Origin of the sequence: Mesorhizobium sp. Primo-A, from assembly GCF_003997175.1 — a bacterium.
Taxonomy (GTDB): Bacteria; Pseudomonadota; Alphaproteobacteria; order Rhizobiales; family Rhizobiaceae; genus Mesorhizobium; species Mesorhizobium ciceri.
On record NZ_RZTG01000003.1, the window covers coordinates 506,169 to 546,672 of the forward strand.

Here is a 40,504-nt window from a genome sequence, read left to right on the forward strand (position 1 = left end):
CGTTGGACATCAGCCGGGCAAAGGCATTGGGCCGCACATGCACATCGTGATCGCCGGCAAGCGTCGTCGACAGCTTACGCTTGCGCAGCCTGGCTTCCTCGTCGAGCTTTTCGAAATAGGCCTCGAGATCGAACCGTCCGGCGTCTTCCGAAGCTTCGCCGCGGGCAAAGGACAGATAGCCTTCGAGCATCGACTGCATGTCGTCGATGTCCTGGTCGAGCGCTGCCTTGGTCTCGGCCTTGCCGCCGGAAAGCGCCAGCTGCAGCTTGAAGCGAGTGAGGATGGTTCTGAGGTCATGGCTGACGCCGGTCAGCATGGCGGTGCGCTGTTCGATCTGGCGTTCGATGCGCTCGCGCATCTGCATGAAGGCAAAGCCGGCGCGGCGAACCTCCTCGGCGCCGCGCGGCCGGAAATCGCGCGGCATCGGCCGGCCCTTGCCAAAGCTTTCGGCGGCTTCGGCAAGCATCAGGATCGGCCGGATCTGGTTGCGCAGGAAGGGAATGGCGATCATCAACAGCACCAGCGAGGTGCCGACCATCCAGATCAGGAAGATGTGGGTGTTAGAGGCATAGGCCTGGCTGCGGCGCACGAAGACGCGCAGCACCTTGCCCTCGAGCTGCACGCGTACCTCGACGATGTTGGAGTTGCCGACCGTGTCGATCCAGAACGGGCGGTTGATCTGGCGGGTGATCTCGGACGAGAGAACATCATCCAAAATCGAGAAAAACGGCTTTGGACCGGGCGCGGGGAGTGGGTCGGGCGGCAAGAGGTCGACCTTCAGCTGCATGCGGTCCTGGGCGATGCGGATTATGTTGGTGTAGTCGGCATCGCGCGGATAGGTCTCGATCAGGTCGATGATGGCGGCGATGTCGCGCACGGTGGCCTGCGACAGGCGCTGCGTCACGGTTGCCCAGTGACGTTCCATGAAGACGAAGGCGACGACCGATTGCAGCAGGATCATCGGCGCGATGACGATGATCAGCGAGCGGGCATAGAGCCGCTTGGGCATATAGAGCGAGACGAGGCGCCAGAAGCGGTTCCAGGCGCGCGGCACCGCCTTCAGCGTCCGCGCAGCGCGTGCGCTCAAGCCGCCATTGCCCGGCTGTTCCAGTTCCGTGGTTGCCATTCGCTCTTTTCGCTTGCCCGCAGCCGTTCAGCCGGCCGCAGGCGGCATTCTATTCCACGCTGAGCCGATACCCAATACCGCGTACGGTCTGGAGCCAGACCGGATTGGACGGATCGCGCTCGATCTTGCGGCGCAGCCGGTTGATCTGGACGTCGATGGTGCGCTCGCCGACTTCCGAATCGTCGCCGACAAGCTCGTGGCGGGGTATCGTCTCGCCCGCCCGCGCGGCGAAGATCGCCAGGATCTCCTGCTCGCGATCGGTCAGCTTCAACGCCTCGCCGCCACGCTTCAATTCGCGCCGGGCGATCTGGAACGTGTAGGGGCCGAAGACCAACTGCTCGACCTTGGGCGTGGTCGCCGGGCCACCGCGGCGCAGGATGTTGTTGATGCGCAGGATCAGCTCGCGCGGATCGAACGGCTTTGGCAGATAGTCGTCGGCGCCAGCCTCCAGCCCTGAGATGCGGCTGTCGGTCTCCGACAGCGCTGTGAGCATCAGGATCGGTACGTTCTTTTCGGCCCGCAGCGACTTGGTCAGGTCGACGCCCGTCTCGCCGGGCATCATGACGTCCAGCACCAGAAGGTCGAAGTCGAGGCCGGCAAGCTTGCGCCTGGCTTCGCCGGCATTGCCGGCAACGGTGACGCGAAAGCCATTTTCGGTCAGATACTGCTTGAGAAGATTGCGGATGCGGGTGTCGTCGTCGACGACAAGCAGATGCGGCGCGTCGTCGTCCGGCGCGGCCGCGTGATCGACCCGTTCAGTGCTCTCCATGGCTTTTCCCTGACATTTTTGCGGACCCAACGTCGATCTGCGCCCTCAGTTCCGGATTGACCATCGCTTCGAGGAACCGTTCCACCAAGGTCCGTTCGGTTACTCCGGAATCCCCCAATGCAGCATGGATGCGGCGCGACTGTGGCCGCGCCAGCGCCAGCGCCAGCGCACGGCCTTTGGCTGTCGGATAAAGTTCGCGCTGGCGGCGGTCGCGCGGACCTTGCAACTGCACGATATGGTCGGTGTCGATCAGTTGCTTGAGCACACGGGCCAGGCTCTGCTTGGTGATCTTCAGCACGTCGAGCAGTTCGGCGACCGTCAGGCCCGGCCTGCGGTTGACGAAATGCAGCACCCGGTGGTGGGCCCGGCCGAAGCCGTAATCGGCCAGGATCTGGTCCGGATCGGAGGTGAAGTCGCGATAGGCAAAGAAGAGCAGCTCGATGATGGCGAAGTCGATGCCGTCCTCGACCGACATTGCGGTCCTGATCGGTTTTCCGGCGGCTGGGCTTCGATCCGTCATTATTTCTCCGTGGGAAAGAGAGATTATGTCAGTACTATTGACGTAATTTCCCTGCAATGGTAATTTTTGACAAGCTTTTGGGCGGATTGCGAACGAAAAGGCAAGGGAAGCCGGTTTTTCCGGAATTTCCTAAGTTTGCCAGAGCGCAATTATCCGCCTACGCTCCACCATAAAAGCCGCTTTGGGCGGCCGACACGAAACACACAACGATACAACTATCCGGGCTGCCGCCCGTGGGAGGTTACCATGGCATCCGTTCCCTTCGATCAACTCGATGGCTTCATCTGGATGAACGGCGAATTCGTCCAATGGGGTGACGCCAAGATCCATGTGCTGACGCACGGGCTGCATTACGCCAGCGCTGTTTTCGAGGGAGAGCGCGCCTATGGCGGCGAGATCTTCAAGCTCAACGAACACACCGAGCGCCTGCATGAATCGGCACGCCTGCTCGGTTTCAAGATCCCCTATTCGGTGGCCGAGCTCAACGACGCCTCTTCCACGCTTCTCAAGAAGCAGGGTTTCCAGGACGCCTATGTCCGGCCGATCGCCTGGCGCGGCAGTGAGCAGATGGGCGTCTCGGCGCAGAACAACCGCATCAACTGCGCCATCGCCATCTGGCAATGGCCAAGCTATTTCGATCCTGCGCAGAAGCTGAAAGGCATCCGTCTCGATGTGGCGGAATGGCGCCGGCCCGACCCGCGCACCGCGCCTTCCAAGTCGAAGGCCGCCGGGCTCTACATGATCTGCACCATGTCCAAGCACGCCGCCGAGGCCAAGGGCTATGCCGATGCCATGATGCTCGACTGGCGTGGCCAGGTCGCCGAAGCGACCGGAGCCAACATCTTCTTCGTCAAGGACGGCAAGATCCACACACCCAAGCCCGACTGCTTCCTCGACGGCATCACCCGCCGCACGGTCATCGGGCTGGCCAAGGATCGCGGCCTTGAGGTGATTGAACGCGCCATCCTGCCGGAAGAGCTGGAAAGCTTCGAGCAGTGCTTCCTGACCGGGACGGCAGCGGAAGTGACGCCGGTTTCGGAGATCGGGCCTTACCGATTCGAGGTCGGCGAAATAGCCAAGAATCTTATGAATGACTATTCTGCGGCCGTTCAGCCCAAGCACGCGATCGCCGCAGAATAACGAAAGTCACAGCTTTTTTAGGAAGTAGGGGCGGTTTTCGGGCCGCCCCTTTTATTTCAGCGTTTCTGCATTTGACTTTCGTCCAATTCGGCGTCTCATGATGGTGTCGGCCCGGGAGGCTGACAGCTATGGAGGGACTAATCATATGGACATGAACACGCTTCTTCCGATCATCATACAGGTGATTACTGGCATCATCGGTGGTCAGGCGGTCGGTGCGGCGCTCAAGACGGCGGCGATGGGTCAGCTTCCCAAAATCCTGGGCGGAGCCATTGGCGGCGTCGGTGGTGCGGCGATCCTCGGCAGCCTGCTGGGTGGCGGTGCGGTCGATCCGGCGGCTGCGGCAGCAGCAACGAGCGGTCTCGGCAGCGCGCTGAACCTGCAGAACATCGTCGGCGGCGCCGGCGGCGGCGCGATCCTGACCGCCATTCTCGGCGCGGTCATGGGCGCCATGAAGAAGTAAGCAGGCCGTTTCGGTCTTTTCAAATGGGCGGCTTCGGCCGCCCATTTCCGTTTTGGGGCTACTGACTGTTCGTCTTTCGAGGGTGGACGCCCTTTGTCCGCGCCTCTACATCACCCGTGAACATCGAAAGGACGATCATGGGTCAGCTCAATGCCGGCATCGTGCCGGTCACACCGTTCCAGCAGAATTGCACCATCCTGTTCGACATGGATGACAAGCATGGCGTCGTCGTCGATCCGGGCGGCGATATCGACAAGGTACTGGCGGTGCTGAAGGACAATGCGATCTCAGCCGGAGCTATCTGGATAACGCATGGCCACATCGACCATGCCGGCGGTGCAATGGAGTTGAAGGAGGCGCTCGGCGTCGAGATCATCGGTCCGCATGAGGCCGACAAGTCGCTGCTCGACAATCTGGAAAACCAGGGCAAGCGCTACGGCATCGCCGGAGCGCGCAACTGCGTGCCCGACCGGTTCCTGGCCGAAGGCGAGACCGTGTCGTTCGGCGGCCATGTGTTCGAGGTGCTGCACTGCCCCGGCCATGCGCCCGGTCACGTCGTCTACTACAACCGCGCAGCCAAGTTCGCCCATGTCGGCGACGTGCTGTTCCGCGGCTCGGTCGGCCGCACCGACCTGCCGGGCGGCGACCACACGGCGCTGATCGCTTCGATCAAGGACAAGCTCCTGCCGCTCGGCGACGACATCGGCTTCATCTGTGGCCACGGTGCCGGCGGACGTTTTGGCGAGGAGAGGCGGACCAATCCTTTTTTGACTTGAACCAGGCTCGGAACCGTAGCTGTTTTTCATCAGCCTCAAGCAGACCGTTGACATTGTAGAGACCACAACAAAAAAGCGCTGGCCTTGCGGTCAGCGCTTTTCTGTTTTGGGGCAGGGAAGCCCTTGGTTAGTTGGCAGTGCAGAAATGCTGTTCGCCGTCATTGCCGGTGAACGTGCCGGTACGGGAATTGAAGCTGCGGTAGCGGTCCGAGCAATATTCGTACCAGTCACGCGTCCACGGTTCGGCATAACGATTGGCGTAGACCACCCGCGGCTCCGCATAATAGCGGCGGACCGGGGCCGGGCGCACCACGACGTCACGATCGTAGTAACCGTCATCGTAGTAGCGGTCAGCGTCGGGCGGCGGGCGGTCATTGGCCAATGCGCCACCGATCAGCGCCCCGGCCGCGAGGCCGAGCACGCCGGCGGCAATGGCATCGCCATTGCCATGATGGCCATGATGACGGCGCCAGTCGCGCGCATTGGCGGCGGGCAAGGCCGTGAGCGTGGTGGCGGCCACGGCAGCGGCCAGGACGGCGGTTTTGAAAATTCGGTTCATGTCGGTCTCCTTCGTTCCGGCCCGTGCAGTTTCGGGGATGCGGTCCGGCTTTACCGAAGACTAATATGCGACCGTGGCTGAACGGGGGCTGAACGGATTTTAACGTGTTTATTCAAAACGGACGTCAAAAATCACAGGCTCTCAAGGGAGCGATCTGCCCGGGAGCGCCGGTTCGAAGCCGGCTCAGCCGACCGACAGGTTGACGGCCTTGGGACCCTTGCCGCGCTTATCCGGCTCGGTATCGAACGACACTTTCTGCCCATCCTCGAGGCCGGGAAGACCGGACGCCTGCACAGCTGAAATATGGACGAAAACATCCTTCGCGCCATCATCGGGCGTGATGAAGCCGAAGCCCTTGGCATGATTGAAGAATTTGACGGTGCCGGTCTGCGGCATGGGAAGCTCCTTTGTCCCATAAACTCCAGTCTCGGGCCGGCAAATGCCCGAGTGGAAATTTGTCCTTTATTTTAGCGTCATCGGCAAGAGAAAGTTTTGCGGGCGTCTAAAGCACGTTGCGGCATGCTTCGGGTCTTTGTTTTTATGCAAGTCGTTGCCCAGAACCCGGCCGCTTGGGCGACATCACTGGCCCGCGCCTTCGATAAGGAAAAGGCGCGACGAAGATCGCCGCGCCTTTCAAAATTCAGATCCCTCTCCAGGCCAGGTGCAGGCATGGAGCCTCCGTCGCACGTCTAAGTGACATGCGGCGCGCCGATGGCTCAGGCTGCGCGGAGGTTGACGGCCTTGGGGCCCTTGCCCATGCGGTCCGGCTCGACGTCGAAGGTGACCTTCTGGCCATCAACGAGCGTGCGCAAGCCGGAAGCTTCGATCGCGGAGATATGGACGAACACATCCTTGGCGCCACCATCGGGCGTGATGAAACCGAAGCCTTTGGTCGCGTTGAAGAATTTAACGGTGCCGGTCTGGGCCATTGGGGAAACTCCTTCACCCGTTCAGTCTTTGGTGGTCCCGCCCGCCGCCTGGCGCAAAGGGCAGTTCCCGGTGGTTGCTTCGGCAGTCATGCATTGGCGCATGGTCAAACCCCCCGCCGAAAACGGGGCCGTCAGAGATTCACAGTATCGGGGAAAGGTCGTCCAAAACGTTCCGCTCTCCGGGTCGCAAATGCCCGAACACGGAATTTATCGCACGGAAACGTGATGGTTGCAAGATACCGCCGCGGGCCGCCGTACTGGCGCGTCCCGACGCATCAATCGACTGACCTGAGCATCGATGGGCTCGGCATAGGCTTGCTTGCCGGCCGGGTCATCGGCCAGAACCGGGCCACGAATGGGCCAGATGTCGAGGTGGCCGAGGAGGTCGACGCCGCCTACAGCCCCAGCGCGTTTCCGACTGAAAGGGCTGCAAACGGGGGTTGCATTTGGCAAGGGAATGGCGAGGATCGGCAACCGGGGACGCGATCGTGGGAGATCATCATGAAATATCTGGCGGCAATCTTTTCGCGGCAGGGTTTTGTCATCCTGTTGCTGTCGGCACTTCTTGCCGCCTGCACCGTCGTCGTCGATGACGGACCAGGGCCGCGTCCGCGTCCGCCCCGGCCGGAACCGCAATATTGCAGCAAGCAGTACGAGCCGGTCTGTGCGCGGCGCGGCGGCGATCGCCAGACCTTCGCCAATGCCTGTCTTGCCGACCGGGCCGGCTACCGCATCGTGCGCGACGGTCCGTGCCGCGACGGTGGCGGCGGTGGCGGCGGCGGCGGTGGTGAAGAGCAGACGTTCTGCACCCGCGAATATGCGCCGGTGTGCGCGCGCCGGCATGGCGAGATGCGCACCTTCCCCAATTCCTGCGAAGCCCGTGCCGCGGACTATCGCGTCGTTGGCGACGGGCCGTGCTGAGAACGCTGCGCCTCGTTGAGGACGACAAGCATCAAGCCGTCGGCTCACCTGGCGACAGTCGGCGATGAACACAGTCGGCGATGAACTCGGACGCGGGCATGGGTCTGGCAAACAGCCGGCCCTGGCCGTAGTCGACGTCGCGTGCCGCGAGGTGGTCGGCCAGCGCCTGCGTTTCCCCGCCTTCGGCAACGATCTTCAGCTTTAGTGTCTTGGCCATGTCGATGATATGCGCGGTGACGGAATTGGTGGCGGAATTCGTGCTGATCGTATCGATGAACGATTTGTCGATTAGGAGCGCATCGAGCGGCAGCCCCTCGAGATAGGACAGGCTGGAGTAGCCGGTGCCGAAGTCGTCGATTGCCACTGCGTGGCCAAGTTCGCGGGCACGAACGAGCGTTGAGCGGGCCGAGTTGATATCGATGAACGCGCGCTCCGTGGCCTCGAGCCAGATTTGCTGGGGCCGGATCGCGGTGTGCTGATTTGATCTTTCCGCACCGACGAAAGGACGAGACAGCAAGCGAAGCCTTGAACCTGCGGCGCCGATGGCCTAGATCGCCACAGGCGGATAAAACACGGTAGGTTTCCCATCAACAGAGATCAAAGACGAGCGGCGGGTGCGGGAGCCAGGTCTGGCGCAGGCGGACAGCCGCCGCTGGGCCTCGACCAGTATGTGCAGCAGGCGTTGCAACTGCATCAGGCCGGGCGCCGGCAAGAGGCTGAGACGATCTACCGGCAGGTGCTGGCGCGTCAGCCCAAGCACGCGGCCGCGGCGCATTTCCTGGGACTGCTGCTTCACCAGACCGGGCGCAGCGAAGAAGGGCTGGATCTCATCGAACGGTCGGTGAGCCTGCAGCCGACGAATCCCGATTTCCTCAACAATTTCGGTACGGTGATGCGCGACCTCGGCCGCCCTGCTGCGGCCATCGATTTCTTCCGCGGCGCAGTGGATCTGCGGCCGGACCAACTCGCGGCGCGCGACAATCTCGGCTCATCGCTGAAACAGGTCGGCCAGTTCGAAGAGGCCGAAGAGATTTATCGCGGCACGGTTGCACGCAACCCATTTCATGTGCGCGCCCGCATCGGGCTTGCCGAAACCCTGCAGGAAGCCGGGCGGCTGGATGAGGCGCTGGCTGCCTTCCGCGAAGCGCTGGCGATCCGACCCAAGGATGCCGACCTGCTGCACGGGCTCGGCGTCGGGTTGATGGAAAAGGGCAAGCTCGACGAGGCGGCCGACCTGTTCCGGCAGGCGTTGGCGATCAACCCCGCCATGGCCACAGCCTGGCTGATGCTGACGCAGGTCAAGCGCCAGAAGGAGCGCGACAGCGAGCTTGGGGGCATGGAAGCCCAGCATGCCAAGGCGCCGCAGGACAGCCTGGCGCGCATGCAACTGTCCTTCGGACTCGGCAAGGCGAATGACGATCTCAGGGATTATGGCCGGGCCTTCGACTATTTCGCCGAGGGCAATGCGATCCGCCGCAAAGGCATCGACTACGACCAGGCCAGGACGCGGGCCGAGTTCGAGGCGATGAAGGCCACCTTCGATGCCGGCTTCTTCGAGAAGCACAGGCCCAGCTCAATCAGCGACGACACGCCGATCTTCATTGTCGGCATGCCGCGTTCGGGCACGACGCTGGTCGAGCAGATCATCGCCAGCCATCCGCAGGTCTATGGCGCAGGCGAGCTCAGCATATTGAAGAAGGCGGTCGGCAGGCAGTTCCCGGCGACCATGCCGGGTGGCTTCCCATGGGGCGTATCGGATACGGGCGATTCGGATTTTGCCGAGGCAGGCCAAGCCTATCTCGACATGCTCCATGCCCGCTATCCGAACATGCGCCACGTCACCGACAAAATGCCGGGCAACTTCCTGCTTGTCGGCTTCATCCACATGATGATGCCGAAGGCCAGGATCATCCACTGCGCGCGCGATGCGGCGGCCACCTGCCTGTCGATCTACAAGGTGCATTTCCGCGGCGACAGCCATCGCTATGGCTACGATCTCGGCGAGCTCGCCGACTTCCACAATCTCTACACCGACATCATGAAGCATTGGCACACGGTGCTGCCAGGCGTCGTGCACGATGTACGCTACGAGGATTTTGTCGCCGACCAGGAAGGCCAGACGCGGGCATTGATCGCCCATCTCGGCCTGCCCTGGGACGACGCGGCACTATCGTTCCACGAGACCGACCGACCGGTGCGCACGGCTTCAGCCGCACAGGTGCGCCAGCCGATGTATCAGGGGTCGGTCGATCTATGGAAGCGCTATGGTGACCGGCTGAAGCCGCTTCTGGACAGGCTGGATTAGCGCAACGCTCTCTAGCTGATCGTGGCCTTAGAGATTGGCCTAAGCACCCGCGTCGTCATCCTAAGGCCTTCGCGACGGAGCTTCGCTCCTGCTTCGTCCTAGGATGACGAAGCTGAGGGGCTTCTGCCAATCTGCTACCGGCTGCTCAAAGCTCTATGAATGGCTTGAAGCCACCGAAGATCATGCGCTTCCCGTCGAACGGCATGTCCGCCCAATCGGCCTTCAGGCGCGGATCTGCCATCACTTTGGCCATGACGGCATCGCGGCTCTCCCGCGACTCATAGACGGCCCAGGCGAAGACGACGATCTCGTCGTCCTTGGCCTGCACGGCGCGCGGGAACGAAGTGACCTCGCCATAGGGCACGTCGTCGCCGATGCATTCGACATAGGCGAGCGCGCCGTGTTCCATCCATATAGGGCCTGCGAGGTTGGCCAGCCTCTTGTAGTTATCGAGATTTGCCTTGGGCACGGCAAGCACGAAGCCATCGACATAGGACATTGTGGGTCTCCTCCTGGAAGTTCACAATCCCTCACCGACGCCAGCCGGTGAGGGACTTCGCCATTGGCGATAAATCAGGCTTTCTTGACCGGCGCATTCATCGCCCATTCGACGCCGAACGGGTCGCGCATATTGCCCCACTGGTCACCCCAGAACATGATCTGGAGCGGCACGGCGACTTCGCAGCCGGCATCGACGGCGCGCTTCCACCAGGCTTCGATGTCGTCGCTGCCGAGGTGAAGCTGCATGGTGTAACCTTGCGGCTTGACGGCAGGCATGCCGTTTTCGGGATAGAAGTCGGAGAGCATCAGCGTCGAGCCGTTGATGTGGAGGTGGATGTGCATGGTGCGGCCTTTTTCGTCCGCCGGATAGGCAAAGACCTGCTCGGCACCAAAGGCCTTCTTGTAGAATTCGGCAGCCTTGAAGGCGCCATCCAGCTGCAGATAGGGGGTCAATCCGCCGAGCACTTTGGCCGCGGGCTGAACGGGGGTCTGATCGGTCATCTGTTGTTCCTCTTTGCGTTTGGCCTTGCGAGCCAAAGGACGGATGAGGTGCCGGCGTTCCTACATGGCCGGCAGATTTTTTTGGCCGACCGGCCCTGGACAGTCCACGCAGCCGCAGTTGGACGAGAGGCGTGAAACGAACTTGCGTCGACCGCGCCCAATCAGAGCGCAATTCTCTCGGCTCGCAGGCTAGAACAGATGGATCAGGCGAACGCCTCTTCAAATCCTGGGACGACAATGATCCTCTACTATCAGACCCACTCACCCTTCGCGCGCAAGGCGCTCGTCTTCGCCCACGAGGTTGGCATTGCCGATCGGCTGGAGGTCATTCATCACGAGACCAGTCCGACCTTGCGCAATGCCCGCGTCTACGCCGAAAACCCGCTCGGCAAAGTGCCGGTGCTGTTGCGGCCCGACGCGTCGCCGATCTTCGATTCCGATGTCATCTGCGCCTATCTCGACACGCTGCATGACGGTCGCAAGCTGCTGCCGCAGGACGGCGAGGCGCGCTGGCAGGCATTGCGGTTGCAGGCGGTCGCCCAGGGCCTGGCGCAGACGGGTATAGCCTTGCGCTGGGAGACGGAAAGGAGACCCGAAAAGTTGCGCTATGGTGCTCTCGCCGACGGATACCGGGAAAAGATCGAGGCGAGCTACGACTGGATCGAGAGCACGCTGGACGACGAGGCGCCGCTCCATATCGGCCACATTGCCTTGGCCACCGCGCTGTCCTGGATGGCGTTCCGTCACCTTCCGCCTTTTCGCTCACGGGCACTGCTGACGCGCTGGTTCGAGGCTTTCGAAAAACGCGTATCGATGAAGGCGACGCCGCTTTCGGGCGATACGCATGACTGACTGGCGCCCCGCGAGGTCAGGGGCGGCGGCCGTTTTGCGCATCGAAGACGTCCGGAAACCCGATATCCTTGCGCAGCGAGGCAGGCAGTGAACGCAGGACGCGTTCGCTGCGGTGACGAGCGCGCGCTGCCGCATACCGGGTTGCGATGCGACCGATGGACGAAAGAACCGACATGATAATTCTCCTGGGTTGGGCCGGCATCATCGTGTCGGCATCCCAAGGACGCGGCGGGCTGAGGCTATCCGACAGATCGTCGAGATTTTTTTATCGCTAGCTCCGTAGCCTGCTTGAAGCGGGTTGTTGCTAACGCGATTACTTCAGGCCGCGGTTTGTAGACGTTCGATTGTTTCAAGATCGGCCTTCTTCGCCTCTCCCTCTACGGCGAGGTCGTAGCTCGCCTGCATATTCATCCAGAACTGCGGCGTGGTTCCGAAGAACTTCGCAAGGCGCAAAGCGGTGTCGGGCGTTACCGGTGTCGTCTCGCTGGCCAGGCGCTCGATGCGTGTGCGGGGCACATGCAGCTTTTTGGCCAGCGTGTAAGGCTTCAGATTGAGCGGCACGAGATATTCCTCACGGAGAATTTCTCCGGGATGGATAGGTGGGTTGATGTTCAGCATTTTGAACCCTCTTCAATGATAGTCGGTGATTTCAACATCCTCCGCTTGCCCTTCCACCCACCTAAAGCAGAGGCGGAATTGATCGTTGATGCGGATCGAATGCTGGCCCGCACGGTTACCTTTCAGCGGCTCAAGCCTGTTGCCGGGAGGCGTCTTCAGATTCGACAGTTCGGCGGCGTTGTCGATCATGAACAGCTTCCGCTGGGCTGAGCGGACAAAGGTCCGATGGGAAGCCCTTCGGAGCCTTGCCGTTCGAAACGGCTTCGCTGGTCTTGTCTTTGGAGGAGCTTATCACCTTGCCGACCCGAGTGGCGTACCATGGCATGATACGCTTCGGAAGTCAAGAAGACGTCTCGTAACATGATACGAAACTCCGGCCTGCGCTCGACAGGCCGGAACTTCATCGGCAGTTTTGTTCACCGATTAGCCAGCGCCCTCCGCCACCGAGCGGAAGAAATCCTCTGGGTCTTCGACTTCGGTCAGCCGCCGTTTCTCGATCAGCCAGAAGCGGTTGCCGATGGCGCGGATGAAGGAGCGGTCGTGCGAGGCGAGCACACAGCTTGCCTGATGTGCCAGCAGTTCCGCTTCCAGGGCTTCCTGGCCGTCGATGTCGAGATGGTTGGTCGGCTCGTCCAGCAGATAGAAGTTGGGATTGGCGAGCCTCAGCGCCAGCATCATCAGCCGCGCCTTCTGGCCGCCGGACAGCGCACCGATCTTTTTCTCCTGCATCTCGATGACCACGCCGGCGCCTGCCAGCAGCGAGCGGGCACGCTGCTCGCCGACATCGTAGCGGCGCGAGACCAGCATCAGCGGCGTGTCGTCGCCGCTGATGCCCGACAGCGCCTGGTCGCTGTAGCCTAGCACCGTCGACGGCGTCACCTTCACATTCGGCACCGTGTCCGGTTCGACAATGGCATTGCGGATCAGGGTGACGAAGCGCGACTTGCCGACGCCGTTGCGGCCGAGCAGCACGATGCGGTCGCCCTGGCAGATATGGCGCTTGCCGGTTCGAAACAGCGGGGTGCCGTCGGGTGTTTCCACAGCCGCGTCGTCGAGCGTGATCAGCACCTTGGCGTGGGTGCCGCGATTGGCCAGTTTTATGGCACCCGCCGACTTTTCGCGGTGCGCCGGTGCGGCCGCTTCTTCCAGTTTTTCGGCCCGCAGGTTGAGCTGCTTGGTCTTCACCGTCAAAAGGTCGCTGCCCGAATTGATGCCGATGTTGTTGAGCTTGGCCGCCTGCCGGCGCAATTGCTGCGCCACCTTCATGTCGCGCTGGAACTTGCGCTCGGTCGAAGCATCGACCTCGTCGAGCGCCTGCCTGGCGCGGGAGTAGGGCAGGGCAAACACCGGCGACTGTTCCGGGCGCAGGAATAGGGTCCGGTTGGTGGTGGCGTCGAGGAAGGCGCGGTCGTGGCTGGCGATGACGACGGGCACCTCGCGCGGCAGCGTGTTCAGCCAGGTTTCGAGCTGGCTGATGCGGACAAGGTCGAGATGGTTGGTCGGCTCGTCGAGCAACAGCACGTCCGGATCGGTGACCCAGACGCGTGCGATTAGCGCAAGCCTCTGCCAGCCGCCACTCAGCGCCTGCATTGGCCGCTCGCGCATCGGCTCGGGCACGTCGAGTGAATCCAGAACCACGTCGACACGCCACATCTCGCTTTCGGCCTGCTCGGACGGCAAGGCATCCGCCACCACCTGCCGGAACGTACGGGTGCGAAGGACCGGGGCAACCGACTGTTCGACATGACCGACGCGCAGGCCGCGCGTGCGGGTGATGTCACCGGAGGTCGGCTCCATCCCGCCGGTCAGGCATTTCAGCAAAGTCGACTTGCCGCGGCCATTGGCGGCGACAATGCCGAGCCGGTCGCCGGTGCCGATGGTGAGGTCGAGATTGGCAAACAGCGGCGCACTCATGGTGACGCCGAGGGATTTGAGGCTGATCAGGGCCATTTGATTTCTCTGGTCTTGCCGGAGACTACTCCGGTCCACTTTGACGGTGCGCTTTCCGGCCATCAGGCTCGGCATTACGCACCACGAAGGGCAGACCAAAAAATCGAAGCGGGAAAAACCCGGACCGTCCCTGGTCAGCCCTGCAAGCAAGCTCGCAGGGCAGAAATCGGGCCACGCTGACGATGGTGACGATGAAACGTAAACACGTGAGCCCTCCTTTCGAGACAAGACGTTGAGTATGCGGAGCGATTACACCAAAGGCGGGGCTGGTGGCAAGTGGGTCGGCGGAATGCGGCGGCGGCGGAGCGCTTCCCTTCCCCTTCTGGGAGAAGGGGAAGGCGCTACTTTCCCGGCCTACCCGTCTTACCCGGCCGGCGCTTTTCCCGACGGGCGTCGGCGGGGTCTTCGTAGGAGCCAATGCCTGTTCGCTGGCGAACAACTGGCTTGGCGGATTCGTCCCCCACGAGGGGGGAGATTGGCTGCGGCTTGGCCGGCACTTTTCCTTCGATCGGTTTTTCCGTCCGCCGCACCGTCATCTCGTCCAGCGAGTTCTTCTTGAACAGCGGCTTTGTGGCGTCCCCGGGAATGCCGAAATCGGAACCATGTGCCTCGGATGCCGACTGTTTCTTGAACAGCGAGCGCGACACCGCGCCGGCCGGCGTCGGCATGTCGGTACCTGGACCCATGTCGTCGATCGAGGGTTTCGAAAACAGCGGCTTTTTCACCGGCACAGTGCCATCGGCGCCCATCTCGTCGAGATCAGGCTTGCGGAAGAGGTTGGGCCGGGCAGCCTTGGCTGCCTCTTCGGCGGCACGCGCTGCGTCGAGCTTGCGAAAACGCTCCTGTTCCTCTGCTGTACGATGTTTGGCCACGCCCTTGTTGTGCTTGCCCTTTTCGCGGCCGGAGGCCGGGCTTTCCATGTCGGCGTATTTGGCCAGCGGGTCTTCGGAGATGGACAGTTCCATCTCACGCAGGCGCTTGATTTCGTCGCGGATGCGGGCCGCCTTCTCGAAGTCGAGATTGGCCGCGGCATCGCGCATCTGCTTTTCCATCGCGTCGAGATGGGCCTTGAGGTTGTTGCCCATCATGGCGCCGGCACCGTCGGTGAACTGCGAGATATCGGCGCGGACGTGGTCCTTCTCGTAGACCGAATCGAGAATGTCGGAGATGCGCGACTTGACCGATTCCGGTGTGATGCCGTTGGCCGCGTTCCACTCCATCTGCTTTTCGCGGCGACGGTTGGTTTCGGCCATCGCCCGTTCCATCGAGCCGGTCACCTGGTCGGCATAGAGGATGACCTTGCCGTCGACGTTTCTGGCGGCGCGCCCGATGGTCTGGATCAGCGAGGTTTCCGATCGCAGGAAACCTTCCTTGTCGGCGTCGAGAATGGCGACGAAGCCGCATTCGGGAATGTCGAGGCCTTCGCGCAGAAGATTGATCCCGACCAGCACGTCGAAGGCGCCGAGGCGCAGATCGCGCAGGATCTCGATGCGCTCCAGCGTATCGATGTCGGAGTGCATGTAGCGGACGCGGATGCCCTGCTCATGCAGATACTCGGTCAAATCCTCGGCCATGCGCTTGGTCAGCACGGTGACCAAGGTGCGGTAGCCGGCCTTGGTGGTATCGCGAATCTCGCCGACGACATCGTCGACCTGGCTCTTGGCCGGGCGGACCTCGACCGGCGGATCGATCAGGCCGGTCGGACGGATGACCTGCTCGGCGAAGACGCCGCCGGCCTGTTCCATCTCCCAGGCGCCAGGGGTCGCCGAGACCGCGACCGAAAGCGGACGCATGGCATCCCACTCCTCGAAGCGCAGCGGCCGGTTGTCCATGCAGGACGGCAGACGGAAGCCGTATTCGGCCAGCGTCGCCTTGCGGCGAAAGTCGCCGCGATACATGCCGCCGATCTGCGGCACGGTGACATGGCTTTCGTCGATGAAGACCAGTGCGTTGTCGGGGATGTACTCAAACAGCGTCGGCGGCGGATCGCCCGGCTGGCGGCCGGTGAGATAGCGCGAATAGTTCTCGATGCCGGCGCACGAGCCGGTGGCTTCCAGCATTTCGAGGTCGAAGCGGCAGCGCTGTTCCAGCCGCTGTGCCTCAAGCAGGCGGCCGGCGCGTTCGAGTTCGACCAGCCGGTGCTTGAGCTCTTCCTTGATCGACTTGATCGCCTGGTTCAGCGTCGGGCGCGGCGTCACATAGTGCGAATTGGCGTAGATCTTGACGCTTTTCAGCTCGCCGGTCTTCTGGCCGGTCAGCGGGTCGAATTCGGTGATCTGCTCGATCTCGTCGCCGAACATCGAGATGCGCCAGGCGCGGTCTTCCAGGTGGGCCGGGAAGATTTCGATGGTGTCGCCGCGCACGCGGAACGAGCCGCGGACAAAGTTGATGTCCTGCCGCTTGTACTGCTGGGCGACGAGATCGGCGAGCAGCGCGCGCTGGTCGAGCCGGTCGCCGATCTGCATCTGGAAGGTCATCGCCGTATAGGTTTCGACCGAGCCGATACCGTAGATGCAGGACACCGAGGCGACGATGATGACGTCGTCGCGCTCAAGCAGCGAACGCGTCGCCGAGTGGCGCATGCGGTCGATCTGCTCGTTGATCGAGGATTCCTTCTCGATGAAAGTGTCGGTGCGCGGGACGTAGGCTTCCGGCTGGTAATAATCGTAGTAGGAGACGAAATACTCAACGGCGTTTTCCGGGAAGAATTTCTTGAACTCGGAATAGAGCTGCGCGGCAAGCGTCTTGTTCGGCGCCAGGATCAAGGCAGGGCGCTGCGTCTCCTCGATCACCTTGGCCATGGTGAAGGTTTTTCCTGAGCCGGTGACGCCGAGCAGCACCTGGGTGCGGTCGTGGTTATCGACGCCTTCGACCAGATCCTTGATCGCGGTCGGCTGGTCGCCGGCCGGCTCGAACTCCGACACCATCTTGATGGCGATGCCGCCTTCGGATTTTTCGGGGCGGGCAGGGCGGTGCGGCGTCCACAGCACGCCGTCCTTGTGCAGCGGATTGCCGGATTCGATCAGCGCCGACAGTGCCGCCACCGTCGCGGTGACGCTGCCCGAGGCCATGGTCTCGGCGTCCTCCAGCGAGATGTCGAGGCCGGCGACCGGATTGAGGCCGGCTGCCGTGCGCTCCCTGGCTGACGCCGCGCCACCCATCGAGGTGCCGCGCGAACTGCGCCCCGGCGAGCTTGAGCGCTCGGGTATCTTCTTCGACGGCTTCGGCGATTTGCCGCCGTCACCCTTGGCGACAAGACGTCCTTCGTTTTCGGCTTCCTGCTCGATCTGCTCGGCCCAATCCGCGATCGAACCGGTCAGCGGCGTGCCAGAGAGCTCCGGCTGCGGCATCTCGGCGAAGCCGCCTTTGTGCAGCGGCTCGGAGGCGTCGAGGAAATCGGTCAGCGGGCTGCGCCGCTTCGGCGCGGCGCGGTCGTCATTCGCCGTCGGCGGCGTTTTCTGATCGGGAGATTTGGCCATGTCCCGAATATGGGATTTCCTGGCCAAAATGGAAAGAGCGCGGTGGGGAGAGGCGTGCCGGACAGCGCTGCTCCTGACAGCAGGCTGTCAGGAGCAGCGGGAAGGCGCCCGAAAGCTCTTGTCGTTACACGCCCCTGGCGGCTGATGCGACCTGCGTCGCCGACCCGTTCAGGCGCGGCACCACGACGAGGCGTTTGATTTTGCCCTTCTTGAAAGCGGCGAGGAAGCGCGCATAGTCCTTGAAGGCGACGCAGCCGCTCGACTGGGCGTAGCGGCCCCGGAGCAGGTAGGTATGGGCCAGCAGGCCGTTGCGATTGTATTTGTTGCGGCCATCGACCGGTGTCAGGCGCAAGGCCTCCACTCCGTGGAAGCGCGACTCGCGCATCGACAGATTGTAGGTGTTGGGCGGCGTCGGTCCGCGATTCTTCTGGTCGGCATAACGCGGCTGGTCCGCCATGGCGCCGATGCCTGAATGCGCCTCGAGCCTCGAGCCGTCAGGCATGTAGACGGTCGCGCTGCTGATGTCGTACACGGCGACGCCATTGCCGGCTCCGCTCCTGGCGGCTGGCGAGTTGAAGAGGTTCCTGAACGCCTTGCCAAGGCCGCCCGACGGGGTGTCGGGCTTGGCATAGGCCAGCACATCGCCGCCATCGGCCGGCCGGCCTTGCCGCGTCGGTTTTGCCGGCTGGGCCTGCTGGACCGTCTCGCGTGCCGGCTTCGGCTGCTGAACGGATTTCGGCTGCTGGACGGACTTAGGCTCCTGCTGGACCACTTTGGGCTGCGGCGCGTCGAATTGCGGACGCCGGGTCGGCAACGGCACGTCGTCGGTCAGAGCGTCCGGCAGCGCGGCGGCATCGCCGGGTTGATCCTGCTGGGTTTCGACGGGTGAAACCACGACATCGGCTGACGATTCCTCGATCGGCAGCGGTGAGGCGAACGCCTCGTCGTCGGCCGGCAGGGACTGCACCAGAGCAAGCGCCAACTGCGAATTGTCTGGCGTACCGGATTGGGCAAAACCCATCGGCGGCGGTGCGGTCTGCACGACCACCGAGTCGGTATCCAGCCGGGCGAAACGTTCGGCCGCCGGAACTGGCATGTTATCGGACAGGCTGGCTGTGACCTGGACGGAGGGCACCAACGACGCCTCGGCAATTCGCGGTGCGACGGTGGAGATCACCGGGCGGGTGTTGGCACTGGCGGCAGGCTTTCCGGCGTCGGCAAAGGCAGCGGCCAGCTTCATCGGCGAAAGCGACGCTTCCATGCGTTCGAAGCGCTCCTGCGCCTTCGACTTCACGGCGGCGGGCATCGGCTTTGCCTGCGCTACAAGGCGTTCGGATTTTTCCGCCCGCGCGCTTACCCTGGCCAGCTTGAAACAGCTGGCGCCGCACTGCACCGAATGATCATGCAGGGCCTGAGTGCCGCCATTGGCGTTGGCCAGCACGAAGGGTGCTTTCAAAAAGTGCTGTTTCAGCGGATCGGCAAGTGCGAGCGATCCCGGTGTCGACAGTGTCTGGGGCAGGCCAACCGAAGTTGCCGATAGAGAGGCGCCGACGGAACTGAGGCCAGCCATGGTGCCGATCAACCAAAGGCCGATGGCGGTGCTGACGCAAGGCAGCGCGACCCAGCGGGCCACCCGGCCAGCGTTGAAGGAAGGGGAACGTGGAGCATCGACGAACTCGCCGCCCTCACGCTGTCCCCGGTTTTTTTTGTGTGTACTCAACAACGCCATGCAACCAATCTCGCTTCAATCGGTTTCCCCGTACGTGGCCTTGAGAGCCGCGACGACCATTCTGTGAGTGATCCCAGGTGGTCCCCGACGCGTTTGCCGCGTCTGTAGTTGGTTGCCGATTGCTTCAAAATATGGACAAAGTTGGTTAATCAATTCCTCTCAAAACCAACGACGAGATGTGGATTTTGGCCAAATCAGCCTTCGTCCACGGCCAGGAAAGTGGTGTTGTCGCCCTTCCGACCTGGTTTTGCTGCCTGTTTTTGGCGGCCGAGTCAAGCAAAACAGCCACTGCTAATTTTTACGCAGCGCCTCCGCGCGGTGTATGCAGCGAACCGACTGCCGGCAGACCTGCCTACAAAAGGCGCGCGTGTTTCCGGTAAAACTGTTGCCTGCCATGCTAGATTTCTCGCGGGAAGGCGGCCTCAAACGGCCCACCCTCAGTTGAACCAAAGCGCAAACGTCAAAAACCCGTCGCCGCCGAACTGGCGCTGGATCTGGTCGAAATCGTCGCTGGTCGCGAGCTCGCCGCTTTCGAGGTAGGGCGCGATGGCCGGGCCGGTGATCGACAGCACGAGATCGAAGTTTTTTGGCTCGTCGAAGAAGCGCTTCATGTTGATGCCAAGCCCAGTACTGGCGGTGACGCGGAAATGCGGCAGCAGCCTGCGGCCTTCCAGGAGATCCTCGGCCATGGTCAAGGCGGCGAGCCAGGCCTGGACCTGCTCCTCGCCGACTTCGAGGCCGGTGAGCGGGTTCTCGCCCTTCTGCTGCGGTCCAGGCAGCCATTCGCGGTCATTGTCGGTCTCGGCGCGGATCGCCTTCCAGTCCTCGCGCGACAGCCGGATCATTTCCAGCAGGTGGCGGCGCGCCGCTTGCCGGCGCTCCGGTTCGATCACCGGCCAGTTGACGAGATGCACCATCGAGATGAAATCGGCGATGCGCCATTCCGAGGAGAAGATGCTCGAGCCCATATCGCCGGCCGGCGGCACCAGAATATCCTGCAGCGGCAATTTGGCGCGCGGGAACAGCATGTGAAACGAGCCGTCGAAGGTGCTCCTGAAATCATGCGCCAGCCAGAAATCGGCCTGCGCCATCAGGAACTCGGCATAGCCCTGCAGCCAGTAGCCGTCGGCGCGGTCGAAGCGGAAGGTGAGCGTGGGGGCGGCGGCGTCCGACGAGATACCGCCGCGCGAGAGTGAGGCGATGATCGCCGCCATGCTCTCGTCCGGCGCGATGGTGCCGTCCTCGTTGAGGTCGATGCCGGCATGGGTGAGATCGATGACCATGCCGATATCGGCATTGGGCGGCACCGAGGCAAACGTGGCTGCGGATTTCTCCAGCCGGTCACGGAAGCCGACCAGGATGGCGCGGAACTGCTCGTAAGTGAGCGGCTCGGGATTGGGATTGTCGGGCACTGGCAACCGCATCAGCGGCAGCATGAAGGATTGCGGGCTTTCGAAACCATGACGGTGCAGGCCGGTGGCCAGGATCTCCAGTGCGGTAAAGAACTCGCCCGCCCCGGCCGCATAGGCGGATGCCGGGTCTTTTGGCGCGGCAGCCTCCAGCGTCGAGAGAGCGGTGTCGCGCGCGGCCACGGTCTTCGCCTCAAACAATGTGGTTGCCGCTTCTGGCATTGCCGCCGACGCGGAAGACAGCGGCAGGAGCAGAATGAAAGCGGATGTCAGCAGGCCTGCCAGTCGTGTCATCTTTTCCCCCCAATGTTTGTCGCGCAGTGCAAACATACACCATTTGCAGCGTCGCGCTTCAACCCGCCCCGCGGACGGTCTACACAGGGCAAACAATTGGGCATCGCGTGTCGAATTATCCGTTTTCCTACAAGCTGTCCTGGCTGCCGCGTTTCCTGAAGCCGTCACTGGCCGGCGACGCTCAAGACTTTGCGCCGATGGCCGGGACGCTGATGGATCCACCGCCGAAGCAAGCGGTGCGGCTTGCCTTTGTCGGCGACATCTCGGCGGTGGCCAACCGCAGCGCGCCGGATTGCGATCCGGCGATCAAGGCGCTGCTCGGCGCTGCCGATCTGGTGATCGGCAATTGCGAAAGCCCTGTTGTGGACAGGCCAAGCGCGGTGCTGGGCACAAGGCTCGGCACGCATCATGCGATGAGCGAGCCGTTCCTGGCCGAGGCGCTGACGGCGGTTGGTGTTGCGCGCGAAAAACTCGTGCTGTCGCTGGCCAACAACCATGTGCTGGATCAGGGCATCGCCGGTTTCGACGAGACAATCGCGGCGTTGCTGCGGCTCGGCATCCGCACGATCGGCCTGGCCGACGGTCCGGTTGTGCCGATTCAGGTTGGATCGCTTGATATCGGCTTCGCCGCCTTCACGCTGTGGCGGAACGCCGATGAAAAACTGTTTGCCGGGCGCGTTTCGATGGACAGCGATCCGGCGAGCTGGCCACCCGCTGGCTTGGACCTTCTCTGCGCCGTGCCGCATTGGGACTGGGAGTTCCGACATTTTCCGCGCGACGGGACGCGAGCGCTGGCCAGGCGGCTGGCCGGGCAGGGCGCCGGGCTGATCGCGGGCCATCATGCCCATGTCGTGCAGCCGGTGGAAAAGATTGACGGGACGATCGTCGCCTATGGGCTCGGCGATTTCCTCGGTACCGCCTTTGCCCGGCAGCCATGGCCGGGCCGCATCGGCTCTATCCTCGTTGTCGATGTCAGTGCCGATGCCGGTACGCGCGGCAGGATCGCGTCTTACCGGATGCATCCCTTCATGCGCCTGCGCGCTGGCGACCACGAGCGGCTGGTGTTGATGGAGGCTTTGGAGGGCCGAATGCGTGACAGGGTCGCGGAGCGACTGAAAGCGGTCTTCCCTTCTCCACCAACCGATGAAGGCGTTCCCGCTTAACCATCTGGCGGCCCTTGCAAAACCAACTATCATGCTCCCGCAGAGGCAGGATTGCGGGGGTAGCGGTGGAATCAGCGGATTTCATGCCGAGCGAAACGGTCATCGCCGGCATCCGAAAAGACATCGAGGCCTATGAAGCGGCGAGGGCTTCGGCGGTCCGGCAGGTGCGCTGGCGGGTGCCGGTGTTCGTGGGGCTGGTGCTGGTGGCCGTGGTGCTGGTCGCCTGGCTGTTCAACAAGGTCGCCGACCCCAACGAGCAATGGGTCTCGACGCCGCATGTATTTCTCTATGTGATCGGCTTCGCGGCTTCGATCCTGCTCTATTTCCAGGCCAGGAAACCGGCGACGCGGCTGCAGCAATCGTTCCGCGAGACGCTGCTGCCGATCATATTCGGCTTCATCGCCGACATGCGCTACCAGCATGGCGTGACGCCGAATTCCTTCGACCGGTTGCCGCGCACGGCGGTTGGTCCGTTCAACCGGCAGGCGTTCGACGACATCGTGGCGGGCCGCTATGAGGGGTTTCCGTTCGAACTGTACGAGGCGCATCTGCGGGAAGGGTCGGGCAAGGGCTCCTCGACCGCCTTCCAGGGCGTCATCGTCGCTTTCGAGACCATCGCGCCGTTTCCCGGCATATTGGTGGCGACGCGGCGGACCAACGCGGTGATCAGCTTCTTTCGCGGCATATTTGCCAGCAAGCTGCAAGAGCTGTCCAGCGGCGATGCTTTGCTCGATGCCGCCTACGAGTTCCGCACCGACAATCTCGGGGCGGCACAGCCATTGGTGAGCGGCCGGCTGGCGCAGGCGCTGAAATGGCTTGGCGAAACCTGGCCGGACGACCCAGCCCGCGTCGCGCTCAACGGCAGCGATGGTTTCCTACTGTTGCCGCAGACGAAGAACTTCTTCGAGCTGCCGGATATTTCGGTGCCGCTCGACTACAGCAGGCATGTCGCGCCGATGATATCGGACATGGGCGCGATGCTGGCGACGGCGGCACTTGTGCGCAAGATCGGCGCGAAGGACGAAGCGGGTTGATCGGGCTGCGCTTTCAGCACTCGAAGCCGTATTTGTCACGCATGTAGTCCGCCTCTTCTTTCGACATTTTGTTGAACATGACGCACACGGTGAAGCTGCCGACCTGACGTCCGCCGCGTGTGTATCCCCAGTCGGAAATATCGTCCCTGGTGAATTCTATGTTCTGGCCGAGGACGACGTTGTGCACTTCCTCCGGCTGGTTTGCCAACATGCCGACAAATCCGGTTTCGGTGCGGCGGAACGGTATGACCCAGAAGTGTTCGGTGACGTTGCCGTCCCGTACCTTGACCTTCAATTTGAACCTCTCTGTGTCGGCGGGAGGCGCCTCGGACAGTGCCAGGAAGTCGTCCAGGCTGGCGAGCGCCTGCGCGGTGGCCGCTGCCATCTCTGGGTCGCCGGGAGTGAAGATAATTGTTTTGTCGTCGCCCGGATCCGTGGCTTGTGCGCCGGCCAATCCTGGAGCAAGCGCCAGCATCAGGGACATCGCAGTCCAGACTGCAAGCTTCATGGAAGGCCCCCCTTCATGTCAACGGTCGACACCATCCCGCATTCGACGTCGGTTTGCAACCGTAGCGCGAGTTTGATCAGCGTTGGCGTGGCGGTTTTTGAACTGATCCGCGAAACAAAATGTGTATCGACGATCGGTCAGCGCTCTGTTTCGTGATGCCGCCCGAGATGGATTGCGGCGGCTGCGTGGTGATCGAAAGCCGCCCGTCACAATCGGCCAAGTGACTCTTTTCGCGGACAGAAGTGCGTTCATTGGGGGAGCCGAAGCGGCCTGAAATGATCTAGGTCGCAGATAATGTGTCGGAATTAAGCCTATGATATTGTTTGCGAAAATTCACCCAATGTGATTTGCGGAGGGTGCGCTTTCCGTCCAGTTTCAGGCCGTCCGGTGCTGTCGTTTCCCAAGGCGGCGGTCCGGAAAAGTGAAACAGCACGGAGTGCTTACCAATGAAGAAGACCCTCGCAACCACCGCTGCTCTGCTCGCCTTCCTCGGCACCGCTTATGCCGCGACCGTTCAGGGCACCATTCAGGCCGTCGATCCGACGACCAAGTCGATCACCCTCGACGACGGCAAGATCTACCAGCTGTCGCCCGAAGCGACGATCGGGAAACTGAAGGTCGGCGCCAAGGTGGCGGTGACCGTCGATGACAAGACCGGCATCGTGACGTCGATCAAGAAGGCCTCGTAAGGCGAGGGCATCGTGCGTCGGCAGACCTGCTGACGCAATTTCAGACCCTGTTCCATTCTGGCCGGTCCTCCGGGGACCGGCCATTTTCGTGCCCTTCACCCTCGACGCCAGGCAAACCGCCGTCCCGGCGGCGCCGCTATGGTTTTTGCCAAAGAGCCGCGCTATCCCTTGGCCACCGGGGGATAGTCATGGCCGACGAGCAAAAAGGGTTTCGCCTGTCGCGGCGATTGCTGCTGGGTGCGGCTGTCGTCGGCGGCGCGGTGCTGTGGGGCGGCAACACGGTGGCGCGGCTGGCACGCGGACCTTCGGGGCCGAAGAACGCAGGACGGATAGCCGATATAGACGGCTTCGCGCTGCCTCTGAAGCCGCTGGACAATGCGCCGGCCTTCGATGCGTCACTGCCCTGGTCGGCAAAGGGTGGTGACATCAACGATGCCAGCGGCCTGTCGATGACGCCGGTCTACGGCGTGGTCGAGGTCAGCGGGGACGAGCACATCGCCAAGGCCCTGGCCTTCGCGCGTGCCAATGGGCTGAAAATATCGCTGGCCGCCATCCGCCATTCCATGGGCGGGCATGCCTTCGACGACAACGCGCTGGTGCTCGACCTCAGAAAGTTCAACAGGGTCACCGTCGATGCGGCGGCCAAGACCATGACCCTGCAGCCGGGCGCGCGCTGGCATGACATCCAGAACCTTCTGCATCCGCACTTCGCGGTGAAGGCGATGCAGTCGACCGACATCTTCTCGGTCGGCGGTTCGCTGTCGGCCAATGCGCATGGCATGGACCACCAGGCGGGTTCGGTGGCGGGCTCGATCCGCTCGATGCGGGTGATGCTGGCCGACGGTTCGGTGACGACCTGCTCGCCGACCGAGAACACCGATCTGTTCCGCCACGTCGTCGGCGGTTACGGCCTGTTCGGCGTGGTGCTGGAGGCGACGCTCGACATCGTCGACAACGCCGTCTACCGCACCTCGCGCGAAATCATCAAATCGGACGATTTTCCGGAATTCTTCGCCAAGGTGCTGGAGCCGAACAAGGATATCGGCCTGTTCTACGGCCATCTGTCGACGGCGCCCGGCAATTTCCTCGAGGACATGATCGTCTACCGTTACGACAAGGTGGCCGAGCGGCCGCCGGCCGATCAGCCCGAGATCGGCGAACCGGGATCGGTCGGGTTGAAGCGGGTGATCATCAACCTGGCGAAATGGGGCAGCCTGTTCCAGGAATTGAAGTGGTTCACCGAAAAGACACTGGAGCCGAAATTCGAAAGCTGCACGGTGGCGCGCACCTCGGCCATGGCCGAGGGCGAGGCCTGTCTCGTCACCCGCAACAACCCGATGCACGATTCGGTGCCCTATCTGTTCAACGATCAGATGGAAGAGACCGACATCCTGCACGAATATTTTATTCCGCGTGCCGCCTATGTCGAATTCATCGCGGAAGCGCGCGAGATCCTGCGCAAGCAGACGCTGCCGGTGCTCAATGCTTCGGTGCGCATCGTCCACAGGGAGGATGTGGCGCTGACCTACGCGCCGGAGCCGGCCTATTCGCTGGTGCTCTACGTCAACCAGCCGACCGATGCCGACGGCAATGCCAGGATGCGGGCGCTGACGCGGGCGCTGATCGACGTGACGATCAAGCATGGCGGGCGCTTCTTCCTGCCTTACCAGCTGCATTATACGGCCAGGGAATTGCTGGCCTCCTATCCCGAACTGCCGGCCTTCCTGGCGGCGAAGCGGCAGTATGACCCAACGGAACTGTTTTCCTCGACCTTCTACCGTGCCATCAAGGCGCTGAGCGGGGTGTCGTAAGAAGCAGGAGAACAGCCATGCGGATGGTATCGGCGGCGGCACTCACCCTCATCGCGCTGTGCGCCGGACCGGCCGGAGGCGAGGATCTCAAGGCCTTCAAGCTGACCATCGACGGCGTGACGGTCGATATCGATCCCGGCGAGAGCGCCGATGTGACGCTGCCCGGCGGCAAGCAGAGCAAGGTGACGCTCGCGCGCAACGACTTCGCTACCTTTTCCGGCAGCGATTTTTCCTTCGTCCACCCCAGCGGCATTTCGGTGACCAAGACCGATCTCGGCGATGACATCACGCAGTATCTGATGGCCTCGGCGCTGGGCACGATCGTCGTCGTGCAGGAGTATGGCGCCATGAATCCGGTGTCGCTCAACCAATTGATGCTGCAGGAGATGACCAGGCAATCGGTGCAGGCCGGCGCCAAGCTGACGCAGGGGCCGACCACGCGCAAACTCGCCGACGGCAAGGAATTGACCGGGATCCGGGCCGAGGTGAAGACACGCACCGACACCGCCGATTTCGAGATCGTCGGCTTCGGCCTGGCCGATCGGGGGCTGCTGTTCATCACCCGCATTGCCGGCGAGGATGCAGCGACCGAAAAGCCGCTTGTCGACAAGTTCTGGCAGAGCCTGAAAGTCAGGTTCAGGCCGGACTAGGATCGTGTCTCAGTTTGGATTTCGGCTGGGGTTTTGCGTAACGGCGGCTCAAGTTATTCTGAAGACCCCGGGTTGGAGATCCTGCAGCATGGCGAAGCTCATTTTCAGAATGAACCAGTCACTCGACGGCTATGTCGACCACCAGAAAATGCCGTCGGGCCCGACGATCTTTCGTCACTGGATAGAGCAAGTGCGCAATTTGAGCGGCAGTGTGTACGGTCGCGGCATGTACGAGGTCATGCGCTATTGGGACGAAGACAGTCCTGAGTGGAGCGCGGAGGCGCATGAATTCGCGGCGGCGTGGCGGAGCCAACCGAAGTGGGTTGTGTCGCGCTCTCTGAAGTCGGCCGGCCCTAACGCAACACTTGTCGCGGATGACGTCGAGGCGGTGATACGCGGGCTTAAGGCTAAGCTCGTCGGGGAGATTTCAGTTTCTGGACCAGGCCTGGCACGAAGCCTGACCGACCTTGGTCTTGTAGATGCGTACCAACTCTACCTCCATCCGTTCGTGCTTGGTCATGGCAAGCCATTCTTCGCCGGCCCCCGGCCGCCGCTTCGCTTTGTGGCCAGCGATTTGATTGGCGACGACGTGATCAGGTTGACCTATGTGCCTGCCTGATCACGCGGTCGTCGAACCGAGACGCCAGCGGGCCTACAGCCCCTTCGGCACCAGTCCGGCCAGCCAGTTCACAGAGCGCTTCGCGGCGTCGGCGGTTGCCGAGGCGGCGCGGCCGAGATCGGTCTTGACCACGGCGTAGCCGTTCTTGGTGCGATAGAGCACACCGGTTCCGCCATCGACCACCTGTTCATAGGCAACGGGCCGGGCGGCGTCGGCTGCCATGGCGGTCGTCGGCGAACCGACCGAGACGCTCGGCCGGTGGCTGAGTTCCGGCGGCAGCGGGCTTTCGGTTCTGACGACGCGGCTGGCGGGCTTCAATTCCGGGCGCGATGCGGTCGCGGCCAGCTGCGAAGAGGACGACGAACCCTTCGTGCGGCAAATGCCGGAGACGAGCGGATAGTTGAAATTGCGCTCGTGCAGCATCTGGCTCTTCATCGCCGCTTCGCACTCGGCGACGGTCGACCATTTGGCCGGCGTCTCGCCGATATATTCGCAAAGCTTGGCGTCGCAGTCGCAGCCGACAATGGTCATGGCGACAAGGGCGGTCTTGATCACGGTCTTGTCCCTTCGAGATGCCCCCCGGCAGCCCTTCCATTTCTTCCCATTCCTTCGCGCGCGAACAAGGCGGGATTTGGCCGCGATTGTGGAATGGGCGTGGCGGAGCCCAGGAAATGCCTAATCTTGGCCGGGCGTGACCGAAAGGCCTCAGTAATCGTAGACGTGTTCGAGCCTGGCGCCGGACTTGATCAGCGCCGGCAGCACGAGATGCAGTTTGCGCACGGCAACGATCATGCCGGTGCGGCGCGTGGATTGATCGGCCGGCAGCGGATAGCTGAACAGGATGTGCATGCCTTCGGGAATGGCGATCGTATCGGTGGAGAGCACCGTGGCCATGATCTCGTCATTGCCGCCGATCTCGACGAAGGAGACGCCCTTGTCGATCAGGCGCAGGATCATTTCGGTGAAGACCTGATAGCGCCTGGTGACGAAGATGGTGCCGTCAGCGCCCATGTCGCGTTCGAGCAAGGTGTCGGGCTCGTTGCGCGTGGCTTCGCCGACGGGCCCCTTGGCCCAGACATGGATGTCGAGCAAGGCGGGGTCCATCGTGGCAGCGAGGGCCTTTTTTATCAGGTCGGCATAGCCCTGCTTGATGGTGTCGGCGAGGCCGAACGCCAGCTTGCGTTCGCTGGTGCGGACGGAGCTGTCGCCCGGCACCGGCTGCACGGCAAACAGGCCGGCACGCTTGTCGGCATACGGGAACTGATACCAGGGCACCTGGTCGAGAAACGCGGCATAGTCCGCCGCGACCTTGGCCTGATAAATGTCGGCGGCGGTGCGCTTGGCCGTTGTCGCCTCGGTGATGCGGCCGACCGTGTTCTCATAGGCCCACTGCAATATATGCTCGATCGAGTGGCTGGTGCCGATGATGACCAGCATCTGGTGGTTGGCATAGTTGAATTTGTAGGGAGCGCTGGCGCGGATGACCATGGCGTAGTCCTGCCAGAAGCGGCCGATATAGGACCAGTAGGGGAAGCCGCTCGGCTGGTCCTTGTCGACGAAGCCGGCATATTCGCGTGCGGCGTAGACGATCGCCCATTCCGGATAGGTGAGGAAGGTTGATTCCTCCGGCCGCTGGTAGCCGGGGATCTCGGCGCGGACCTTGTCGGCCAGCGCCTTGGGCGGGGCGCCGTCGGCAATGCCGGGCAGCGGCGTCTTGTCGAGCGACGACGTCGTCAGGAAGCCGTAGCTCAGCCCGGCGATCGGGATGAGGATGACGACGACGATCAGCCAGAGGATCGTCTTGATGAGGCGCTTCAGCCAGCGGAACAGGAACATGCCCGATCAGGCCGTGGCGAAGTGGTCGTGTACGCGCCTGGCTAGCCGGAAGCCGACATAGACGGCGAAGCCGCCGATGACGATGTGCGGCAGGTTGGCGAAGAAGCGGGCCGGGAATTCGATATCGTTGAGAGAGCGGAAGCCGTTGATGAAGATACCGGCATCGAGGCAGCCGGAACCGGTGACCAGCCCGAGCACGCCGTCGAAAAGGTAGACCGAGCCGAACAGCTTGAAATAGAACACTGCCTGGCGGTGCGAGATGAAGGCGGCGGCCAGCGCCCAGACGCCGGAGAAGGCGTGCAGCAGATCATCGTACCATTGCAGCGAGAACAGGCCGAACAGATTGCCGTCGGCATCGTTGAAGGCCGGTATGTAGCCGATGGCGACGACGCCGAAGAATAGGAAGGCATAGGCAACGGCAAGCTTCTGGACGAGCGTCATGAAGTATCCCCCTTCTACAAGCCCATTTGTAAACGCTACTCTGCCGGCCGCCTGACGCGGTTTTCTGCGCTTCCGATGCTCACGGACTCAAAGGTCCGCTGCGCTTCGGTTCTCGAAAACCACGCCATCCGACTCGGCAGAGCGCGTTTTCAAACGGGCTCTGACCAGGCGATACTAACCGATTTTAGCGCGTGGAGAAGCGGCGCTCGCAAGATCGCCGCCAAAGGGCATCGGGGGGCCAAAAAGACAGTCGGCGCCGGGATTTCTCCCAGCGCCTCCCTGTCAGATCAGGACACGGTCGCGGCAGCAACTTCCGTAAAGTCGTCGCGCCTTGCCGGCCTTGATTTTGACGGTCCTGCCAGTCCGCCGCCCGAGAGCAGCGTCCGTTCGGGACCACGCCGGTCTCCACCCTTGCGAGCTTTGCCCTGCGCACCATCGAAGGTTTTTGCCGTCCTTCATGGCAGCATCGGTCCGCCGTCGGCGTTGGCACGCTTTCCGCGGCCCCGTAGGTCTCGGCTCCGTCCCTCGAAACAGGCAAGCCTGCTCTCGCTTCGGGCCGTACGGGCCTCAGGAAATCCGCCTTTCACTTCGCCTTTCGGCTTGATGATCGGTAGCCGCCTGAGATGGGTTTAATGTACACCGAGTAAGGGTCCTGGGGAATGGCCGCTGCCCTGTGGATAGCGGGATTACCGGGGATCGTTAGCCACAAACCGGGGAATTCGAGCGCCGGCTGCTTTAGACAGCCCGCCCGCTTTTTTGCGTACGAGCCGACAGCGCCCCTTGCTCCGCCGGTGGTCGCGGGCTTCAATGCCGGCAAAGGATCGGACCTGCATGTCCGGCGCCGGGGAGGGCGGGTATTTTGAAAGTCGGAGTGGTTCTCAACCCGATTGCCGGTGGCGGCCGGCTGAAACGGCATTGGCCTGATGTTGCCGTGTCGCTGAAAAAGCATTTCGGCGAATTCGAGCTGCGCGAAACGCAGGCCGAAGGCGATGCCGAAAGGCTGGCAATCGATCTCGCAATGATTGGCTTCGATCTGGTGATTGCGGCCGGCGGTGACGGCACCGCCAGCGAAGTGGCCGACGGGCTTCTGCAGGCGGCCCAGGAGAGCGGCCGGATCACTGAACTTGGCCTGTTGCCGTGCGGCACCGGCATCGATTTCGCGCGCGGGCTCGGCCTGCCGAAAGAGGTGGATGCCGTGCTGAAGCGGTTGGCCGAAGCCAAGGGTCGCAAGGTCGATGCCGGGCGCATCGGCTACATCGACGATCACGGCGCGCTGGCCAGCCGGCACTTCATCAACATCGCCAGTCTCGGCCTGTCCGGCGCCACCGACCGCGCCGTCAATGCCGACAAGCGCAAGGGCAGGATGTCGGCCAAGGCACTGTTCCTGTGGCGCACCGTGGTGGAGTTCATCCGCTACCGTTTTCAGGACGTCAGGATCACGGTCGATGACGGCGCACCCGTCGAAGCGCGCATGGCGCTGGTGGCGGTCGCCAATGGAAAGTTCTTTGGCGGCGGCATGATGATCGCGCCGGATGCCGACCTGACCGACGGGCAGTTCGACATCGTCATCCTGCGCGCCGCCGGCAAGCTGAAGCTGATCTGGGACATCCGGCTGCTCTATGGCGGCCGGCACCGCAACCATCCGGCGATCACCATCCTGCGCGGCAGGAAAGTGGTGGTCGAGCCGCTCGGCGATGCGTCAGAGAATGGCGCCCTGGTCGATATAGACGGCGAGTCGCCGGGACGCATACCCGCGACCTTCGAGATCCTGCCGGGTGCATTGACGCTCAGATACTGAATCAAGCCGTTGACAGATTGATTCAGATGAATCCGCCCATCAATCCAACGTCCTGAAATCGCTTGATAACTGGCTGATGTCAGAGTTCCAGCTTGGCCGGAAAACCGGGCGCGCGCAGGTCGGTATCGACGGCATCCTCGAGCAATTTGACGATCTGGGTGGACCAGGCGCTGCCGCCATATTCCTGTTTGCCCATCTGGAAAATCTCACTCACAAGCGGCGCCAGTTGGAGCGGCAGTCTGAATTCCCTGCCCATCGCCAGCGCGAAGCCGAGGTCCTTCAGCGCCAGGTCCATGGTGAAGCCGATGTCGTAGGAGCCGTTGAGAATGAGCTGGCTTTCGGTCTCGTGGACGAAGCTGTTGCCGGAGGAGGCTGAGATGGCATGGTAGGACTGGGCGAGGTCGAGCCCGCCTTGTTTGGCCAACATCAGCGCCTCGCCGGCGGCGACGAGATGGATGAAGGCGAGCATGTTGGTGATCACCTTGATCACCGCCGCCGAGCCGACCGGACCCATCAGGAACGACTTTGCGCACATCGCCTCGATGGCCGGCCGATGACGTTCGTAGAGCGCTGGATCGCCGCCGACCAGCGCGGTGATCTTGCCAGCCGCCGCCAGATGCACGCCACCGGTGACCGGGCATTCCAGCGTCTCGACGCCCCTGGCCGAGGCGAGGGCCGCAAGGCGAAGAATCTCGTCGCGGCCGTTGGTGGACATCTCGATCCAGGTGCCGCCTTGGGGTAGGCCCTCCAGCAATCCGCCGGGTCCGGCCAGCACCGCTTCGCTGACCTTGGGCGAAGGCAGGCACGTGATGGCATTGCCGGCCCAGGCGGCGGCCTCGGCCGGGCTGCTCGCGGCAGTGGCGCCGAGCGCCACCAGGCGCTCGACGGCGGCCGGATCGCGGTCGAGGACGGTGACGGCAAAGCCGTTGCGGATCAGGCTGGCGGCAAGGTTTCCGCCGAGATGGCCAAGCCCGATGAAGGCGTAGCTCTTGCTCACGGCATCAGCGGGGTCTGCATCATCTGCAGATGCAGGTCCTTGCCCGTATAGGGGTGCGCGTCGCAGACCGCTTCGTTCAACTCGACGCCGAGGCCGGGCTCCTTCGAGGGGACGACGTTGCCGTCCTGCCACTCGATCTTCTTCTTCAAGAGCGTGGCATGGAAACCGTCCCACTGCTTCAGCGATTCCAGGATGAGGAAGTTGGGCAGTGTCACCGCCAGCTGGATGTTGGCCGCACCGACGATCGGCCCGCAATAGCAGTGAGGGGCGACCTGGATGTGGTAGGCCTCGGCCATCGCCGCGATCTTCTTGGTTTCGAGAATGCCGCCGGAGCGGCCGAGGTCCGGCTGCAGGATGGTCGCGGCGCGGTTCTCGATGACGCGGGCGAACTCGAACTTGGTGGTCAGCCGTTCGCCGGTGGCGATCGGGATCGAGGTCGCGCGGGCCACTTGCGCCATGACTTCGGGCATGTCAGGCGGCACCGGCTCCTCGAACCACAAGGGATCATAGGGCTCGATGGCGCGCGCCATGCGCAGCGCGCCGGACGCTGTGAACTGGCCGTGCGTGCCAAACAGGATGTCGGCGCGGGTGCCGACCGCCTCGCGGATCGCCTTGATCATGCGGGTGGACAGGTCGATATCGACAAGACGCGGCTGGTGGCCGTCGAAGGCGGTGTAGGGGCCGGCCGGGTCCAGTTTGACGGCGTTGAACCCCTGTTCGACATATTCGAGCGCGCAGGCGGCGGCGAGATCGGGGTCGTTGTAGACGTTCTTGCCGTGCGCATCCTCGGAGTGGACGCTGCCGGTGTGCGGATAAAGATAGGTGTAGGAACGCAGCGTTTCGTGCACCTGGCCGCCGAGCAGTTTGTAGACCGGCTTGTCGGCCTCCTTGCCGATGATGTCCCAGCAGGCCATTTCCAGCGCCGAGAAGCAGCCCATGCCTGACACGTCGGGCCGCTGGGTGAAGCCGGACGAATAGGCGCGGCGGAAGAAGTTCTCGATGTCGTGCGGATCGCGGCCGACGAGATAGCGCTCGGCCATGTCCTCGACCATCCGGGCGGTAACATGGGCGGAGAAGGTGGCGTTGTAGGCCTCGCCATAGCCGACCACGCCGCCATCGGTGGTCAACTTGACGAAGATGAAATACTTGCCGCCGATGCCGGGCGGCGGATTGTCGACAACCCAGGTCTTGACGTCCGTGATCTTCATTTTTGGTCCTCCAGAACCAGTTCGGCGCCCTTCCAACCGGTCATGATCGAGGCGGCGTTGGTGTTGCCGGTGATGTTGTCGGGGAAGATGGAGGCGTCGATGACGCGCAGGCCGTCGATGCCGTGCACCTTGAGACGCGGGTCGACGACGGCGCGCGCCGGATCGGGCCCCATGCGGCAGGTCGAGACCGGATGATAGACAGTGCCCGAGCGCTTCCTGAAATCCTGAATCAGGTCTGCATCGGAAGTGATTGACGGGCCTGGCAAAACCTCTTCCTCGATGATCTCGGCCATGGCAGGCATCGAGGCGATCTTGCGGACGAATTTCACCGCCGCCAGCATCTCCTCGACATCGGCATTGGTGGAGTAGGCATTGGCCGTTATCCTGGGGTACTCGCGCGGATTGGCCGAGCGGATCATGATCTCGCCACGGCTCGACGGGCGGCAGTTGGACAGGCCGATGGAAAAGCCCGGCCATGGGTCGGGCGTCAGGATGGGACGCTCGCCGCTCTTGGGAATGACGGTCGAGAATGCCTGGAAATAGAGCTGCATGTTGGGCCGCGTCGCCGCCGGGTCGGTGCGGAAGAAGCCACCGGCATTGTTCATCGACAGCGACAGCGGGCCCGAACGGGTCAGGATATATTGCATGCCGACCAGCAGCTTGCCCCACCAGGGACGCAGCGTCTGGTTGAGCGTCGGCAGCTTGCCCTTGAAGGTGTAGTTGATGCCGACATGATCCTGCAGATGCGCGCCGACATTCTCGTTGGCGTGGACCATCCGGATGCCCAGGCCTTTCAGCAGCGCGGAAGGCCCGACGCCGGACAGCTGCAGCAATTGCGGCGAGTTGACCGAGCCGCCCGACAGGATGACTTCGCGACCGGCACGCGCCGACTTCGTCTCGCCGTTCTGCTGGTATTCGACACCGACGGCGCGCTTGCCCTCGAACAGCACCCTGGTCGCCAGCGCCTTCATCTCGACGCGGACGTTGGCGCGCTTCATCGCCGGGCGCAGGAAAGCGCGCGCCGCCGACATGCGGCGGCCGTTGCGGGTCGAGATCTGGTAGACGCCGACGCCTTCCTGGGCAGCGCCGTTGAAATCCGGGTTGAAGGGCAAGCCGGCCTGCTGGCCGGCGACGAGATAGCGTTTGGTCAGCGGGTGGACGGCGCCCGAACAGTCTGTGACATGCAGCGGGCCGCCGACGCCGCGCCATTGGTCCGCGCCGGCCTGGTTGTCCTCGAGCGCCTTGAAGGCGGGCAGCAGATCGTCATAGCCCCAGCCGGGATTGCCGGCGGCGGCCCAGGCATCGAAATCTTCGCGCGCGCCCCTGATCCAGACCATGGCGTTGATCGAGCTCGAACCGCCGAGCAGCTTGCCGCGCGGCCAGTGGTCGGCATTGCCGGCAAGCCCCGGGTCCGGCTCGGCCTTGTAGTTCCAGTTGACGCCGGGATCGAAGAAGGTCTTGCCGTAGCCGAGCGGCATCTGCACGTAGAAGCGGCGGTCGCTGCCGCCGGCCTCCAGCACCAGCACCGAGAAGCGCCCCGAGGCCGACAGTTTTTCAGCCAGGACCGAGCCGGCCGAGCCGGAGCCGACGATGATGAAATCATAGGTCTGCATGATGGAAATGGGAGGCTCCGAAAAATTGGCTGCAGCCTAGACGCGACGGCATTCCGAAGTCGCCGCGCCATCCGGCATCAGTTGTGAAAAAAGCGACCGTCGAACCGATCAGGTTTGCGGGGATTCCCGACAATCGCGCTTGATATCTATCGTCCCGACAGCCTATGCGGTGGCACTATCTTGGCGCATAACTTTTCGGAGTTATGCTCTGGCCACTCTGCGGAAGGCAGGAAATCATATGCGGACCCTCCCTGACGCGTTCATTCCCGAACTGCCGGGCCACTACAGCGGCAAGGTCCGCGAAAACTACGATCTGGCGGATGGCCGGCGCATCATCATCGTCACCGACCGGCTCAGTGCCTTCGACATCATCCTGACCTCGATCCCCTACAAGGGAGAGATACTGACCCAGACGGCGCGCTACTGGTTCGAGGAAACCGCCGATATCTGTCCGAACCATGTTCTCGAATACCCCGACCCGAACGTCGTCGTCGGCACGAGGCTCGACATCCTGCCGGTCGAGATCGTCGTGCGCGGCTATCTGGCGGGAACCACCAGCACCTCGATCCTGACGCGCTACAAGCGCGGCGACCGCGACATGTACGGTATCCGCCTGCCGGACGGCCTGCGCGACAATGAAAAGCTGGCCGAGCCGATCATCACGCCGACCAGCAAGGCCGCGCATGGCGGCCATGACGAGCCGCTGTCGAAAGCCGAGATCCTCGAACAGGGTCTTCTCACGCAGGCGCAGTGGGACACCGTGTCCGGCTACGCTTTGCGGCTGTTCGCCCGTGGCCAGCAGCGCGCCACCGAGCGCGGCCTGATCCTGGCGGACACGAAGTACGAATTCGGCACCGACAGGAACGGGACCATCATTCTTGCCGATGAAATCCACACCCCGGACAGCAGCCGGTACTGGATCGCATCGAGCTACGAACAGGCGCTCGCCGACGGCAGCCGGCCGGAGAGTTTTGACAAGGATTTCGTCCGGTCGTGGGTCTCGGCGCGCTGCAACCCCTACAGCGACCCGATACCTGAGATACCGGCCGAGATCGTCGAACAGGCCTCGCATGTCTATGCGCAGGCCTATGAGGCGATCACCGGCAAGGAGTTCTCTCCGGACCTTTCCGGGAACAGCGTGCTCGATCGCATTCGCACGAACCTCAGGCGCTATTTCTGATCGATCTTCGCCGGGTGATGCGAACTGCCGTCCCATGGCCATGCCCAGGGTCTACGAACTCGGGTTAACCGGTCCTCGGAAACCTTCGCCGGTGTGTTGGCTGACGGAGCAAACGAAAAACCCGCCTGTGCGGCGGGTCACTGGCGCAAATCAGCACCATAGGCAAAAATGTACCATAGCTGAGGGCACCCAGTCAAGAAAAAATTCCTATCGTGAAAAAGCTGCCCGGCAAAAAGGCTGCCGACACCGCGCGCCGGCTGTCGCAGGTCTTTTGCCAGTCCGAGCCTGTGGCCATGCCGTGGCTCGTTGACCTTCTGGCGCCGTGACGATACGGGATCGAGGGCAGCCAGTCTCGAAGGATTTCTCGCATGGTGCACTACGCTGAAGGACGGCCGCTTGGCGATCTGACGCTGCGCACCCTGGCCATGCCTTCGGACGCCAATGCGGCCGGCGACATTTTCGGCGGCTGGGTGATGGCGCAGATGGACCTGGCCTGCGGCATCCGCGCCGCCGAGCGCGCCAAGGGCCGCGTGGTGACGGCGGCGGTGAAAGAGATGTCGTTCGCCAAGCCGATGAAGATCGGCGACACGCTGTGCATCTACACCCATGTCGAGCGCGTCGGCCGCACCTCGATGACGCTCAAGGTCGAGGCCTGGGCGCAGCGCTACCTCTCCGACCTGATGGAGAAGGTCACCCATGCGGATTTCGTCATGGTGGCGCTGGATGGCGAGGGCAAGCCGAAAGCGGTTCCCGCCGAAGGCTGAGGCAAGCCGAAAAATCAGAAGCGCACTTGCATCGTGGCGCGGACGCCCTGGTCGGCCGCCTTCTTCCCGAACTGACCGGAGTAGCTGATCCCCAGCGTGGTGCTGTCGGCGATCCGGAAATCGAGCCCGGCCCCGACGATGGCTGTATCCCTAGCGATCGGCACGCCGGCAATGGTGAAGAGGTCGCCACCGGCGAAGGCCATGTCTGCGGTCGGCGTGGTGTCGCCGAAGGCATGACGCCAGCCGAGCGTACCCTGCGCGGTTGCTTGCATTCCGCCGAGGTCGAAGCCGGCCGAGGCCCGCAAGCCGAGCGTGGTGAAGGTGGTCTCGGTGGTCGAGGCAGCGGATGTGAGTGCGGCGGCGCGCCCCTTTTCCGTGAAGCTGTCGGTGTGGAGGTTGACATAGGCGAGACTGGCGAAGGGCTCGAAGGCAGCCATGCGCGTCTCGAGGCGATAGCCGGCCTCACCGAAGACCTGCGCGGTGCCGGCATCGTATTTCGCCGTCAGCGCATCGACGAAGCCTGGAACGACGACGTTGCGGCTGGTGTCGATCCGGTTCCAGCTGTAGGCGACGCCGCCGCGCAGGCCGAGGCCGTCCCACTGTCTACCGCCATAAAGGCTGATGTGATAGGTGTCGCTGGAGCCGGAAGAGGCATGATCGTCGACGTCGAAACTGGCGTGGTTGTAGCCGGTCAGCAGGCCGACCCGCCAGGCTTCGCCGATCACGGTGTCGGCGCCGGCGAGGAAGCCGCCGGTGGAGCGGTCGAGGCCGGCGGCATTGCCGTCGCCGCTCGCCGTGCCCCAGGAGCCGAAAGCCTGCCCCCACACGACGAAACGGCTGGTGTCAGCCTCGACCAGCTCCGGGCCGCCCTCGCCATAAGCCATCACTGGCATGGCGGGAGCGGCGACGTCGCCCATGGCCGCCCGGACGCGGGCGGTTGCGGCATCGGCGACGAAGCGGCTGTCCTCGATCAGCATCCCCTTGGCTGAGGCATGAACCTCGCCCGACGCGGCATCCAGCGCCAGGCGCGCTGCGTCCTTGTCGGTCATGAGCAGCATGGCCCATGCAAGCGCATTGCCTTCGCCCAGCCGATCGAGGGCTCCGGCGGTCGCGAACTGGTTGCGGGTGGTGGCGACGTTGGCGACCGCGACGTCGTTGCGCGCCAAGGCGAGGGTGATGTCGTTGCCGTCGCCGCCCTTGTAGTTGATGAGATGGTCGAGGAAGAGAAGGTCGTTGAGGTTGCCGACGGAGGCGAAGGTGCCGGCGACATCGGCAGCGCCATTGTTCTGGATGATCGTGTACGGCCCGTTGCGCAGGTTCCAGCTCTCGGCTGTCGCCGGCGTCAGGACCAGGTTGAGCGTGGCGCCTGATATGTCGACCGTGCCGCCGACGATCAGCCTGTCGGCGCCGGATGGGGTCGCCTCGACCTCCAGGACGCCATGATTGACATAGTTGCCGCCGACCGCCTGGACGCCGATGGAATTGCCGACGCCGTGCGTGCCGAGGATGGTGACATTGCCGCCCATGGTGCCGATGCCGCCAAGGCGCGCGCCGGAATCCACCGTGACATCGCCGGCGAGGCTCGCTGTGCCATGGCTGGCGTCGCCCACCACCAGCGTTCCCATGTCGACGGTGGTCAGGCCCGCATAGCTGTTCTGTCCGTTGAGCGTCAGCTTGCCCGCGCCGGTCTTGGTCAGAGAGCCGTTTCCGGAAATGGTGCCGCCGATGACGTCGTCATGACCGAGCGCGCCGAGCGAAAGCTGCGGCGCCAGCTGTGAATCGTCGATTAGTATGGCCCCGTCGCCAGACAGCGAACCGACATCGAGCACGGAGTCCTGGTTGCGGAAGCGAACCAGCACGCTGCCGCCGGCGCCGTTGAGGATGGTTGCATCAGCCGCCTGCGATGCCTGCTGGAAATCGAGCGTGCCGCCGGCCTCGTTGACCAGCGTCGCCGTTCCGCCGTCCGAATGTCCGTAGAAAATGGTCGAGCCGCCATTCCGGTTGGTTATCGTGGCGTCCCCGGCGGAGGAAGATACATTGCTTGAGTAATCGTCGTCGAAGGTCGTCCTGCTGAAATAATACGGTATGCCCAGGCCGTCATTGACGATGGTAGCATTGGCGGCGCTTGCTCCTGTGAAGGTGACCGAGCCGCCGCCCTGGTTGATGATGCTGGCCGTGCCGGCATCGGTTCCGGTGCTGAAATTGAGCCCGCCAGTGCCGTCCTTCGCCAGAATGATGGTGGCCGCGCCGGCGGTCGCATTGCGCAGGAAGTTGAGGTCGCCCAACCCGACGGTGATCGAGATATCCTCGGCACTGACCGGATTGGCGGCGTCGTTGCCCGAGAAATAGAGCTTGGCCCATCCCCCGCTTCCGTTGGAGTTTATGGCGACCAGTCCGTCGCCGAGCGCGCCTGTCGCCGTCACGACAAGGCCGCCGCCGCGCACCGCCGTGCCGCCCGAATAGCTGTTGGCGCCGGTCAGCGTCAGCGTGCCGGAACTGGTCTTGGCGAGTTGTCCGTCGCCCGAAACCACGCCGTCGAGGATCAGGTTCTTGCCGGCGCCGACATCGAAGGTGCCGCCGTTGGCGCCGAGGATTATCTGGCGCTCCAGCGTGAAACTGACGGGATTGCCCGTCACCTGCAGCGCGCCGCCGTTCAAGGTCAGGGCGCCCGAGACATCGCCCAGCGACCAGTCGCCGCCGATCCTCAATGTGCCCTGGTCGACGGTCCACGACGTCACCGCGCTGGTGCTGCCGGTCAAGGTCCATGTGCCGTTGCCGGTCTTTTCGTAGATGCCGAAACCCTGGTATTGCTGTCCGACGCCTGAGACGTCGAAGCTGCTGTCGACGTTCCCGCCGAGCCTCAACGTGTCGGCCGCGCTGAAGGCCTCCACAGTGCCGCTGATCGCCGAGCCGGCCCGCAGCTCCAGCGTATTGACGCCGCCGCTGAACCGGATCGCATCAGCCTGGGGGCCGTTGCCGTCGATCGAGAATCCACCGGCGATGGTGCCGCTGTTGGTCACGGTGAGGCCAGCCCCGGCAATGCCGACCCCTCCGGATCCGGCAAGGTAGCGTTGATCGGAATAGCCGCTGGCGCCACCTGTGCCGCCCTGCACGGTGCCGCTGTTGTCGATCGTGCCGCCACCCGACATGACGATGCCGCTGCCACCACCACCGCCGGTGCCACGCGAATAGCCGCCACCGCCGCCACCACCACCCGCAATGGTGCCTCTGTTGATCAAGGCAATATGGGCTCCAGAGAACATGGCGCCGCTGCCGCCGTCGCCTCCGCCGCCGCTATCGGCAACACCGGCACCGCCGCCGCCGCCGCCGCCGCCAACGATACGACCGCCGC

Annotated in this window: 37 protein-coding genes and 2 pseudogenes (1 of these 39 running past the window's edge); 15 read left to right on the forward strand and 24 right to left on the reverse strand. The window is 63.2% G+C overall.

The window, feature by feature from the left end; genetic code table 11:
* The 3 genes in view from EOC83_RS07905 to EOC83_RS07915 are tightly spaced (at most 49 nt apart) and all read right to left on the reverse strand, a layout consistent with a single transcriptional unit that may run on beyond the window.
* On the reverse strand, positions 1-1,126 hold the 5' portion of the coding sequence (locus EOC83_RS07905) for an ATP-binding protein (protein WP_013530013.1). 290 nt of this gene lie to the left of the window's left edge; 1,126 of the gene's 1,416 nt are visible here — the first part of the coding sequence; the start codon lies at positions 1,124-1,126; the stop codon falls past the left edge of the window.
* A 49-nt stretch (positions 1,127-1,175) separates the two neighbouring features.
* Entirely contained in the window at positions 1,176-1,895 is a 720-nt protein-coding gene (locus EOC83_RS07910) for a response regulator transcription factor (RefSeq protein WP_013530014.1), read from the reverse strand.
* Positions 1,882-2,415 carry a MarR family transcriptional regulator gene (locus tag EOC83_RS07915; RefSeq protein ID WP_024505623.1) on the reverse strand — a complete coding sequence of 178 codons (534 nt, stop codon included), beginning with the start codon at positions 2,413-2,415 and terminating at the stop codon, positions 1,882-1,884. Before EOC83_RS07915 ends, EOC83_RS07910 begins: the two co-directional genes overlap by 14 nt.
* Before the next feature lie 246 nt (positions 2,416-2,661).
* On the opposite strand from EOC83_RS07915, the gene EOC83_RS07920 reads away from it, so the two are divergent.
* The 3 genes from EOC83_RS07920 to EOC83_RS07930 all read left to right on the forward strand — a co-directional run bounded on the left by EOC83_RS07920 (position 2,662) and on the right by EOC83_RS07930 (position 4,794).
* Complete coding sequence (locus EOC83_RS07920) at positions 2,662-3,555, forward strand: branched-chain amino acid aminotransferase (protein WP_013530016.1); 894 nt, start codon at positions 2,662-2,664, stop codon at positions 3,553-3,555.
* 145 nt (positions 3,556-3,700) lie between these two features.
* Positions 3,701-4,018, forward strand: coding sequence for a hypothetical protein (locus EOC83_RS07925; protein ID WP_013530017.1), 318 nt, complete (start codon positions 3,701-3,703; stop codon positions 4,016-4,018).
* A gap of 137 nt (positions 4,019-4,155) precedes the next feature.
* The gene (locus tag EOC83_RS07930; RefSeq protein WP_063168837.1) at positions 4,156-4,794 is read left to right on the forward strand and encodes an MBL fold metallo-hydrolase; all 639 of its coding nucleotides are present in this window, start codon (positions 4,156-4,158) and stop codon (positions 4,792-4,794) included.
* 127 nt (positions 4,795-4,921) lie between these two features.
* Here the strand turns inward: EOC83_RS07930 and EOC83_RS07935 are convergent, their stop codons facing one another.
* The 3 genes from EOC83_RS07935 to EOC83_RS07945 all read right to left on the reverse strand — a co-directional run bounded on the left by EOC83_RS07935 (position 4,922) and on the right by EOC83_RS07945 (position 6,282).
* Complete coding sequence (locus EOC83_RS07935; RefSeq protein ID WP_013530019.1) at positions 4,922-5,353, reverse strand: BA14K family protein; 432 nt, start codon at positions 5,351-5,353, stop codon at positions 4,922-4,924.
* A gap of 183 nt (positions 5,354-5,536) precedes the next feature.
* Positions 5,537-5,749, reverse strand: coding sequence for a cold-shock protein (locus EOC83_RS07940; protein WP_013530020.1), 213 nt, complete (start codon positions 5,747-5,749; stop codon positions 5,537-5,539).
* Between the two features lie 320 nt (positions 5,750-6,069).
* Entirely contained in the window at positions 6,070-6,282 is a 213-nt protein-coding gene (locus EOC83_RS07945) for a cold-shock protein (RefSeq protein WP_006202520.1), read from the reverse strand.
* A gap of 501 nt (positions 6,283-6,783) precedes the next feature.
* On the opposite strand from EOC83_RS07945, the gene EOC83_RS07950 reads away from it, so the two are divergent.
* Positions 6,784-7,203: a Kazal-type serine protease inhibitor domain-containing protein gene (locus EOC83_RS07950; RefSeq protein WP_013530021.1), complete on the forward strand. Its 420-nt coding sequence runs from the start codon at positions 6,784-6,786 to the stop codon at positions 7,201-7,203.
* A 31-nt stretch (positions 7,204-7,234) separates the two neighbouring features.
* On the opposite strand, the pseudogene EOC83_RS07955 reads toward EOC83_RS07950, so the two are convergent.
* A pseudogene (locus tag EOC83_RS07955) lies at positions 7,235-7,690 on the reverse strand (EAL domain-containing protein); the annotation flags it as partial.
* A gap of 195 nt (positions 7,691-7,885) precedes the next feature.
* Between EOC83_RS07955 and EOC83_RS07960 the strand changes: the two are divergent.
* On the forward strand, positions 7,886-9,508 hold the full coding sequence (locus tag EOC83_RS07960) for a sulfotransferase (RefSeq protein WP_244514230.1): 1,623 nt from the start codon (positions 7,886-7,888) through the stop codon (positions 9,506-9,508).
* Positions 9,509-9,653: 145 nt separating this feature from the next.
* On the opposite strand, the gene EOC83_RS07965 is transcribed toward EOC83_RS07960, so the two are convergent.
* Positions 9,654-10,007, reverse strand: a complete 354-nt coding sequence (locus EOC83_RS07965; RefSeq protein WP_063168835.1) for a DUF1428 family protein — start codon at positions 10,005-10,007, stop codon at positions 9,654-9,656.
* A 74-nt stretch (positions 10,008-10,081) separates the two neighbouring features.
* The gene (locus EOC83_RS07970) at positions 10,082-10,510 is read right to left on the reverse strand and encodes a glyoxalase/bleomycin resistance/extradiol dioxygenase family protein (RefSeq protein ID WP_013530024.1); all 429 of its coding nucleotides are present in this window, start codon (positions 10,508-10,510) and stop codon (positions 10,082-10,084) included.
* A gap of 237 nt (positions 10,511-10,747) precedes the next feature.
* Between EOC83_RS07970 and EOC83_RS07975 the strand changes: the two genes are divergently transcribed.
* A complete protein-coding gene (locus EOC83_RS07975; protein WP_063168834.1) occupies positions 10,748-11,362 on the forward strand; it encodes a glutathione S-transferase in 615 nt (204 codons plus the stop codon).
* A 16-nt stretch (positions 11,363-11,378) separates the two neighbouring features.
* On the opposite strand, the gene EOC83_RS07980 is transcribed toward EOC83_RS07975, so the two are convergent.
* From EOC83_RS07980 to EOC83_RS08010, 7 genes and pseudogenes are all read right to left on the reverse strand, one after another.
* Positions 11,379-11,537 (reverse strand): hypothetical protein, encoded by a 159-nt coding sequence (locus tag EOC83_RS07980; RefSeq protein WP_013530026.1) that lies wholly within the window; start codon positions 11,535-11,537, stop codon positions 11,379-11,381.
* Between the two features lie 143 nt (positions 11,538-11,680).
* Positions 11,681-11,980, reverse strand: coding sequence for a HigA family addiction module antitoxin (locus EOC83_RS07985; RefSeq protein WP_027039367.1), 300 nt, complete (start codon positions 11,978-11,980; stop codon positions 11,681-11,683).
* A 12-nt stretch (positions 11,981-11,992) separates the two neighbouring features.
* Positions 11,993-12,275 (reverse strand): annotated as a pseudogene (locus tag EOC83_RS07990) (type II toxin-antitoxin system RelE/ParE family toxin).
* Between the two features lie 128 nt (positions 12,276-12,403).
* Positions 12,404-13,930 carry an ABC-F family ATP-binding cassette domain-containing protein gene (locus tag EOC83_RS07995; protein ID WP_063168833.1) on the reverse strand — a complete coding sequence of 509 codons (1,527 nt, stop codon included), beginning with the start codon at positions 13,928-13,930 and terminating at the stop codon, positions 12,404-12,406.
* 341 nt (positions 13,931-14,271) lie between these two features.
* A complete protein-coding gene (gene uvrB, locus EOC83_RS08000; protein ID WP_063168832.1) occupies positions 14,272-17,409 on the reverse strand; it encodes an excinuclease ABC subunit UvrB in 3,138 nt (1,045 codons plus the stop codon).
* Between the two features lie 124 nt (positions 17,410-17,533).
* Positions 17,534-19,138: a DUF2778 domain-containing protein gene (locus EOC83_RS08005; RefSeq protein ID WP_063168831.1), complete on the reverse strand. Its 1,605-nt coding sequence runs from the start codon at positions 19,136-19,138 to the stop codon at positions 17,534-17,536.
* A 437-nt stretch (positions 19,139-19,575) separates the two neighbouring features.
* Entirely contained in the window at positions 19,576-20,841 is a 1,266-nt protein-coding gene (locus tag EOC83_RS08010; RefSeq protein ID WP_063170319.1) for a hypothetical protein, read from the reverse strand.
* Between the two features lie 107 nt (positions 20,842-20,948).
* Between EOC83_RS08010 and EOC83_RS08015 the strand changes: the two genes are divergently transcribed.
* Positions 20,949-22,004, forward strand: a complete 1,056-nt coding sequence (locus EOC83_RS08015; protein WP_063168830.1) for a CapA family protein — start codon at positions 20,949-20,951, stop codon at positions 22,002-22,004.
* Positions 22,005-22,087: 83 nt separating this feature from the next.
* Positions 22,088-23,038 carry a DUF3137 domain-containing protein gene (locus EOC83_RS08020; protein ID WP_164747158.1) on the forward strand — a complete coding sequence of 317 codons (951 nt, stop codon included), beginning with the start codon at positions 22,088-22,090 and terminating at the stop codon, positions 23,036-23,038.
* Between the two features lie 13 nt (positions 23,039-23,051).
* On the opposite strand, the gene EOC83_RS08025 is transcribed toward EOC83_RS08020, so the two are convergent.
* The gene (locus EOC83_RS08025; RefSeq protein ID WP_063168829.1) at positions 23,052-23,546 is read right to left on the reverse strand and encodes a DUF2314 domain-containing protein; all 495 of its coding nucleotides are present in this window, start codon (positions 23,544-23,546) and stop codon (positions 23,052-23,054) included.
* A gap of 446 nt (positions 23,547-23,992) precedes the next feature.
* Between EOC83_RS08025 and EOC83_RS08030 the strand changes: the two genes are divergently transcribed.
* From EOC83_RS08030 to EOC83_RS08045, 4 genes are all read left to right on the forward strand, one after another.
* The gene (locus tag EOC83_RS08030; RefSeq protein WP_013530037.1) at positions 23,993-24,235 is read left to right on the forward strand and encodes a DUF1344 domain-containing protein; all 243 of its coding nucleotides are present in this window, start codon (positions 23,993-23,995) and stop codon (positions 24,233-24,235) included.
* Between the two features lie 188 nt (positions 24,236-24,423).
* Positions 24,424-26,046, forward strand: coding sequence for an FAD-binding oxidoreductase (locus tag EOC83_RS08035; RefSeq protein WP_063168828.1), 1,623 nt, complete (start codon positions 24,424-24,426; stop codon positions 26,044-26,046).
* A gap of 17 nt (positions 26,047-26,063) precedes the next feature.
* On the forward strand, positions 26,064-26,696 hold the full coding sequence (locus EOC83_RS08040) for a hypothetical protein (protein WP_063168827.1): 633 nt from the start codon (positions 26,064-26,066) through the stop codon (positions 26,694-26,696).
* Positions 26,697-26,784: 88 nt separating this feature from the next.
* Positions 26,785-27,315: a dihydrofolate reductase family protein gene (locus EOC83_RS08045; protein ID WP_027162137.1), complete on the forward strand. Its 531-nt coding sequence runs from the start codon at positions 26,785-26,787 to the stop codon at positions 27,313-27,315.
* A 33-nt stretch (positions 27,316-27,348) separates the two neighbouring features.
* Here the strand turns inward: EOC83_RS08045 and EOC83_RS08050 are convergent, their stop codons facing one another.
* From EOC83_RS08050 to EOC83_RS08060, 3 genes are all read right to left on the reverse strand, one after another.
* On the reverse strand, positions 27,349-27,870 hold the full coding sequence (locus tag EOC83_RS08050; RefSeq protein ID WP_127325928.1) for a hypothetical protein: 522 nt from the start codon (positions 27,868-27,870) through the stop codon (positions 27,349-27,351).
* A gap of 150 nt (positions 27,871-28,020) precedes the next feature.
* A complete protein-coding gene (locus EOC83_RS08055) occupies positions 28,021-29,151 on the reverse strand; it encodes a hypothetical protein (protein ID WP_063168826.1) in 1,131 nt (376 codons plus the stop codon).
* Between the two features lie 6 nt (positions 29,152-29,157).
* Complete coding sequence (locus EOC83_RS08060; RefSeq protein ID WP_013530043.1) at positions 29,158-29,592, reverse strand: DUF4383 domain-containing protein; 435 nt, start codon at positions 29,590-29,592, stop codon at positions 29,158-29,160.
* Positions 29,593-30,451: 859 nt separating this feature from the next.
* Here EOC83_RS08060 and EOC83_RS08070 point away from each other — a divergent pair.
* A complete protein-coding gene (locus tag EOC83_RS08070; protein ID WP_063168825.1) occupies positions 30,452-31,390 on the forward strand; it encodes a diacylglycerol kinase family protein in 939 nt (312 codons plus the stop codon).
* A gap of 79 nt (positions 31,391-31,469) precedes the next feature.
* Here the strand turns inward: EOC83_RS08070 and EOC83_RS08075 are convergent, their stop codons facing one another.
* The 3 genes from EOC83_RS08075 to EOC83_RS08085 are packed head-to-tail and all read right to left on the reverse strand — an operon-like array spanning position 31,470 to position 35,208.
* Positions 31,470-32,387 (reverse strand): NAD(P)-dependent oxidoreductase, encoded by a 918-nt coding sequence (locus EOC83_RS08075; protein WP_063168824.1) that lies wholly within the window; start codon positions 32,385-32,387, stop codon positions 31,470-31,472.
* On the reverse strand, positions 32,384-33,595 hold the full coding sequence (locus tag EOC83_RS08080) for a mandelate racemase/muconate lactonizing enzyme family protein (protein ID WP_063168823.1): 1,212 nt from the start codon (positions 33,593-33,595) through the stop codon (positions 32,384-32,386). Before EOC83_RS08080 ends, EOC83_RS08075 begins: the two co-directional genes overlap by 4 nt.
* Positions 33,592-35,208, reverse strand: coding sequence for a GMC family oxidoreductase N-terminal domain-containing protein (locus EOC83_RS08085; RefSeq protein ID WP_063168822.1), 1,617 nt, complete (start codon positions 35,206-35,208; stop codon positions 33,592-33,594). Before EOC83_RS08085 ends, EOC83_RS08080 begins: the two co-directional genes overlap by 4 nt.
* A 238-nt stretch (positions 35,209-35,446) precedes the next feature.
* Here EOC83_RS08085 and EOC83_RS08090 point away from each other — a divergent pair, with 238 nt between their 5' ends.
* Complete coding sequence (locus EOC83_RS08090; RefSeq protein WP_063168821.1) at positions 35,447-36,388, forward strand: phosphoribosylaminoimidazolesuccinocarboxamide synthase; 942 nt, start codon at positions 35,447-35,449, stop codon at positions 36,386-36,388.
* Positions 36,389-36,756: 368 nt separating this feature from the next.
* Positions 36,757-37,152, forward strand: coding sequence for a hotdog domain-containing protein (locus EOC83_RS08095; protein WP_013530049.1), 396 nt, complete (start codon positions 36,757-36,759; stop codon positions 37,150-37,152).
* Positions 37,153-37,166: 14 nt separating this feature from the next.
* Here the strand turns inward: EOC83_RS08095 and EOC83_RS08100 are convergent, their stop codons facing one another.
* The gene (locus tag EOC83_RS08100; RefSeq protein WP_206516553.1) at positions 37,167-40,391 is read right to left on the reverse strand and encodes an autotransporter domain-containing protein; all 3,225 of its coding nucleotides are present in this window, start codon (positions 40,389-40,391) and stop codon (positions 37,167-37,169) included.
* Between the last annotated feature and the right edge of the window lie 113 nt (positions 40,392-40,504).

Coding starts and splice junctions, on each gene's coding strand:
- EOC83_RS07910 (WP_013530014.1), bottom strand. CDS start 1,895: ATGGAGAGCACTGAACGGGTCGATCACGCGGCCGCGCCGGACGACGAC.
- EOC83_RS07915 (WP_024505623.1), bottom strand. CDS start 2,415: ATGACGGATCGAAGCCCAGCCGCCGGAAAACCGATCAGGACCGCAATG.
- EOC83_RS07920 (WP_013530016.1), top strand. CDS start 2,662: ATGGCATCCGTTCCCTTCGATCAACTCGATGGCTTCATCTGGATGAAC.
- EOC83_RS07925 (WP_013530017.1), top strand. CDS start 3,701: ATGGACATGAACACGCTTCTTCCGATCATCATACAGGTGATTACTGGC.
- EOC83_RS07930 (WP_063168837.1), top strand. CDS start 4,156: ATGGGTCAGCTCAATGCCGGCATCGTGCCGGTCACACCGTTCCAGCAG.
- EOC83_RS07935 (WP_013530019.1), bottom strand. CDS start 5,353: ATGAACCGAATTTTCAAAACCGCCGTCCTGGCCGCTGCCGTGGCCGCC.
- EOC83_RS07940 (WP_013530020.1), bottom strand. CDS start 5,749: ATGCCGCAGACCGGCACCGTCAAATTCTTCAATCATGCCAAGGGCTTC.
- EOC83_RS07945 (WP_006202520.1), bottom strand. CDS start 6,282: ATGGCCCAGACCGGCACCGTTAAATTCTTCAACGCGACCAAAGGCTTC.
- EOC83_RS07950 (WP_013530021.1), top strand. CDS start 6,784: ATGAAATATCTGGCGGCAATCTTTTCGCGGCAGGGTTTTGTCATCCTG.
- EOC83_RS07965 (WP_063168835.1), bottom strand. CDS start 10,007: ATGTCCTATGTCGATGGCTTCGTGCTTGCCGTGCCCAAGGCAAATCTC.
- EOC83_RS07970 (WP_013530024.1), bottom strand. CDS start 10,510: ATGACCGATCAGACCCCCGTTCAGCCCGCGGCCAAAGTGCTCGGCGGA.
- EOC83_RS07975 (WP_063168834.1), top strand. CDS start 10,748: ATGATCCTCTACTATCAGACCCACTCACCCTTCGCGCGCAAGGCGCTC.
- EOC83_RS07980 (WP_013530026.1), bottom strand. CDS start 11,537: ATGTCGGTTCTTTCGTCCATCGGTCGCATCGCAACCCGGTATGCGGCA.
- EOC83_RS07985 (WP_027039367.1), bottom strand. CDS start 11,980: ATGCTGAACATCAACCCACCTATCCATCCCGGAGAAATTCTCCGTGAG.
- EOC83_RS07995 (WP_063168833.1), bottom strand. CDS start 13,930: ATGGCCCTGATCAGCCTCAAATCCCTCGGCGTCACCATGAGTGCGCCG.
- uvrB (WP_063168832.1), bottom strand. CDS start 17,409: ATGGCCAAATCTCCCGATCAGAAAACGCCGCCGACGGCGAATGACGAC.
- EOC83_RS08005 (WP_063168831.1), bottom strand. CDS start 19,138: ATGGCGTTGTTGAGTACACACAAAAAAAACCGGGGACAGCGTGAGGGC.
- EOC83_RS08010 (WP_063170319.1), bottom strand. CDS start 20,841: ATGACACGACTGGCAGGCCTGCTGACATCCGCTTTCATTCTGCTCCTG.
- EOC83_RS08020 (WP_164747158.1), top strand. CDS start 22,088: ATGCCGAGCGAAACGGTCATCGCCGGCATCCGAAAAGACATCGAGGCC.
- EOC83_RS08025 (WP_063168829.1), bottom strand. CDS start 23,546: ATGAAGCTTGCAGTCTGGACTGCGATGTCCCTGATGCTGGCGCTTGCT.
- EOC83_RS08030 (WP_013530037.1), top strand. CDS start 23,993: ATGAAGAAGACCCTCGCAACCACCGCTGCTCTGCTCGCCTTCCTCGGC.
- EOC83_RS08035 (WP_063168828.1), top strand. CDS start 24,424: ATGGCCGACGAGCAAAAAGGGTTTCGCCTGTCGCGGCGATTGCTGCTG.
- EOC83_RS08040 (WP_063168827.1), top strand. CDS start 26,064: ATGCGGATGGTATCGGCGGCGGCACTCACCCTCATCGCGCTGTGCGCC.
- EOC83_RS08045 (WP_027162137.1), top strand. CDS start 26,785: ATGGCGAAGCTCATTTTCAGAATGAACCAGTCACTCGACGGCTATGTC.
- EOC83_RS08055 (WP_063168826.1), bottom strand. CDS start 29,151: ATGTTCCTGTTCCGCTGGCTGAAGCGCCTCATCAAGACGATCCTCTGG.
- EOC83_RS08060 (WP_013530043.1), bottom strand. CDS start 29,592: ATGACGCTCGTCCAGAAGCTTGCCGTTGCCTATGCCTTCCTATTCTTC.
- EOC83_RS08080 (WP_063168823.1), bottom strand. CDS start 33,595: ATGAAGATCACGGACGTCAAGACCTGGGTTGTCGACAATCCGCCGCCC.
- EOC83_RS08085 (WP_063168822.1), bottom strand. CDS start 35,208: ATGCAGACCTATGATTTCATCATCGTCGGCTCCGGCTCGGCCGGCTCG.
- EOC83_RS08090 (WP_063168821.1), top strand. CDS start 35,447: ATGCGGACCCTCCCTGACGCGTTCATTCCCGAACTGCCGGGCCACTAC.
- EOC83_RS08095 (WP_013530049.1), top strand. CDS start 36,757: ATGGTGCACTACGCTGAAGGACGGCCGCTTGGCGATCTGACGCTGCGC.